Below are 57,671 nucleotides of genomic sequence, written 5' to 3' on the forward strand. Positions count from 1 at the left end.
TTGCCAACGCCAGATCACTGTATATAATCCCAGTCACTGTACAAAAAAACAGAGACAGCCATGCTCAAACTGACGCCGCGCCAAGCTGAAATTCTCGCCTTTATCAAACAATGCCTGGAAGACAATGGCTACCCGCCAACCCGTGCAGAAATCGCCTTGAAACTGGGTTTCAAATCACCCAACGCGGCCGAAGAGCACCTCAAGGCCCTGGCCCGCAAAGGGGCCATCGAAATGACCCCCGGGGCTTCGCGGGGCATCCGTATTCCCGGCTTCGAACCCAACGCCGAGGAAGAAGAAGGCCTGCCGGTGATTGGCCGGGTTGCTGCGGGGGCCCCCATCCTCGCTCAACAGCATGTTGAAGAGTCCTGCCGAATCAACCCGGAGTTCTTTCACCCCAGGGCGGATTACCTGCTGCGCGTTAGAGGCATGAGCATGAAGGACATCGGCATCTTCGATGGCGACCTGCTGGCCGTGCACACCACCCGCGAAGCCCGCAACGGTCAGGTGGTGGTGGCGCGTCTCGACGACGAAGTCACGGTCAAGCGCTTCAAACGTGAAGGCAACAAGGTCTGGCTGATGGCCGAGAACCCCGAATTCGCCCCGATCGAAGTGAACCTGGAAGAACAGGATCTGATTATTGAAGGCTTGAGCGTCGGCGTTATCCGCCGCTAGTGGAGGATCTATGCAGTTCCCACAATCCCTGGACCACACACAGCTGCCCCTGTTCGATGCGTTTCTGGCATCAACGGTGAACCCACTGCTTGCCGATGGCACCGAACTGCCCTGGCAGGATGAGACAGAGGCGTTCAGTGAACTGTCGCTGCGTGGTGCAGCCGGGCACTGCCTGAACCTTCTCGCGCCGATCTTGCGTGAGCTCAGCGAAAACCACGACGAACGCTGGCTGACCCTGATCGCCCCGCCCTCGAGCCTCACCCAAACCTGGCTGCGCGAGGCGGGCCTGAACCGCGAACGTATTCTGCTGCTCCACCCAAGTGGCAAACAAAGCGCGCTGGAACTGGCGCAACAGGCTCTGAAACTGGGCCGCAGCCACACCGTGGTCAGCTGGCTGCACCCGCTCGAACGCCAGGCGCGGCAACGGCTTGAGCAGGCCGCACGTCAGGGCAAGGCGCAAAGCCTGAATATCAGCCTGGGATGATTGACCAGAGATAAGGCACAGGGACTGTGCGTGTCAGCCAGCAGCAAGCGGATGCGGGAATTATCTAACGCGAACAGCGCGTGCTGGCTCGGAGCCCGGAAGAATTCTGCAATCAATGCAGAACCCGCGGCCCCTCTTCATGCTGAAAGTTGTTTTCCGCCAGACGGCCGGCCATCTGCACACCGACATTGAGCATGGCCTTGGCCACCTCGACATGCTGGCCTTGCAGGAACGCCTTGGCACCGTCGGAAAAATCCAGCACCACCAACGACTCTTCATCCTCTGCACGACGCAGGGCAATGCGTCCGTCGGGCAGCTCGACAATTTCCAGGAATGATGTAGGCATTGGCTTGGCTCTCCACGAAAGGCCGCTATTGTAACAGCCGACCCGGGCTCGCCCTAGTCCGCCGGTCCAATCAGCCGGTTACCACTCGCTCAGGGTATGCCGAAAGCGCTGCGCCAAAGCCTTCAGCTGCTGACGCCAGGCCTCGAGGGTTTCCCGTGCCAGAGGTGCCGCATCCTCATCCAGGCTGACCGCCGTGATCAGTGGGGTGGCGGGATCGACCTTGGCCTTCTTGCCGGCCTGCGGTGGCTGAAACAGCTCGGCATAGGCTTTGAGCAACTGCGCGACCCAGCTGTCCGCTGCCCGCGCCAGCTCGACCAGTTCGCCCAGCTCCTGACTCGGTGCCGCCTGCAACACCTCTTCGGTGAGAAAGCGCTCGGCTTGCGCTGCCGCGCTATCCGGCAAACGGTAATAGCCGGCGATCTCATGACACAGGCCTAGCAAGGCTCCATACAGATGAAACAGCGCAGCCTCGCGCTCAGCCTGAATCAGGGCCAAGGCATTGACACTCTGACCCAACTCGGCCTTGCGCCAGGATTCGAGCGCAAGGCCGGCGTAGAAGATTTTCTGATTGGTACGGGTATAGAGTTCATGGGCCATGGCGGCATCCTCCACAACGGATCGATTAAGCATACGCGCGCCCGCAGCTCACGGGCGCGCACTTAGTCAGATCAGCTCTTGTCTTCCACCTTCCACTTGCCGCCATCGTAGAAAGCACGCCAACCGGTGGGCTTGCCATCGACCTCGGTCTGCACGTACTGCTCCTTGGTCTTGCGGCTGTAGCGAATCACTGCGGCGCGGCCTTGCGGATCTTTCTTCGGCGCATCGCAGAGGAAGTGGTACTTGGGATCGATCTCATCCTTGTGCGGGATCAGCTCCTGCACCAGCGGCGCGCGGGTTTCGCGATTCTTCGGAAACTGACTGGCAGCCAGGAACAGCCCCGAAGCGCCGTCGCGCAAGATATAGGTGTCGTTGACCTTCTCGCACTTGAGCTCCGGCATCTTCACCGGATCCATTTTCGGCGGCGCGGCCTCACCGCTTTTCAGCAGCTTGCGGGTGTTCTTGCATTCGCTGTTGGTACAGCCGAAGAACTTGCCGAAACGCCCGGTCTTGAGCTGCATCTGACTACCGCACTTGTCGCACTCCAGGCTCGGCCCTTCGTAGCCCTTGATCCGGTACTGGCCCTGCTCCACCTCATAACCCGCGCAATCGGGGTTATTACCGCAGATATGCAACTTGCGGGTTTCATCCAGCAGGTAGGCGTCCATGGCGGTCGAACAGATCGGGCAGCGGTGCTTGCCGAGCAACACCAGAGATTCGGACTCGCCCTCGTCGTCCGCGGCAATTTCGTCGCCCGGGACCAGATTGACCGTGGCCTTGCAGCGTTCTTTAGGCGGCAGGGCATAACCGGAACAACCGAGGAAGACCCCGGTTGAGGCGGTACGGATGGTCATCGGCCGAGCGCAATCACGGCAAGGGATATCGGTCAGGGTTGGCAGGTTGGCACGCATGCCGCCCTCGCCCGCCGCGGCCACTTCGAGCTTCTTCTTGAAGTCGCCATAGAACTCGTCGAGCACATGCTTCCACTCGCGCTCGCCCTGGGCCACATCGTCCAGGTGCTCTTCCATGCCGGCGGTAAAGCCGTAGTCCATCAGGTTGGAGAAGCTCTCGGCCAGACGTTCGGTGACGATGTCGCCCATCTTCTCGGAGTAGAAACGGCGGTTGTGCAGCGCCACGTAACCGCGATCCTGGATGGTGCCGATAATCGCCGCATAGGTCGACGGGCGACCGATGCCACGCTTTTCCATCTCCTTGACCAGGCTGGCTTCCGAATAACGCGCCGGCGGCTTGGTGAAGTGCTGGCTCGGATCGAGCTTGATCAGCTCGAGCACTTCGCCCTGGTTCATTTCCGGCAACACATCGTCATCGCCCGGCTTGCTCAACTGCGGCAACGCCCGGGTGTAACCGTCGAACTTGAGGATGCGGCCCTTGGCGCGCAGTTCGAACTGCGCCGCTGTCACGGTAACCGTGGTCGACAGGTACTCGGCCGGCGGCATCTGGCAGGCCACGAACTGACGCCAGATCAGCTCGTACAGGCGCTCGGCGTCACGCTCCATGCCGGACAGCTGGGTCGGCTTGAGGTTGACGTCGGAAGGACGAATCGCTTCGTGCGCTTCCTGGGCCCCTTCCTTGCTGCTATAGGCAATAGGATTGGCCGGCAGGTACTTCTTGCCGAACTCGCCCTCGATAAAGTCACGCACCATGGTCACGGCATCGGCCGAGAGATTGGTCGAGTCGGTACGCATATAGGTGATGTAGCCGGCCTCATACAGACGCTGGGCCATCATCATGGTCTTCTTCACCCCGAAGCCCAGGCGATTACTGGCCGCCTGCTGCAGGGTGGAGGTGATAAAGGGTGCCGAAGGCTTGCTGCTGGTCGGTTTGTCTTCGCGCTTGCTGATGCTGTAACTGGAGGCTTTCAGCGTAGCCAGGGCCGCCATGGCCTGGGCCTCGTTCAGCGGTTTGAAGGCCGCACCGTTCTCGCGCGCCACTTCAAAGCGCACCGTGGCGTCCTTGGCAGTGCCCAGATCGGCATGCACTTCCCAGTACTCTTCCGGGACGAAGGCGCGAATTTCTTTCTCGCGCTCGACCACCAGCTTCACCGCCACCGACTGCACACGGCCGGCCGACAGGCCGCGGGCGATCTTGGCCCACAGCAGCGGCGAGACCATGTAACCCACTACACGATCGAGAAAACGCCGGGCCTGCTGGGCGTTGACCCGATTGATATCCAGCTCGCCGGGCTTGGAAAACGCTTCCTGGATCGCCTTCTTGGTAATTTCGTTGAACACCACGCGCTTGTAACGACTGTCGTCACCACCGATGGATTCGCGCAGGTGCCAGGCAATGGCTTCCCCCTCGCGGTCCAAGTCGGTTGCGAGATAGATGGTGTCGGCATCCTTGGCCAGGCGGCGCAACTCCTCGACCACCTTCTCCTTGCCCGGAAGGATCTCGTACTTGGCCTTCCAGCCGTGCTCGGGATCGACCCCCATACGGGCAAACAGTTGGCGTTTGGCCTTTTCCTTGGGTGACAGCGCCGGCACTTCGCCGGCAGCGGCCTTGCCGCGTTTGGCCGGTTCCTTGGCCGTGCTCGCCGAACCACTGGTAGGCAGGTCACGGATATGGCCGATGCTCGACTTCACCACGTACTCGTTGCCCAAGTACTTGTTGATGGTCTTGGCCTTGGCCGGGGATTCCACGATGACCAGCGATTTGCCCATGGATTGGAAAATTCCTGAAATTCGATAAATAAATGCGGGAGGCGTGTTGCTGCCTGCTAGCGCGGCACCGCTATATATAGTGGTGGTTAAGCCGAGGTCAAGGGCAGCAATGGCCCGATATCAGCTCAAGACTTGGTAAAAACGGCGTTTTCCGCCTGGATCAGAGCAAAACGCGGAACCTTCTCGCCGTCCACCTCGACACTTTCGCAGAACATCTCCAACGGTCGCACCCACAGGCCAAACTCGCCATACAGCGCCTGATAGACCACCATCGACTGCTCCGTTTCGGAATGTTTGGCTACGCCAAACACCCGGTATTCAGGGCCTTTGTAGTGGCGGTAGAGGCCAGACTGCAATTGCATGAGTGAATTCCTTGAAGATTTTCTGCTGATAAACAAAAACCGGGGCACCTGGCCCCGGTTTTTCCGTTTCTTACAGCCAGTAAAGCTTACAGGCGTTCGAAGACGGTGGTGATGCCTTGGCCGAGACCTACGCACATGGTCGACACACCGAAGGTGCCGCCATTCTGCTTCATCACGTTGAGCAGGGTACCGGAGATACGTGCACCGGAACAACCGAACGGGTGACCCAGGGCGATAGCGCCGCCATGCAGGTTGACCTTCTCTTCCATCTTGTCGAGCACTTTCAGGTCCTTCAGCACAGGCAGGGCCTGGGCAGCGAAGGCTTCGTTGAGTTCGAAGAAGTCGATGTCATTGATGCTCAGGCCGGCACGCTTGAGGGCTTTCTGGGTCGAGGGTACCGGACCGTAACCCATGATCGCCGGATCGACACCGGCCACCGCCATGGCGCGAATCACGGCCATTGGCTGAATGCCGAGGTCCTGGGCGCGCTGGGCGCTCATGACGATCATGCAGGAAGCGCCGTCGGTGATCTGCGAGGAAGTACCCGCCGTCACGGTGCCGCCTTTCGGGTTGAACGCAGGCTTCAGTGCAGCCAGGCTTGCCAGGGTAGTTTCCGGACGAATGGTTTCGTCGTAGTCAAATACCTTGAGGAAGCCGTTCTCGTCGTAGCCTTGCATCGGGATGATTTCATCCTTGAACTTGCCTTCGACGGTGGCCTTTTGCGCCAGACGGTGCGAACGCTCACCGAAGGCATCCTGCTGCTCACGGCTGATGCCATGCATCTTGCCAAGCATTTCAGCAGTCAGACCCATCATGCCCGAGGCCTTGGCCGCGTACAGCGACAGGTGCGGGTTTGGATCGACGCCGTGCATCATGCCAACGTGGCCCATGTGCTCCACACCGCCGATGACGAACACGTCACCGTTGCCGGTCTGGATCGCCTGCACAGCAGTGTGCAGAGCGCTCATGGACGAGCCGCATAGGCGGCTCACAGTCTGGCCAGCAGCTGTGTGCGGGATCTGGGTCATCAGCGACGCCATGCGCGCGATGTTCCAGCCCTGCTCCAGGGTCTGGTTGACGCAGCCCCAGATCACGTCTTCCACTTCGGCCGGATCGACCTTGGTGTTACGTGCCAGCACGCCGCTGATCAGGTTGGCCGACATGGTTTCGGCACGGGTGTTGCGATGCATGCCGCCCTTGGAACGACCCATCGGGGTACGACCGAAGTCGACGATGACTGCATCTCTAGGATTCAGGCTCATAAATTCACTCTCGCTCTAGTCGTTGCGCGATTAACCGAAAAACTTCTGGCCATTAGCGGCCATTTCGCGAAGCTTGGCAGTCGGGGTGTACAGCGCGCCCAGCTCGGCATATTTGTCGGCCAGGGCAACGAACTCAGCGACTCCGACGGTATCGATGTAACGCAGCGCACCACCGCGGAACGGCGGGAAGCCGATGCCGTAGATCAGGCCCATATCGGCCTCAGCAGCGGTGTCGACGATGCCGTCTTCCAGACAACGCACGGTTTCCATGCACAGAGGAATCATCATGAAGTTGATGATGTCTTCATCAGTCACTTCACGCTGCTCGGTGACGATGGACTTGAGCAACTCGTAAGCCTGCGGGTCGATGACCTTCTTCGGTTTGCCGCGCTTGTCCATTTCGTACGAGTAGAAGCCCTTGCCGTTCTTCTGACCCAGGCGATCGGCTTCATACATCACGTCAACCGCAGTACGGCCTTCAACCGCCATGCGATCCGGGAAGCCTTCAGCCATCACGTCACGGCCGTGGTGACCGGTGTCGATACCGACCACGTCGGACAGGTACGCCGGGCCCATCGGCCAGCCGAACTTCTCCATGACCTTGTCGATACGCACGAAGTCGACGCCGAATTCGAGCAGTTTGGAGAAACCGCCGAAGTACGGAAACAGCACACGGTTGACCAGGAAGCCCGGGCAGTCGTTGACCACGACCGGGGTCTTGCCCATCTTCTTGGCGTAGGCAACGGTGGTGGCCACGGCCACTTCGCTGGACTTCTCGCCACGAATCACTTCAACCAGCGGCATCATGTGCACCGGATTGAAGAAGTGCATGCCAACGAAGTTTTCCGGACGCTTGAGGGCCTTGGCCAGCAAGTTGATGGAAATGGTCGAGGTGTTGGACGCCAGGATAGCGTCTTCTTTAACCACGCCTTCCACTTCGGCCAGCACGATCTGCTTGACCTTGGGGTTCTCGACGACCGCTTCGACAACGATATCGACAGCACCGAAATCGCCATAGGACATGGTCGGACGAATGGCGGTGAGGGCCTCGGCCATCTTCGCCGGAGTCATACGACCCTTGGCAACGCGGCCGCCCAGCAATTTGGAAGCCTCGGCCAGGCCCATCTGGATACCCTCTTCACGGATATCCTTCATCAGGATCGGGGTGCCCTTGGAAGCGGACTGGTAGGCGATACCGCCGCCCATGATGCCGGCACCGAGTACGGCAGCCAGTTTCACGTCTTTGGCGATTTCGTCGTACTGCTTGGCTTTCTTCTTCAGGTCCTGATCATTCAGGAACAGGCCGATCAGGCTGGCAGCAACCGGCGTTTTAGCCAGCTTGACGAAGCCGGCAGCTTCCACTTCCAGCGCTTTGTCGCGACCGAAGTTGGCGGCTTTCTGAATGGTCTTGATGGCTTCAACCGGGGCCGGGTAGTTCGGGCCGGCTTGACCGGCGACGAAACCCTTGGCGGTTTCGAAGCACATCATCTGCTCGATGGCGTTGAGCTTGAGCTTGTCCAGCTTGGGCTGACGCTTGGCCTTGTAGTCCAGCTCGCCGGAGATGGCGCGCTTGACCAGGTCCAGTGCTGCGGCCTGGAGCTTGTCGGCGGCCACAACGGCATCCACAGCGCCCACTTTCAGAGCATCGGCAGCGCGGTTTTCTTTGCCGGCAGCGATCCACTCGACGGCGTTATCGGTACCGATAACCCGTGGCAGACGCACGGTGCCGCCGAAGCCCGGGTAGAGACCCAGTTTGACTTCCGGCAGACCGACCTTGGCGCTTTCGACCATGATGCGGTAATCCGCCGCCAGGCACATTTCAAAACCACCGCCCAGGGCGATGCCATTGATAGCGACTACGGTCGGAACATTGAGGTCTTCAAAATCATTGAAGATCTTGTTGGCTTCGAGGTTGCCAGCCACCAGCTCTGCGTCCGGCAACTTGAAGTTGTCGACGAACTCGGTGATGTCGGCACCGACGATAAATACGTCTTTGCCACTGGTGACAATCACGCCCTTGATCGAACCATCAGCCTTGATCGCATCAACGGATTGACGCAGTTCATTGAGGGTAAGACGGTTGAATTTGTTGACGGATTCACCCTTGAGGTCGAATTTCAATTCGACGATGCCACTCTCAAGAGCCTTAACCGTGATGGCTTTACCTTCGTAAATCATCAACTGATCTCCACGGTATGGAAGCTGAACAGTACACATCGGAGCCAACCAGCAAGCTACTCAACGGCTATAGCCGCCTCAGAGTAGCCCCAATCAGCCTGGCACACCCACCGACGCGATAATCGGGCTGTAAAGGCGGTGCCTTAGAAGACAAACGCTCAATTCATACGCCCGTTTGATTTGGGTGTGCACACCATCAAGGAAAAGCCCCAACTTGTCAATTAGCCTGTTAGGGCTTGCGCGCCGTACAAAAAATTACGTTTCGGCGCAGGTAACGGCTGCGCAAACTCTGCAGAGAACAGGCGATCATTGGCATCGATATCCGCTCATTCGGCGCAAGCATGGCATTGCTGCGACTTCCGCCGAATGCCTGGAAAAATCCCCGGCCTGCGGGTACAGTCGCCGCCATACAGCCGCTCCAGAGCGGCCGCAGCCACAACAATAACAATCAGCTAGCGCCCACCAACGCGGGCGCACGGAGTTCCCCCATGTCGAGCCGCCTGCTTGCCAGCGCCTTGAGCACCCTGCTCGCAATCACCCTGCCCCTGCTGAGCCTTGCAAGCCAAGCCGCAGAGCCGGCCAACCAGCTGCTCCAGCTGCATAAACTACGTCTGGCGGCGCAAAAAAGCCTGGGGGATTTTTATATGTTCAACGGCATGGAAGGCGATCAACGCTACGAGCGGATGATCAACGAGTCGCGGGCAGCGGTCAGCACCCATCTGAATGCGCTCACCGACATGCCGGGGGACGGCTCCAGGGCCCTGCGCGCCCAGCTCGAGCAGCAATGGCAAGGCTATCAGCTAGATCTGAACAACCTGACCGTCGCCCTCAAGACCAATGGCTTCACCGACCTGCAGCCGGTGGCCGACCTGGCGGACAGCAACAGCCAGCTTATGGCCCTGGGTCTTGAGCTGTACAACAAGCTGCAGCAGGAGAGCGCCTACGCAGTGAGCCCAATGACCCAGCGCAGCCGCGAGCAAAGCCTGCTGATGCAGGCCATCGCCGTCGATTACGCATCGCGCAGTGCCTCGGTGGGCGCAACCTTTATGGGGGGTGGCGAAAGCCGGCCGATCGAGGAGCTGGTTAATGAGTTCGCCAGCAAGCTCAGCGCACTGGAGAAAGAACCGAAGAACAGCGCACAACTTCGGCAATCCTGGGGCAACGTAGCGACCAAATGGCGCTATATTGAAAACTCGCTGATCAATTACAACGAAAACAGCGTGCCTTTCCTGGTCAACAAATACGCCGAAACCATTATTCAGGGCAGCGAAGAGATCGCCAGCCAGTACGCCGCCAGCCAGCTCTGAAGCACCACAGCCACAGCATTCGCTTTACCGGCCTGCCTGGCCGTCTCTCGCCCAGCGCTTGCGCTGGGCTTTCTTTTGGATGTGTTGCATAAGGGCAGGCCCGAACGCTGCCCTGCGAGGACAAGCTGTAGGTGCGCTGTGCGCACCGGGATTTGCAGCCTGCGTAGACACACAGCAATGCAGGTGACGAATTTCTGGCACACACGACCTGGGCGACCGCGAGCAAACCACGGCCTCTCGCCCGCCTTAACACGCAATGGCTACACCGCCTTGCTTATACTCAAGCCCTTAGCTGCAGAAAGTCGGCAATCCGCTGCAGCGCCTCTTCACCACCCCGCTCACCCCAGCAGAGCGCAACCATCTTCGTGCTCGCCTCGACCTTGAACACGTCCGCCGGCAATTCGAGCAACTGCGCCAACAGCGCGCCGTCCTCGCAAGGCTCACGCCATTTGTTCAACCACTGGCCAGGCTCGCCCTGCCAGTAACACCAGCTATCCTGCCGCCCACGCCGCGCACTGTGATACTGGGGGCACGGGCTCGGCGGCAACTGCGCCAGCCAATGGGGCCAGTCCTGCGGCATCAGCTGCATGGCCACACCCATGCGTCGCGCTTGCAATCGCACATCCATTTGCCCACGCTGGCGGCGTGACGGCAGCAGCGCTGCCAGCGGACTGAGGGCGATCGCCACCAGCACTAAAGGTATCCAAGGACTCATATACTTATCTCGCAGGCAAAAGCCTGTCATCAGCGCTCAGGACAGCCATACTTGAGCTATTCAACCGTCCTTTATTAAGGAGTCACCCATGCCCTACCAGCATATTCTGGTTGCCGTCGACCTCACCGAAGAATGCGACCCGGTCATGCACCGTGCCCAGAAGCTGGCAGCTGCCAGTGGTTCCCGCCTGTCCGTGGTGCATATAGTCGAACCCATGGCCATGGCCTTCGGCGGCGACGTACCGATGGATCTGTCGATGCTCCAGCAGCAGCAATTCGACCAGGCCCGCGAACGCCTGGACAGCTTTGCCGGCAAATATCCGACAGTGACCGCCGACCACCGACATCTCGCCTATGGCCAGCCGCGCCAGGAAATCCACCGCCTGGCCGAGGAGCAAGGCTGCGACCTGATCATTGTCGGCAGCCATGGTCGTCACGGCCTGGCCCTGTTACTCGGCTCCACCGCCAACGACGTACTCCACGGTGCCCCTTGCGATGTCCTCGCCGTGCGCCTGAAAAAGGCCGAATAACGCCGTTTCCGGCACCATTCGACGCACATCAATCAGGCGTTTCGCCCGAACTCATGACCAACGGGCGAATCTTCTGCAACTGGGTTTCCAGCGAGTAGCTCATGCTCGACGACATCGAGAAGAAGGTCAGGAAGGCCTTGAGGTTGGAGTCGCCCTCGCAGGTGTCGTGAATCCGCTGCCAGAAGGCCTGATTGACCAGCTGCAACTGCTGGAACATGCGCACCAACCCCTTCAGCTCCCAGTCGGCATGCCGGCCTTCACGAAAATTGAAATATTGCCGGCTCAGGTACAGCGACACGGTGCGCAGGGTGAACTCCTGATTGCTGGCAAAAGGCAGATGATTCTGCGCCATGGGCCGTAGCTTGCCCAGTATCGGGCAGGCGCTGGTGGCCATGATCACCCCAAGCAGCGAACGCAGGGCCTCTTCCAGGCTCACCAGCTTGGTGTACTCGCGCTCCGGCGTACGCACCCAGACCGCGGCTTTCTTGAACGCCGGCAAGCCCTGAAAGTCCTCAATCACCCGGTGCAGATCGACCGCTGCCGGGCAATGGCTGAAATTGTCCTTGCTCAGCGGGCAGTTACTGCACTGCTGATGCCCCAGACGGGCCCAGGCCGGCGCGGCCTGGACGGCCTCCACGGCATAGGCACGGTCCAGCTCGATGCGATAGCTGAACTGGTGATCGTCGTCGAGGGTAATGCGGTACTCGATGGCCATGGATGCTCCGCCAGACTTCTTGATGTTCTGTGTGAAGGTATGCGACAGGCTTACCGAGGCTTAGCCTTCCAGCTCGGCCCAGCGCTCGACCAACTGCTCCAGCTCGTGCTGCACAGCCTGCAAACGCGCCAGGGTCGCTGCGGTGTTCTCCGCAGGCTGCTGATAGAACTGCGGGTCGCCGATCTGCGCCTCGAGGCTGGCCACCTGTTGTTCCAGGCTATCGATCTGCCCCGGGATGGCCTCCAGCTCGCGCTGCAGCTTGTAGCTCAGTTTTTTCTTGCTGGCCGCTGCCGGCACGGCCACGGGCTCCGCAGCAACCGGGGCCTCGACCACCGCCGAGGCCAGCTCGGGCTTGCCGGCCTTGCTTTCGCCGACACCGAGCAGGCGCGGCGAACCGCCCTGGCGCAGCCAGTCCTGGTAGCCGCCAACATATTCGCGCACCCGGCCTTCGCCCTCGAAGACCAGGGTGCTGGTCACCACATTGTCGAGGAAGGCCCGGTCGTGACTGACCATCAGCACGGTGCCGGGGAAGGTCAGCAACACCTCTTCCAGAAGCTCCAGGGTTTCCACGTCCAGATCGTTGGTCGGTTCGTCCAGCACCAGCAGGTTGGCCGGTTTGCTGAACAGCTTGGCCAGCAGCAGGCGCGCGCGCTCGCCGCCGGACAAGGCCTTGACTGGGGTCCGCGCGCGCTGCGGGCTGAACAGGAAATCGCCGAGATAACTCAATACGTGACGGTTCTGCCCGTCGATCTCGATAAAGTCGCGGCCTTCGGCGACGTTGTCGATCACGGTCTTTTCCAGATCGAGCTGGTGACGCAACTGATCGAAGTAAGCCACGTCGATGCGTGTGCCTTCCTTCACCGTGCCGCGGGTCGGCTGCAGGCCGCCGAGCATCAGTTTGAGCAGCGTGGTCTTGCCGGTACCGTTGGCCCCGAGCAGGCCGATGCGGTCGCCGCGTTGCAGCACCATGGAGAAGTCCTTGACCAGGAACGGGCCGTCGGCATGGGCAAAGCTGACATCCTCCAGCACCATCACCTGCTTGCCGGACTTGTCCGCGGTTTCCAGCTGGATATTGGCCTTGCCGGTGCGCTCGCGACGTTCGCTGCGCTCCACGCGCAGGGCCTTCAAGGCACGCACACGACCTTCGTTACGGGTGCGACGGGCCTTGATGCCCTGGCGAATCCATACCTCCTCCTGGGCGAGCTTCTTGTCGAACAGGGCGTTGGCGGTTTCCTCGGCGGCCAGGGTGGCCTCCTTGTGCACCAGGAAGCTGGCGTAATCACCGTTCCAGTCGATCAGGCCGCCGCGATCCAGCTCGAGAATGCGCGTGGCCAGGTTCTGCAGGAAGGAACGGTCGTGGGTGATAAACAGCACCGCCCCCTGGAAACCGCTCAGTGCCTCTTCCAGCCAGGCGATGGCACCGATATCCAGGTGGTTGGTCGGCTCGTCGAGCAGCAGCAGATCCGGCTCGCAGACCAGCGCCTGGGCCAGCAGCACACGGCGCCGCCAGCCGCCGGACAGTTCGGCCAGGGTCTTGTCGGCAGGCAGCTGCAGGCGACTCAGGGTGCTGTCGACCAGTTGCTGCAAGCGCCAGCCATCACGGGCCTCAAGGTCCTGCTGAACATGCATCAGCTTGTCCAGATCGGCCTCAGTGACACAGTGCTGCGCCAAGTGGTGGTATTGCGCGAGTAGCTCGCCGACGCCGTCCAGACCCTGGGCGACCACATCGAACACGGTCCGCTCGTCGGCCAGGGGCAATTCCTGGGGCAACTCGCCGATCTTCAGCCCCGGGGCGCGCCAGACCGAGCCTTCATCGGGCTTCTGATCGCCCTTGACCAGCTTCATCATGCTCGACTTGCCGGTACCGTTGCGGCCGATGATGCACACCCGCTCACCGCGGGCAATTTGCCACGAAACCTTGTCCAGCAGCGGCATAGCGCCGTAGGCCAGGGAAACATCGGTGAATTTGAGCAGGGTCATGGTGTGCCTCAACAAGTACGACAGGTGGCAACGACTGACAGCGCAAAGGCCCGGTATAGACGCGCCGAAACACGTCTGACCCGGTTCGCTGGTCCGTCTCACCAGAAAAATCATTTGCCGCCGTCCACTGGACGCCAACAAAAACAGGGCGCGCATTCTAACCGAGAAGCGCTCCGGCATCGCGGGCAATTTTTAGTCGCAGGACAAACGCCTTCCGGCCTTCACCCCTCCCCGGCAAAGGACTAAGCTAGCGTAATCAAGCGTCTCTAGCCTGGAAGTGTCATGCGCGGTTCTCTGCTCAATCTGTTGTCCTGCCTCCTGATATCCACCCTCAGCGCCTCTGCGGTGCATGCAGCCACGCTCGCCCAGCAACGCCAGTATTACGATCAGGCCAAGGCCGCCCTGGCCAAAGGCGACAAGGGGCCTTACCAGCGCCATGCCAGCGCCCTGCGCGACTACCCGCTGGAACCTTACCTGGCCTATGACGAGCTGACCGCGCGTCTGAAATCGGCGAGCAACGACGAAATTGAGAAGTTTCTCGCCGAGCACGGCGACCTGCCGCAGATCGGCTGGATGAAACTGCGCTGGTTGCGCTGGCTGGCCGAACGCGGCGAGTGGCAAACCTTCGCCAATCACTATGATCCGGCGCTGAACTTCACCGAACTGGACTGCCTCTATGGCCAGTACCAACTGAGCCATGGCATGCGCGCCGAGGGCCTGGCCACCGCGGAGAAGCTCTGGCTGGTGGGCAAATCCCAGCCCAATGCCTGCGACCCGCTGTTCGAGCGCTGGGCCGCCGAGGGCCAGCTCAGCGAACAGAAGCGCTGGCAGCGCGCCAAGCTGGCGGCCGAGGCGCGCAACTACGGCCTGGTCACCCATCTGATCAAAGGCATGCCGACCCTGGGCAGCCAGGGCAAGACACTGCTGGAGGTGGCGCAGAAGCCCGAACTGCTCAAGCAGACCGCGCGCTTCAGCCAAACCAACGCGACCATGGCCGATGTGGTCGGCCTGGGCCTGCGCCGCCTGGCCCGCCAAGACCCCGAAACCGCCCTGCGCCTGCTCGATAGCTATGCCGCACGGATGAAGTTCTCCAGCGAAGAGCAGGTGGCCATCGCCCGCGAAATCGGCCTGACCCTGGCCAAGCGTTTCGATCCGCGCGCCCTGCAGGTCATGGCCAAGTACGATCCCGAGCTGCGCGACAACACCGTCAGCGAATGGCGCGCCCGCCTGCTGCTGCGCCTGGGGCGCTGGAATGAAGCCAACCTGCTGACCCGCCAGATGCCCGCCGAACTCGGCAACACCAACCGCTGGCGTTACTGGCAGGCGCGCAGCCTGCAGCTGGCGCAACCCAACAGCCAGGAACCCAAGGCGCTGTACCAGGCCCTGGCCAAGGAGCGCGACTTCTATGGCTTTATGGCCGCCGACCAGGTTCAGGCCCCCTACCAGCTGAACAACAAACCGCTGGCCCTGAACCCGAAAACCGTGCAGAAAGTACGCAATTCGGCGGCCATTCGCCGCGCTCTGGAGTTCCACGCCCGCGGCCAGATCGCCGATGGCCGCCGCGAGTGGTACAGCGTCAGCCGTCTGTTCAGCCGCGACGAGATGGTCGCCCAGGCCCGCCTGGCCTATGACATGGGTTGGTACTTCCCGGCCATCCGCACCATCAGCCAGGCGCAGTACTGGGACGACCTGGACGTACGCTTCCCCATGCCCCACCGCGAGCAGCTGGTGCGCGAAGCGAAGAACCGCGATATCCACTCCAGCTGGGTATTCGCCATCACCCGCCAGGAAAGCGCCTTTATGGCCGATGCCAAGTCCCACGCCGGGGCCATGGGCCTGATGCAGCTGATGCCCGCCACCGCCAAGGAAACCGCCAGGCGCTTCGGCATCCCGCTGTCCTCGCCGCAGCTGGCCTACCGCCCGGAAATCAATATCCAGCTGGGCGCGGCCTACCTGAGCCAGATCTATGGCCAGTTCAATGGCAACCGGGTACTCGCCTCCGCCGCCTATAACGCCGGCCCAGGCCGTGTGCGCCAGTGGTTGCGCGGTGCGGATCACCTGTCCTACGACGTGTGGATCGAGAACATCCCGTTCGATGAAACCCGCCAGTATGTGCAGAACGTACTGTCCTACTCGGTGATCTACGGCGAGAAGCTCAACGCGCCGCAACCCCTGGTGGCCTGGCACGAGCGTTACTTCGACCAGTAACGGCTAAACCCGCACGCTCAACAGCCTCTGTTGAGCGTGCATGGCCTCCTCTACTCCAGCACCTGCACCGGCATATCCAGCGCCAGCTGTCCTTCGCCGCAGGCGATCAGGTTCTGCCCGAAATACACCTCGCCCTCGCGCTGGCGATAGGTCTTCAAGGTGCTCAGCGGTTCACGATCGGCGCTGCGTTCGCCGGTCTGCGGGTCCAGTGTGGTCATGATGCAGCGCGAGCAGCCCTTGACCACCCGGAACTCCAACGCGCCGATGCGAATCCGCTTCCAGCTGTCCTCGGCATAGGGCTCACTGCCCGCCACCACCAGGTTCGGCCGGAAGCGCAGCATCTCCAGCGGCCGCCCGACCCGGGCCGACAGGTCGTCCAGCGACGCCTGGCCGATCAGCAGCAGGGGAAAACCATCGGCAAAGGCCACCTTGTCGCCCACTTCGGCATAGGCGGTATCGACCTGCCGCGCATAGGCGGCCGGCACCTGCACCAGGCGACAGGCGCGGCCGAGCAACTGGCTCAGCCACAGCGCCGCGGCCTCGCCGGCATCGGGCACCTGCAGGCTGTCGCGCCAGATGGTGACTGCGCGCAGTTCGGCCCGCCGCCCCGGCAGCGCAACCCTCAGCTCGGACATGCCGGGAGCCCTGAGCAGCAGTTGTTCGGCCCCCTGCCAACGCGCCTGCAACTGGCTCATCTGCGGCAACAGGCGCTGGGTCAGAAAGCGTCCAGTCCCGGCATCGACTACCATCCAGCGACGGTCACCCGCGACGCCCAGGGCATCCAGCCCAGATTCCCCGAGGGATTCGCCTGCAGCAGACTTCAATGGATATCGGTACAACCCGGAGAGATACATGAACCCGCGCTCCTTCTGGCAAAACGCCCTTATACGAGTAACCCGCCGCGCCCACAAGTCAACCTTGGTGTTACCCCTGACATGGCTGCTGGCCGCCTGCAGTGGCAGCCCGGCAGAGAACCTGGGCATCCATGACGGTCGCCTGACCCCCTGCCCGGACTCGCCCAACTGCGTCAACAGCCAGGCCAGCGATCCCAGGCACGCGATACAACCGCTACCGCTCAAGGGGTCGGCGCAAGCCACCCAGGCGCTGCTCAAGCAAGTGCTCGCCAGCGAACCGCGAACGCGCCTGGTGGAGGAAAGCCCGGGATACCTGCGCGCGGAATTCAGCAGCAGGCTGATGCGCTTTGTCGACGATGTGGAATTTATGATCGGCGAGGCCGCCGTCGATGTACGCTCGGCGTCACGCCTGGGTTACGCGGATTTCGATGTCAACCGCGAGCGTATCGAGCGACTGCGCCAGCGCCTGAACGAGTAGCACGCCTGGCTTATTCCTGCGGGTGCAAGAGCGCCAAACGCTCGTGCACCACATCCACCAGCTTGTCCGGCTGGAACTTGGAGAGGAAGTTGTCGCAGCCGACCTTCTTCACCATGGCCTCGTTGAAGCTGCCGGACAGCGAGGTGTGCAGCACCACATAAAGATCCTTGAGACGCGGATCATTACGAATTTCAGTGGTCAGGCGATAGCCGTCCATCTCCGGCATCTCCGCATCGGTGATCACCATCAGCAGCTTTTCATGCACATCGACCCCGGCGTCGGCCCAGCTCTTCAGCAGGTTCAGGGCACGCAGGCCATCGCTCGCGGCATGGCAGCGGACATCCAGTTGCGCCATGGTGCCCTTGAGCTGACTCATGGCCACACTGGAGTCGTCAACCAGCAGCACCTCACGGCCGCGGGCAAACTCCAGCAGCGGATCGGCGAGTTTTTCCGGGGACACCTTGGTGCTCATCGGGGTGATTTCCGCCAGCACCTTTTCCACGTCGATCACTTCGACGATCTGCTCTTCGACCTTGGTGATCGCCGTCAGGTAATGCTGACGCCCGGCACCACCGGGCGGTGGCAGGATGGACTCCCAGTTGAGGTTGAGAATGCGCTCGACCCCGCCGACCAGAAACGCCTGCACCGACCGGTTGTACTCGGTGACGATGATGGTGCTGCGCTCATCCGGGACGATGGGGCGCATGCCGATGGCCTGGGACAGATCGATCACCGGCAGGGTCTGCCCGCGCAGGTTGACCACCCCGCAGACAAACCGATGACGCTGCGGCATCAGGGTCAGTTTGGGCATCTGCAGGACTTCCTGCACCTTGAATACGTTGATCGCGAACAACTGCCGACCAGCCAGGCGGAACATCAGAATTTCCAGGCGATTCTCACCCACCAACTGGGTGCGTTGATTCACTGAGTCGAGAATCCCGGCCATCATGTACTCCTGTTCACGTATCGGTTTAGCCTAGCTGAAGTAGCCATAGCCTGATATATCGGCCAGTTGCCGCGCATCTGAAAGCAGATAGCGCTGCGCCATCATGCGGCAAGCACACCGCCGAGACCAGCCACACGGCAGCAACCGTCCTGCTTACGCCAGCAGCAGCGGCGAGTTGTCAGGCAAATGCACGCGCAAGGCTGCCGGCAAGGCGGCAAAGCGCAATTTTTTGCTCCCCAGCGGCTCGCCGTCCAGGTTCAGGTCCAGACCTTGCGGTGCCTCGACCTCCAGCCAGGGCAGCCGTGCACTCAGGGCCACGCTCTGCAAGCCATTGATGCCGCCAGATAACAGCGTACCCAGAGTGCCGACCACATCGGCCGCCGCCGGCACAATGCAGACGTCCAGTAGGCCATCGTTGACCCGGGCCTGTGGGCACAGCACATGCCCGCCACCGGCCTGGCGACCATTGCCAATGCCGAGGGCAAGAAACTCGCCTTCCCACTGGAAACCCGGCCCGCTAAAGCGGCCAAACGACGACTGCACCTCGGCAAAACGGCTCAGACCGGTCAACAAGTAAGCCGCCCCGCCGAGCACACGCTTGAGCTCTTCCGAGGTGTTGGCGGTGACGTTGGAGCCAAAGCCGCCGGTGGCCATATTGAGAAACACCCGACCGCCAACCTCGCCCAGATCAATCGCTTGCCCAGGCGTGTCCAGCAAGGCCAGAGCCGCCTGGGGTTCAAGCGGCACACCCGCGGCATGGGCAAAATCGTTGGCCGTGCCCAACGGCAACAGCGCCAGACTGGCCTTGCTTTTTGCCTGCGCCATGGCTTCGGCCACATCGCGCAGAGTGCCATCGCCACCGCCGGCGATCAGCGTCGGGTAGCTGGCCCGTAGAGCTTCATTGACCAGGCGCTGGGCATCGCCCGCCTCCCAGGTAACCCGCACGTCCAGTTGCCAGCCCTCTTCACGACGCGCCAGCACGGCAGCCCGCACCTCGGCATTGAGGGCTTGCTTGCCGTGCAGAATCAGCAGCGCTTTACGCTCTTGCATTCCCCGCATCCTTTCCGCCCCAGATAAAGGCTCATCGACATGACTTGAGACCACGCTTTCCAGCAAACGACACACACAAACATCAAGATATTAGATAATTACTTCCAATAATTACGTATTTTTAATCATATTGATTTATTGGATCATCTGTTCATCGCCAACCAACACCGCCGCTGAAAGCCAGTGTTGATCAATGAGGATATGCACATGATCGAAGTACGCCCATTCGCCGAGCTCGGCGGTGCCCATCATGGCTGGCTGAATGCCCGTCATCACTTCTCCTTTGCCGAATACTATGACCCGGCGCGCATGAGCTGGGGGCCGCTGCGGGTCTGGAACGATGATGAAATCGCCCCGCACACGGGCTTTCCGACCCACCCGCACCGCGACATGGAAATCATCACCTATGTACGCCAAGGGGCCATCACCCACAAGGACAACCTGGGTAACCAGGGTCGTACCGAGGCCGGTGATGTGCAGGTCATGAGTGCCGGCACCGGGATTGCCCACAGCGAATACAACCTGGAAGACAGCACCACCAAGATCTTCCAGATCTGGATTCAGCCCAACCAGTCGGGCCTACCGCCATCCTGGGGGGCCAAACCGTTTCCCAAAGGTGAGCGCGCCGGCACCTTTATCACCCTGGCCAGCGGCTTTGCCGAAGACCAGGACGCCCTGCCGATCCGCAGCAACGCGCGGATGGCCGCCGCCACCCTGCAAGCAGGGCAGAGCGCCGAGTATCCGATTGGCGCGGCGCGCCGGGCTTATCTAGTCGCCGCCAGCGGCAGCATCGAGGTCAACGGCGTCAGCGCCCAGGCCCGTGACGGCGTGGCCGTCAGCGAGGTCGAGGTGATCCGCGTTACGGCTATCGACGACAGTGAAATCATCCTGGTGGATGTGGCCTGACCATCCAGTGATGGCTTGGCCCGTAGGATGGGTCGGGCCGCGCAGGTTAGCCGAAGGCGTAACCCATCGATATGCCGATGGGTATCGCTATGCTCAACCCATCCTACAAACCAAGCAGCCTTTCAAGCCGGGTAGCCGGTGATCTTGCGGATGGTTTGATACAGCGGCTTAAGCTGCTTGTACATACGTTGATAAACCTGGGTATACAGCTGCTGATAGGTGCGCTGCGCCTCGGGATTGGGCTCGAACACCCGGCCGACTCGGGTCATCGCGGCAATCGCCGTGGGGTAGTCCGGGTGCAGGCCCAGCCCTACCGCGCAGTTGATCGCCGCGCCCAGGCCGCTGGTTTCATAGAGGTGCGGGCGCTCGGCAGGCAGGCCGAAGATATCGGCGGTCAGTTGCATCGCCGCATCGCTCTGCGAGCCGCCACCGGATACCCGCAGACGGGTGATGCGCGTGCCCGAACGCTTTTCGATCTTCTCCTTGCCCTGACGCAGGGCATAGGCCAGCCCTTCCAGAATCGCGCGGTAGATGTGCGCACGGGTGTGCACATCGCCAAAGCCGATGATCGAGCCCTTGGCCTCCAGCCCCGGTTCACGAATTCCCGGCGACCAGTAGGGCTGCAGCATCAGGCCCATGGAGCCGGCCGGCACGCTGTTGACCAGCTCATCGAACAGCGCCTCGGGCTCGACGCCCAGCTCCTTAGCCCGCTGCATCTCGCGCAGGCCGAACTCCTGCTTGAACCAGCTGACCATCCAGAAGCCGCGGTAAATCATCACCTCGGTATTGAAGTGATCGGGAATCGCCGAGGGGTACGGTGGAATCAGCGGAATAGTTTCCAGATATCGGCTGCGGGTGGTGTTGATGGTCGCCGTGGTGCCGTAGGACAGACAGGCCGTGCTCGCCTCGACGCCACCCGCCCCCAGCACCTCACAGGCCTTGTCGGCACCGGCGGCAATCAGCGCCAGGCCTTCGGGAATCCCGGTATGGCGGCTGGCCGCCGGCGTGATATGGCCCAATAGCTCGCCCGGTTTGCACAACTCCGGCAACTGTTCGCGGCGCACCGGCATGGCCTGCCATTTCCAGTCGCTGGCCTTGGCCCACTGCAGGCGTTTGTAGTCGAACGGCAGGTAGGCCACGCAACTGGTCAGGGAATCGACAAACTGGCCGCACAGGCGATGAGTAAGAAAGCCCGAGAGCAGCAGCACCTTGTGGGTATTGGCCCAGATTTCCGGCTGGTTCTGCGCGATCCAGTTGACCTCAGCCTGGGCGCGAAAATGATCCACTGTGGTCTGCAAGCCTGCCAGCTTGAATAACCAGCCCCAGGGCCCGCTGATCCGACCCTCTACCTTGGCCTGGCGCTGATCGAGCCAGAGCATGGCCGGACGCAGCGGCTGACCCTGCGAATCGACATTAATCAGGGTGCCGCGCTGGGTGGTCAGCGACACGCCGCGGATTTTGCTGCGGTCGATATCCACCTGCTGCCACAGCTGCGCACAGGCCTGGCCCAAGCTGGCCCAGTAATACTCGGGGTCCTGTTCGGCCCAGCCAGGCTGCTTGGAATAATAAGCCTCAAGCTCCACCTTGCCCTTGGCGAGCAGGTTGCCCTGAAGATCGAACAGCAGTGCCCGGATACTCTGGGTGCCGTTATCGATGGCCAGCAGGTAGCTTTTCTCGCTCAAGACGCAATCCTTAGAGCTGTGCAAACTCTGTAGGGTGCGCCGTGCGCACCGCCTTTGTCCTGGTGCGCGCGGCGCACCCTAGTGTCCTGGCAGGCTGTAGCAACGCTGCCACAACGCCAAGTAATGCTCTTCTTCCTGCTGCCAGCGCGCGTTACCCCAACCCAGGCGGGCCTGGCACAGCACGCGGATACGCGGCAGCTCAGCAGCCGCACCGCGGGCTAGCAAAAGGCCAAGGCGGGTACGGCGCAGTAGCAGATCGTCCAGGTGCAGCACCAGCTCCTGCTCGGCGGCCCAGGCCAGCTCGGCCCACAGCGTGTCCGTGCCGGCCACCTGCTCGACACCCAGCTCATCGACCAGCGCCAGCAGCTGCGGCAGCGCCCGACCATAACGGCCGATCAGGCGCTTCTGCTGAGCCGGACTAAGCGTAGGCATTGGCGGGCTAATGACCGCAGCAAAAGTCGCCGCGCCATGATCATCCACGGTACGCCCGAGCATGGTTGCGCAAACCCGCAGCACCTCCAGCGCCAGCAGGCGGAAGGTGGTCAGCTTGCCGCCGGCCAAAGTCACGCATCCGGGCTCGACCCATAGCGCATGCTCGCGTTTTTCATCCGAGGGCTTGCGCCCTTCACTGCCGTCGCTGACCACCGGACGCACCCCTGCCCAGGTCGACAACACATCCGCAGATTTAATCTCGGCAGCGGGAAACTGCTGGGCGCAGGCCGCCAACAGATACTCCACTTCTTCCGGGCTGATTCGCGCTTCCTCAGCCAGCGGTGCCGGGTGATCCAGATCGGTGGTGCCGATCACCGTCGCGCCTTCCCAGGGGAAGACAAACACCGGCCGCTTGTCTGCTGCGTGCATAAAGCTGAAGGCATGGGCCACCGGCAGACGCCAGGCCGGCAGCAGCAGGTGGCTGCCACGCAGCGGGCGGATATGTTCCAACCCGGTCTTGCGCCGCAGCTGATCGGCCCAGGCTCCGGTGGCCTGGGCCACGGCGCGGGTCTTGAAGCCGTAGCGCAGGCCGCTTTCGCTGTCCTCGGCAAGCAGGCCGGTGACCCGCCCGTCCTCGCGCAGCAGTTCGATCACGCGCATGCCATTGAGCGCCTCAGCGCCCTCGGCGCGGGCCTCGCCCAGCACCCGCTGCACCAGCCTCGCGTCGTCGGTCACCGCATCGAAAAACCGCGTACCGCCCTGCAGACCATCTTCCTTCAGGCCCGGAGCTAGATAGCGCAGTTGCTGCAAGGGGTAGTACAGGTGGTTGCGCTTGCCGGCCAGGGCGTCATACAGGGACAGCAGGCCGCCGAATACCTTGGGGCCGGGAAAGCTACCCTGGTAATGCGCCATAAGAAAACTCAAGGGGTCGACCAGCCCCGGCGCTTCCTGTAGCAGACGCTGGCGCTCGCGCACCGAATCGCGGGTCAGCATCAGCTGGCCCTTGGCGATATAACGCAGGCCGCCATGGACCATCTTCGAGGAACGGCTGGAGGTGCCCCAGGCGAAATCGCGCTGTTCCAGCAGCAGGCACTTCCAACCGCGCCGCGCCGCCTCGCGCAGAATCCCGGCACCGCTGATACCGCCCCCCACGACGATCAGATCCCAGTCGCCGGCGGCCAGTTCGGGCAGTGCCTGCTCACGCCAGGCGGCGTTCCAGTTGCTCATCATCAATCCTGCAGCAGCACGCCGGGAGCCAGACGCCGCTCGGGGTCGAAATGCCCGGCCAATGCCTTGAGCGTGGCCATACCCAGTTTGCCCTTCTCCACCGGCAGGTAAGGCGCGTGATCGCGGCCGACGCCATGCTGATGGCTGATGGTGCCGCGATTGCCTGCGATGGTCTGGCTGGCGGCGTGCTTGAGCTTCTGCCAGCGCGCCATGGCCTCGGCGTAGTTGCTACCTGGGCGGAATACGTAGGTGGTGTAGATGCTCGAGCCTTGGTTGTAGACGTGGGACAGGTGGGTAAACACATGCACCTGCTCGCCCTCCTCGCTCAGACCGTGACGCAGGCTGGACTCGACCTTGTTCAGCAGGTTGTCGACATTGCTCCAGTCGGTGGCGGTTTCCAGGGTGTCCACCGCATAACCGGCGGCCCACAGGCCATGACGCAGATAGGGGAAACGGAAGCGGTTCTCCGCCCACTTCTTGCCCAGCAAAGTGCCGGTAAACACGCCGTCAAAGCTCTTCAGCAGCTTCTTCGCCTGTTTCAAGGACGCGGCGTTCTGCGTACAGCTGCCGGTCACGCCAAAGGTCAGCATGCACTTGCCCTCGCGCGCACCGCGCAGGGCCAGGTATTTCTCCAGCCAGGCGATCTGCTGCGGATGGCCGGCCAGGGCCAGCTGGGTCTTGGTTTCGATGGCGTTGGACAGGCGCAGCATCGACAGCGGCACCCGCGCCTGGGCCAGGCTGCGAATGGCATTCAACGCCTGCTGCCAGTTGGGCAGGAACACCGCGTAGAAATTTTCCTGTTCAGCCAGGCGCGTGATACGCACCTTGACCTCGGAAATAATGCCGAAGCGCCCTTCCGATCCCATCAGGATTTCGCGCAGATCCGGACCGGCAGCGGAAGCCGGAAAGGTCGGAATTTCCAGAGTGCCGGCGAAGGTCTCGACCTTGCCGCCGGCGAACAGCTGCTCGATACGCCCGTAGCGCAGCGACTGCTGGCCGCTGGAACGGCTGGCGACCCAACCACCGAGGGTCGACAGCTCCCAGGACTGCGGGAAATGGCCGAGGGTATAGCCCTGAGCACGCAACTGGCTTTCCACCTGTGGGCCGGTGGCACCGGGGCCGAAGGTGGCGATCAGGCTGTCGTGGTCGATCTCGATCAGCTTGCCCATGTGCTCGAGCGACAGGGTCAGCACCGGCTTGCTGCCGGCCTGCGGGTTGATATGCCCGGCCACCGAGGTGCCGCCGCCGTAGGGAATTACGATCAGATCCTGCTGGCTGGCCCAGGCCAGCAACTCGCGGATCTGCGCGGCGCTTTCCGGGTAAGCCACGCCATCGGGGAATACGCCAAAGTCGCCGGAGCGCATCGCCAGCCAGTCCGGCAGGCTCTGGCCACGGGCGTGACGCACGCGGTCTTCGGCATTCAGGCAGATCAGCGGATGGGCCTGCAGGCGCGAGACCGGCACCCGGGCCAGCACCTGTTCCAGGCGGGCATCGGCAAGCAGCTGGCCAGGGCCGACCAGTTCGGCCAGAAAAGCCTCGCCATGGGCCGGCAGTTCCACCACTGTTGCTTCATCACCCCAGCCGTTCCAACGTCGCATCTGTGTCTCCCGGATATTTCAGTCACCTGCAATGGCTGCCTATACTAGCTGGCCGCTTCAGGGCGTCACTGTCGTATCGAGCCAGGCGCTGTCGCCAATCAAGACATTCAGAATATGCACTCAGAATAAGAACAGGCCCATGGAAAACCTCGGCTACACCTCTGTCCCCGCCCTGCTCAAATACCTGCGCCATGCCGAACAGCTGGGTCTGGATATCGACCAGGCCTTGACGGCCGCGGGCCTCAAGGCCGAGGACCTGGCCGACAATGGCAAGCGCATCCCCAGCGAAACCCATGAGCGCCTGCTCGCGCACCTGCTGCGCGCCTCCAACGACCCGCTGTTCGGCCTGCATTGCGCACGCTTCGTGCAGCCGGGCTCCTGGAGCGTGCTGGGCTATATCACCATGAACTGCGCGACCCTCGGCGAGGCCATGAGCCGCATCGTGCCCTATGAAAAACTGGTGGGCGACATGGGCGTCAGCCGGGTCGAGGCCGGCGCAGGCCACGTCAAGATGATCTGGACCTGCCGCCACCAGGTCGAACCGATCCGCCGCCATCTGGTGGAAAACGTGCTGGCCTCCTGGCTGCTGTATGCGCGCTGGATCGCCGACATGGACCGCTCGCCCGAGGAAGTCTGGTTCGAGCATACCCTGCCTGAGGGGGTGGATATTGGCGAGTACCAGGCCATCTTCGGCTGCCCGATTCGCTTCGAGAAAAGCTGCAATGCGCTGATCGTGCCGCTGGAATACCTCGGCGTGCCGCTGCGCCAGGCCGACGCCAACCTGCTGCGCACCCTGGAAGAACATGCCCTGACCCTGATGGCCGGGCTGGACGACAATGGGCCGCTGCCGCAACGGGTGAAAAACGCCCTGCGCCTGCTGCTCAAGGATGGCTTGCCACGCAAGGAACGGGTGGCGGAGAAATTCAATATGACGGTGCGCACCCTGCAGCGTCATCTGCAGTTGGCCGGTACCAGTTACCAGCAGATACTCGATGAACTGCGCCAGGAACTGGCCGAGCATTACCTGCTGCGCAGCGACCTGGCGATTCAGGATATCGCCAGCTACCTGGGCTTTACCGAGTCGCGCTCGTTCCACCGCAGCTTCAAGAGCTGGACCGGGCAGACTCCGGGCGAATTCCGCGAAAGCAAGCGCAATTCGTAGGATGGGTGGGGCCGCCTAGGTTAGCCGCACAGCGGCGTAACCCATCAATGGCCAGATGGCTTATCCGAGAATTTCACTTAGCGGGATAAACCTCAGGTAGTCGCCTTCGACCAGGGTCGTATCTTCCAGCACCTCGGCAAACCCCTCGGCCCAGGCCGCACTGCGCAGCACCCCGGAACTCTGATTCGGATAAGGCACCACCCGGCCATTTTCCAGACGCGCGCGCAGGTATTCGCGGCGCTTACCCGGCTTGCTCCAGACAAACCCGGCCGGCATCGGAAAGCCCAGCGGTTCGACCCGCTGCACGCCCAGGCGACGCAGCAGATAAGGCCGCGCGAGCAAGCCGAAGGTCACCAGGGTCGAGGCCGGATTACCCGGCAGACCGATCACCGGCACGCCGCGAAACTGCCCGCAGGTCAGCGGCTTGCCCGGCTTGATCGCCAGCTTCCACAGCGCCAGCTCACCCTCTTCACGCAGGGCCATGCCGAGAAAATCCGCCTCGCCCACCGACACACCGCCGGTGGAGAGAATCAGGTCGACGTCGCTCAACGCGCCCAGCGCAGCGCGGGTCAGTTCCAGGTCATCGAGCAGAATGCCTCCGTCCACCACCTCGCAGCCCAGGCGCTCTAGCCAGGCGATCAGCAGACACCGGTTGCTGTTGTAGATCTGCCCGGGGCCCAGAGGCTGGCCCGGTTCCACCAGCTCATCGCCGGTGGACAGTACCGCCACCCGCGGTCGCCGGCGCACGGTCAATTCGGCGCAGCCAAGCGACGCCGCCAGGCCCAGTTCGACCGGCCCCAAACGGCTGCCCGCCGGCAATACACTATCGCCGATACGGGTTTCCTGACCCTGGGCGCGCACGTTCTGCCCCAGCTTCAGCGGCTCGCTAAAGGCGACGCGGCCATCCTCGCCAAGCACGGCGTTTTCCTGCATTTCCACCGTGTCGGCACCGGCTGGCAGCGGCGCGCCGGTGAAGATTCGCGCACAGGTGCCGGGCTGCAAAGGCGCAGGCGCGCTGCCGGCCTGAATGCGCTGGCTGACGACCAGCGGCTCGCCGTTCCAGTCACCCAGACGCAGGGCGTAGCCGTCCATGGCGCTATTGGCCCAGGGCGGCAGATCCAGCGTGGCGATCAGCGGCGCGGCCAATACCCGGCCAGCGGCATCGCTCAGCTTGACCCGCTCGGTTTCGACAATGGCGCTGGCCTCGGCCTGGGCCAGCAAACGCGCCAGCGCCGCCTCCACGGGCATCAGCCCGGGTCGGTCACAGCCGCTCATCCGCGGCTCTCGCAGGCGGCCACCTGCTTCAGGTGCGGAACGAAATTGCAGGGGCGGTGACGGTTGTCCAGCTGCTCGCCGAGGATGCCGTCCCAGGCGGTGCGGCAGGCATTGGTCGAGCCCGGCAGGCAGCACACCAGGGTGCCGTTGGCCAGGCCGGCCAGGGCGCGGGACTGGACGGTGGAAGTGCCAATATCGGCCACGGAAATCTGCCGGAACAGCTCGCCAAAACCATCGACCTGCTTGTCCAGCAGGCAGGCCACCGCTTCCGGTGTACTGTCGCGGCCGGTGAAACCGGTGCCGCCGGTGATCAGCACCACCTGCACCTGATCCTCGGCAATCCAGGTCGCCACCTGGGCGCGGATCTTGTACAGATCATCCTTGAGCAATACCCGTGCGGCGAGCTGGTGACCGGCGGCCTGCAGGCGGTCGACAAACAGCTGACCGGAGGTGTCGGTGTCCAGGCTGCGGGTATCGCTGACGGTCAAAACCGCGATATTCAAGGGCACGAAATGTGCCTCGGCCTTGTGGTTCATGGCAGGCTTCCAGTTATGGGCGATAATGCCCGCCGTTATATCACAGGCCCATCCCCGGAGGCTCCGCCATGCCCGCTCCCGTTACCCTGCCCCGCTGTTCTGTTTTGCTCCTCGCGGGCGGCCGCGGGCAACGCATGGGCGGTGCCGACAAGGGCCTGCTCGACTGGCAGGGCCGCCCGCTGATTGCCTGGCTGCACGAACTGGTGCGCCCCCTGACCGATGACCTGATCATCTCCTGCAACCGCAATGCCGAGTGCTATGCGCCCTACGCCGACCGCCTGATCGAAGATGACGACAATGACTTCCAAGGCCCCCTGGCGGGTATCCGCGCCGGCCTCAAGGTCGCCCGTCACCCCTGGCTGCTGGTACTGCCCTGCGACGCCCCCAGGCTCGACCGGGAACTGCTGCTGGCCTTACTCGGCCAAGCGGGCGAGCAGCCGGTAGTGGTACGCCAGGGGGGCTATCTGGAGCCGTTGTTCAGCCTGCTTCCCAGCGCACTCCTCCCCGCCCTGGAGCAGGCCTGGCAGGCCGGCGAGCGCAGCCCGCAGCGCTGGTTGCGCAGCCTCGCCATAGCGCCGGTCGATTGCCCGGCAGACGACCCGCGCCTGGCCAATCTGAACACGCCTGAACTGCTTGAATCCGCGCGCCGCAGTTGATGGATACGCCCCGCTAGGGAACTTGGTCGGCCAGGTCTCGTCTCAACGAGTGTGCAAAGCCCTATTTACCAAGGAGATTCACATGACACTGCGCACTGTTCCGGCACTAATGCTCGCCCTCGGCCTGGTCACTCTGGCGGGTTGCGCATCGCCTTCGGTGATCACCCTGAATGACGGCCGCGAAATCCAGACAATCGATGCCCCCGACTACGATTCCACTTCAGGCTTCTACGAGTTCGAACAGCTCGACGGCAAACGCGCCAAGGTCAACAAGGACCAGGTTCGTACAGTCAAGGAACTGTAATCAGCCTCGGCATTCAGGCGTGCCTATGCCCTTACGGCGTGCCGCCTGAGAGTAGCCGAGCCCTCGGCCGATCAAAAAAACGGCCCTAACCCCTTGTGCTGTAAAACTTTTTGAGTACAATCTCAAAATATTCGGAGTGTAGCGCAGCTTGGTAGCGCGTCTCGTTCGGGACGAGAAGGTCGCAGGTTCGAATCCTGTCTCTCCGACCAGATCCCAGTCCTTTCCAGCGTGCGAAACGCGGTCAGGACATACAAAAAAGCCCGCAGATTGCGGGCTTTTTTGTGGCCGCCGGTAAACTAGTTCAAGCTGGAAAACGCACGCACCAGGGCTTTGCTCAGATCGACGGTGGAGAACTTGGTCAGCACATCGTTGGCCCCCACTGCCCGGGCTTTTTCGGTGTTCATGGTGCTATCCAGCGAGGTGTGCAGCAGCACATAGGTCTGACCGATATCCGCCTGCTTGCGCAGCGTGCGCACCAGATCGTAGCCATCCATCTCCGGCATCTCGATATCCGAAACCAGCACCTCGATCGGTCGCCCCGCCTCGTGTTCGGCCAGCAGCACCTGCAGTGCACTGGCGGCGCTTCTGACCATCTGGCAGTCCAGCTCCAGCTTGCGCAGGGTGATCATGCTTTGCTGCAGGGCCACATGGGAGTCGTCCACGACCAGTACCCGACGCCCCCTGAGCAGGCTGCGCTCGGCCTCCGACAGCAGTTGCTCATCGAGCTCCTCGACAACCGCCGGGGCCAGTTCGTGCAACACCTTCTCGATATCGAGAATCTGCACGATCTTGCCGTCGATCTGGGTCACCCCGGTGATAAACGCCTTGCCCCCGGAACCGGCGGGCGGCGGGCGCACGTCGCGGGTCGAGCACTGGACGATACGCTCGACACTCTGCACATGCAGGCCCTGACGCGAGCGACTGAGCTCGGTGACGATCAGGCAGCCGTCACGGCTGTCGCTAACACCCTGCTCGCCAATTGCCCGGGCCAGGTCGATCACGGTCAAGGCCGAGCCGCGCAAGGTCGCCACCCCACGCACATGGGGATGGCGGCTGGGGAGTTTGGTCAAGCTCGGGCAGGGAATGATCTCCTGAACCTTGAGCAGGTTGATTCCCAACAAGCGCCCGCTGTGCAGCCGAAACAGCAGCAACGACAAGGCATCCCCCAGCACCATGCTCATGCTTCTTTATCCTTTGACTATGGGTTATCCAGCGGTTTGGAACAGGCAGGCTCAGCGCAAAAAATCCACGATCTGTTCGGCTTCGAATGGCCAGCTCAACTCGGCACCGGTGTCGCTGCGGCGCAGCACCGGTATACGCAACGCATAGTCTTCGACCCAGCCTGGGCGCTCGACGATATCGACCACCTCGACCAGCAAACCGTGCTCGACGAACGGCATCAGTAACGCCTCCGCCACCTCGCACAGGTGGCAGCCAAGGGTACCGAACAATTGACATTCCGGAAGCATCTGCAGGCCTCAATCATTCACAGAGGCTTCAGTCTAGCACTGCCCGCACAACCATCGGCTCGATCCTTAGTCGCAGCCAAGGCCGGCCAAAGGATCTGCTCAGCGCAGATAAACGGAGCCGCAGATGGGCACGCCCGGGACAGGCTTCATCGTCTGCCCCCGGTCGCAGCCCCGCCATCAGACCTCGGCGCTTTTCCCCGCAGCGGGTTTGGGCACATCAAGCAGGGGCTGCAGGCCTTCGAGCAGACGACTGTTAAGGCGCTCGGCTTTTTCCAGACGCTTGCCATCGAAACGCTCATCCAGGGCAAAACCGCCCTTGAGCAGGTCGAGCAGACTGCCTTTGCCTTCCTCGCTTACCTGGTTGGCGCTGCGCAGCGCCTCCAACAGGCTCTGGGCATAGTCGAGCAGGCTGGCATTGACCGCGCTGGCGGCCTGCCCACCCTGTTCGGCCACAGCGCTGTAGGCATCGGTGGCCTGGCGGATGCTGGTCTGGGTCAGGCGCAGGGACATGGAGGCCAGCTGCTCGCCATCCAGATCCAGCGCCATGGCGCGATCGAAGGCCCCCGACAGATCGCCGGCATAGAACTTGTTGGACAATTCCTGCACCTGGCCGAAGAGCTTCTCCAGGGCCGCACGTTCCTGCTCGTCGAGTTCACCTTCGACGCTGACCTGCCAGGCCCCGATCTGCAGGCTCCCCGACTGGCTGCTGGCGACCGCGGCACTGCTGCTGCCATTGCTCGCGGCGGCAATGCTGCTCTGCGACCAGCTGGCCGAGGCCTGGGCGATGGAAATACGCAAACGGTCGCCATCGCGGGTCGTGACCGACAGCTCGAAGGTTTGCGCCTGGGCGGCAAAGCGCTCGCTGTAGGCCGCCACTGCCGTGGTGCCGCCCTCCGCCAGGGGCTGCGGATTGAAGCGCTTATCCAGGTTGGCAAAGCCGTCCTGGATACGCTGATAGGTGTCGTCGATATCGCTCGCCACCTTGCCCTGCAGCACGCCCAGGCCATCGAGGATCTGCCGCGCTTCGGCAAAGCCTTTTTCCACGCCGCCACGCGCCTGTTCGAGAAGCTTTTGCAGCTTGCCGGTATCGGCACCGGCGGCTTGTTCGCTGTGCAGGCGCTGCTCGATAAAGCCCAGTATGCGCCCGGCGACTTTTTCCGGGCTGTAGTCCTCGGCCTTGATCCCCATGCCACCCGGCGGCAAGCCCAGACGTTCGGCCAGGCGGTTGGCCAGCACGGCATTGGCATCGGCGACGGTGCGTACGACCGGCTGCGTGCTGTTGGACGATGGGCGTGAGGCAGAGGATGACGGCGAGGCCAGGGGGTTCATGGCAAATTACCTAAGCGGAGTATCTGAGTGGTTGACGGCTGCACTAAGTGAAACTTTAGTTCCGGCGCAAAGTGCCCGATCAACGGTACCTGGCGTACAGGCCATGCACGGCGACTGAGCGGTCACTTTCAGCGCGCAGCACACGCGGCGGGCCGACCAAAGTCTAAGGGTCAAGCAACCTTGCCCGTGTTCTATTGCGTTTCGCTGTAATAGATCGGTCACAAGCCGACCCGCACACATGAGGAGCTAACAATAATGAGTCAATCTCCCCTCGCCCGCGCCGTGGCACTCGCCGCACTGGGCACCTGCATGACCCTGCCATCGCTGGCTCAGGCAGAATTCATCAAGGACAGCAAAGCCAGCCTGGAACTGCGTAACTTCTATATGAACCGCGACTTGCGCAGCACCACATCGGCGCAGCAGTCCAAGCGCGAAGAATGGGCCCAGGGCTTTCTCTTCAAGGCCGAGTCGGGCTTTACCGAAGGCACCGTGGGCTTCGGCCTGGATGCCTACGCCGGGCTGGGTCTGAAACTCGACTCCTCCGACGAGCGCGCCGGTACCAACCTGCTGCCGAACGGATTTGGCAATGAAGGCCCGGACGAGTATTCCGAAGCCACCGCGGCGGCCAAGGTGCGCCTGTCCAAGACCGTCGGCAAGATCGGCGGCCTGATGCCCAAGACGCCCATCGTCTCTTCCGGCGACTCGCGCCTGCTGCCACAGGTGTTCACCGGCGCGATGCTCACCTCCCAGGAGATTGACGGCCTGACCCTCAATGGCGGCCAGTTGCGCGAGGTGAACTTCCGCAATTCCACTGACAGCCAGGACATCACCGCCAGCAACGTCGGCGGCGCGAGCGATCGTTACAACTTCGCCGGTGGCGACTACAAGTTCAATTCGGGTAACACCACGGTCGGCCTGTGGTACGGCGAGCTGGAGGATATCTACGACCAGAAGCTGTACAACCTGATCCACGTACAACCCATAGGCGACTGGAAGCTGGGGGCCAACCTGGCCTACTTCGACTCTCAGGACAACGGCCGCAGTCTCGGTGGAGACCTGGACAACGACCTGACCTCGGTCAACGTCTGGGCCGGCACCGGTGCTCATACCTTCCGCCTGGGCTACCAGAAGGTTGGCGGCGACAACGCCTTCCCCTTCCTGAGCGAAACCGACCCCTATATCGTCAACTACATCCAGATCCTCGACTTCACCCGCAAGGACGAGAAATCCTGGCAGGCGCGCTACGACGTCAACTTCGCCACCTATGGTGTACCCGGCCTGAATGCCTTCGTACGCTATGTGACCGGCGACGGCTTCGATGGCGTCGGCGGCAGCGATGGCAAGGAATGGGAACGCGACCTGGACATCAGCTACACCATCCAGGAAGGCACCTTCAAGAACCTGGCCTTACGCTGGCGTAACGCGATGGTGCGCTCCAATGCCAGCATCGGCGACCTCGACGAGAACCGCCTGATCGTCAGCTACACCCTGCCGCTGCTCTAACTGTCGGCAACGGCTGCAGCCGTAACAAAAAGGCCCGGACAGTGTCCGGGCCTTTTGCATTACTGCGCGCCGATCAGTCCTGGCTGAGCGAACCGATCTTATGCACCGACAGGTCGGCACCGTAGTATTCCTCCTCCTGAGTCAAGCGAATACCGATCGACAGCTTCAGCACGCCATACACCAGGAAACCGCCCAGCAGCGCCACCACCACCCCCAGCGCGGTGCCGATAAACTGGCTGGCCAGGCTGACGCCACCCAGGCCGCCGAGCGCCTGCTGACCGAAGATGCCGCAGGCGATGCCGCCCCACACGCCACACAGGCCATGCAGCGGCCAGACGCCGAGCACGTCATCGATCTTCCATTTGACCTGGGTCGCGGTAAACGCCCAGACGAACAGCGCGCCGGCAATCGCGCCGGTCACCAGCGCACCGACCGGATGCATCAGATCGGAACCGGCGCACACCGCCACCAGACCGGCCAGCGGGCCGTTGTGCAGAAAGCCCGGGTCATTGCGCCCGACCAGCAAGGCCGCCACCGTGCCGCCGACCATCGCCATCAGGGTATTGACCGCCACCAGGCCGCTGACGCTGCCCAGGGTCTGCGCGCTCATCACGTTGAAGCCGAACCAGCCGATGATCAGAATCCACGAACCCAGGGCCAGAAACGGAATATTCGACGGCGCAAACGCCACCAGACGGCCATCGCGATAGCGCCCATCGCGGCGACCGAGCAGGATCACCGCGCCGAAGGCCAGCCAACCGCCCACCGCATGCACCACCACCGAGCCGGCAAAGTCATGGAAGGCCGCGCCGTATTGCGCCTCGAGCCAGGCCTGTACGCCATAGTTGCCGTTCCAGATCATGCCCTCGAAGAACGGATAGACGAAGGCGACAATCAGCACCGTGGCGCACAGTTGCGGGCCGAACTTGGCGCGTTCGGCAATGCCGCCGGAGATGATCGCCGGAATCGCCGCCGCGAAGGTCAGCAGGAAGAAGAACTTCACCAGACCGTAGCCATGGCCCTCGGTCAGCACGCTGGCCGGTTCGAGGAAGGTCACCCCATAGGCGATCCAGTAGCCGACAAAGAAGTAGGCCAGGGCCGAGACGGCAAAGTCGGAGATGATCTTCGACAAGGCGTTGACCTGATTCTTCTGCCGTACCGTCCCCACTTCGAGGAAGGCGAAGCCGGCGTGCATGGCCAGTACCATCACGGCACCGAGCAGGATAAACAGGGTATTGGAGCCGTGAATCAGGGTTTCCACAGCACTGTTGATGTTTTCCATCGGCAAAGAAAACTCCGTCGCGGGAAAAAGCACCAAATAGGATCACTCCCAGCCGAAAACGCACCAGATAGCAGCACAAGCCGCATACCGAGTCAGCCTTCAGCCTCGGGCAAGGCACCAAAATAGCACTCTGCCAATTCCGCTACTGGGCACTAAATCCATAATTATTAATGAGTTATTGATGCACCACGGCGTCCAGGCCAAGCCTCGCAAAGCCCCACAAAGGCGCACAAAAGCGAGTAAGCGCACCAGCGCAATGCAAGCGCTATACCAGTCAGTCCCGCCCGGCCTCGGCCCGTGCGCTCAATCTAAGCGGGAACCCTGGCCCCACAAACGACTCGAAGCTCCTACACTGTCAATTCAAAGGAAAGGAGAGACCTCATGGCCCGTAAAACCCCTGCATCCAGCCAGGACCAGTTACTGGAAGAGTTTCAGGCCCTGGTTCGTGACACCGAACAACTGCTGCAGCATTCGGCCAGCCTGGCCGGCGAACAGGCGGAAGAACTGCGCGAGCAGATCCGCGGCAGCCTCGACCGCGCGCGTACCACCCTGCACAATGCCGAAGGTGCCCTGCTCGAACGCGGCAAGGCGGCCGTGCAGGTCACCGAAGGCTATGTCCAGACGCACCCCTGGCAGACCCTCGGGGTTGCCGCCGCCATAGGCCTGCTACTGGGCATGCTGATTTCACGGCGCTGATCGAGAATACCTATGCAAGCAACACCCTCGTCCCCGAGCCGCGGTGCCGCACCGCGGCGCTTTGCCGGTGCCCTGCTGGGCCTACTGCAGGGCCATGTGGCCCTGTTTGGTGAAGAACTCAAAGAGCAACAGAGCCATACCCTGAGCCTGCTGGTGCTGGTCAGCCTGAGTCTGGCCTTCGCCTTTCTGTTGCTGCTGGGGCTATCGACTGCACTGCTGATCGTCTTCTGGGAAACTCATCGGCTGACGGTGATTGCGCTGCTCTGCAGCTTCTACGCCCTGGGGCTGCTGGCATGCCTGCTCGGCCTGCTGTTGCGCCTGCGTAACGCCCCCGCCCCTTTCGCCGCCAGCCTGGAAGAACTGGCCCGTGACCGCGAGCAACTGCTGCCATGAGCCTACCCGAGCTGCCCACCAAAGCCTCACGACGCGATTTGCGCAAAGCCATGCTGCGCATGCGCCTGGAAATGCACCGCCAGGAACTGCGCCATGAAACCCTGGTGATGCTGCAACCGCTGCGCCAGGCGCAGTACTTCGGCCAGCACTGGCGCGAAGAGCTGGGCAAGAGCAATGCACCACTCTGGGTCGCAGGCGCTGCCTTGTTCCTCGCCACCCTCGGCGTACGCCGCGGCCATTGGCGACGCTGGCTGCGCATCGCCCTGGTCGCCTTTCCCCTGCTCAGGCGTCACCCGCCCCGACAGCCGAACCCGGCCACGGGCACAGAGGACGCCACCTAAGCCCCCGTCGCGCGCGCCTTGCGCCGAGGACACAAGCGAGCTGCGCCGCCCGGGCCGGCCATAGACCGCGGACGCGGCACGCACGGTACCCGTGCCAGCAGCCTGGCAGCGATATTGCTAAGGTAATGCCGCGGCCACCTATCGGGGCCTGCGCTGCCTTAAGGATGTGCTTGGTGTTCGACGGTCAACCAGTCGCTGTCTTCCAACCCTTTATCGACACCGCCACCGGCCGCATCGCCGGGGTCGAGGCGCTGGCGCGTCTGCGCAGCGAAGACGGCCGGCTGCACTCCGCCGGCCCCTTGTTCGGCGACCCGAAAACCCCGCCGGCCGCCTTGCGCCGCCTGGACCGCGCCGTGCGCGCGCAGGCTCTGGAGCGCTTTCACCAGGCACCGGGCGACTGGTTTCTCAGCCTGAACATTTCCCCTCGCTGGATCAGCCGGCTGCGGCCCGGGCAGCCCTTGCCCAGCCTCAAGCAACTGCAGCGCAGCGGCATAGATCCGGCGCGCATCGTCTTTGAGATCACCGAACTGGGCGGGGCCACTCTGCGTCTGCCACGGGTGGTCGAGCGTTACCGCGAAGCCGGCGCACGCATCGCCATCGACGACTTCGGCGCGGGTTACTCGCAGCTCGACCGGGTGCTGGCCCTGCAGCCGGACATCCTCAAGCTGGACATGCGCCTGTTCCAGCAGGCCGCCCGCGGCGGCCCGAGCAGTGAAGTGGTCAAGGCCCTGGCGCAGATGGCGGAAAAGACCGGCTGCTGGATCATCGCCGAGGGGGTGGAGACCGAAGCCGAGCTGGACTTCGCCCTGGAATGCGGCGCGCGCTATGTACAGGGCTACCTGTTCGCCAAACCCGAAGAGGTTTTCTTCGGCAGCAATGCCTTCGTCAAACGCTTCGCCCAGTTGCGCGACCACTACGTGCAACAGAAGCTCGCCGAGCGCGCCCGCCTGATGACCTTGCGCCAGCAGCTCGGCGAGCTGATGAACAGCTTCAGGCAGTGGGTGGAAAGCGGCTCGCCGGCCCACCTGCTGCCGCTGCCCAGGGCCTATCCCTGGCTGCTGCGCATCTACCAGTGCGACCGCCACGGCACCCAGCTCACCGCCAACCTGGAGTGGCGCAACAGTGCCTGGCACAGCGACGCACGCTATGTCGGGCATAACTGGTCGTGGCGGCCCTACTTCTATCAGCTGCTCGCCGAAGGCTGGGACGAACGCCGGCTGATTCTCTCCAGCACCTACCGCGACGCCACAACCAACCAGTACTGCCTGACCGCCGGACAATTTATCGAAAACGGCAAACGCCTGCTGCTGATGGACATCGACGCCGCAGGCTTCTAGCAGGCCGCTCCCGCCACGCAGAAACCGCCTGCCAATTCGACGAGCCACTTGCAGCCGCCCCGCCGAACCCCGAAGCTAGGAGCCTGTCGGGCCTAACACTGTCCTACTGCGGAAAAGCCGGTTATGGCCATTTTTTCCGCTCTTTCTCGTTAAATAGCTCGCTATTCGCCTCGAAAGAGCAACAAAACTGACTCAAACCGGACTTTCCCTCGCTACGGACGGTCAAGCCCGACAGGCTCCTAGGGCCCTGACGTTTCCCTTGGCGGCTTAATAACGCCCCGACAAGCCACCTGATGGCGAGGACATGCTTTGGATTGGCAAACCCTGCTCAACCGCGAACGCCTTGGCAAGCCGACACACAGCGCCGATGAACTGGGTCGCACGCCCTTTCACAAAGACCACGACCGGATCATCTTCTCCGGGGCCTTTCGCCGCCTGGGACGCAAGACCCAGGTGCACCCGGTGTCGAGCAACGACCATATCCACACGCGCCTGACCCACTCGCTGGAAGTCAGCTGCGTCGGCCGTTCCCTGGGCATGCGCGTCGGCGAGATGATCCGCGACGCCCTGCCCACCTGGTGCGCACCGAGCGACCTGGGCATGGTCGTGCAGTCCGCCTGCCTGGCCCACGATATCGGCAACCCGCCCTTCGGCCATTCCGGCGAAGACGCCATTCGCCACTGGTTCCAGCAGGCCGCCGGGCGCGGCTGGCTGGACGCCATGAGCGAGGCCGAACGCGGCGACTTTCTCAGTTTCGAGGGCAACGCTCAGGGCTTTCGCGTGCTCACCCAGCTCGAATACCACCAGTTCGACGGCGGTACCCGGCTGACCTACGCGACCCTCGGCACCTACCTGAAATACCCCTGGACCGCGCGCCACGCCGAAGCCCTGGGCTACAAGAAGCACAAGTTCGGCTGCTACCAGAGCGAGCTGCCGCTGCTCGAACAGATCGCCGGCAAGCTCGGCCTGCCGCAGCTGGAAGAACAGCGCTGGGCGCGTCACCCGCTGGTCTACCTGATGGAGGCGGCGGACGATATCTGCTATGGCCTGATCGACCTGGAAGACGGCCTGGAAATGGAGCTGCTCGACTACCGCGAAGTCGAAGCGCTGCTGCTCGACTTGGTGGGCGACGACCTGCCGGAAACCTACCGCCAGCTCGGCCCCGACGACTCCAGGCGGCGCAAGCTGGCGATCCTGCGCGGCAAGGCCATCGAACACCTGACCAATGCCGCCGCCCATGCCTTCGTCGAGCAGCAGGACGCCTTGCTCGCCGGTACCTTGCAGGGCGACCTGGTCGAGCATATGCACGGCACCGCCAAGCGCTGCGTGCAGAGCGCCAAGGACATGGCGCGACAGAAGATTTTCCAGGACAAGCGCAAGACCCTGCACGAGATCGGGGCCTACACCACCCTGGAAATCCTCCTCAACGCCTTTTGCGGCGCGGCACTGGAGCAGCACGGCGGACGCACGCCTTCGTTCAAGAACCGGCGCATTCTCGACCTGCTCGGCAACAACGCACCCGATCCAAACTGGCCGCTGTACCGCTCGTTCCTGCGCATGATCGACTTTATCGCCGGCATGACCGACAGCTACGCTACTGAAATGGCCCGGGAGATGACGGGCCGCTCGAGCCCGGTATAAGCGATGAAGCGTCTGTTCAAACAAGTCTTTAGCTGGCACGCCGGGCCACCCGCCTGGGGCCCGGCCATGGTCGCCGGTTTCGGTTGCGCCCTGCCCCTGCTGCTCGGCTTGTTCAGCGCCCACCCGGGCTTTCTCTGGGCCTCGGCGGGGGCGTTTCAGGCCGCCCAGGCCAACCCGCTGCACCGCCTGGGCATGCTGCGCATGTTGATGCTCTGCGGCCTGGGGGCCTGCAGCGCCGGCCTGGGCTTCTGGGCGGCCGGCCATCCCTATGCCAGCTTCCTGATCTTCGCCGCCTTCGGTTTCCTCCTGGCCTGGCTGCAGCGCTTCGGCAGCGAATCCGGAAAACTGGGCATCGGCCTGGCGATCTGCCTGTGCCTGGGTCAGGGCCAGCAGGGCCTGGGCAACCTCAACAACCCTTATGCCATCGCCATGCTGTTTATCCTCGGCGGGCTCTGGGTGATGCTCCTGGCCTTCGGCTTGCGCGGCATGCACGGCCTGCGCATGTGGCCCTATATGCCGCGCTTTATCAGCATCTTCAAGGTGCTCAAGCGCCACGCCAAGCGCCTGCCGCAGCAGCAATGGCGGCTGCATGCCCTGGGCTGCACCCTGGCCTTCGCCCTGGCGGGGCTGATCGTCAACCTGGCGGGGCTGGAGCGCGGCTACTGGTTGACCCTGACCGTGGTCACCACCCTGCAGCTGGATTTCCAGGGCAGCCTGGTGCGCGCCCTGCAATCAATCCTGGCCAGCGTGGCGGCGGCCGGCTTGCTGATCCTGCTCGGCCATAACGTGCAGGACCCGGCGCTGATGGTGGCCATCCTGCTGCCCTTGATCGCCCTCAGCCGCGGACTGCAGGCCAACAACTACGGGCTGTTCGTGCTGCAGACCACGGTGTGCTTCGTACTGCTGGCGGAAAGCCTGGCGCAGGACTGGGACCTGGCCGAAGTACGCCTGCTCAATGCGCTGTTCGGGGTGGTGCTGGCCCTGTTTATCGCCCTGCTGGTTCACGGCCTGCGCCAGTTGCTGAACAACCGCGCCCAACGGATGCCGGCCAATCCACCACAGCCCTGAGCCTGAGCGGTCGGGCACAGGCGAGCGCCTGAAGACAGCCCCGGCAACGGGGCCCGGGTTGCCACCCACGGGGAGCGCTTAGAACCGCTGGCAATAAAAACTTTATCTTCTTCGGGACTTTCCGCCGGCAAGCTGTCGCACCTTCACTATGCTTTGCTGCTAACAGAGCGCAAAACCACAGGAGTGAGGCGAATGCCCGATCAAGTCCGCATACGCGAGCGACGCGCACCGCTGCATATCCATATCAGTGCACTGTTCACCTTTCTGCTCCTGCTGACCGGCATCATCCTCGGCGTTTTCAATTACCAGCAAACCACCCAGATCATCTTCACCAGCAGCAACAGCCTGTTCCAGCGTATCGAGCAGGAGGTGCAACAGGACCTGCTGCACACCTATCAACCCATCCGCCATCTGCTCAGCCTGCTGGCGCTGCATGAAGCCACCCAGGCCACCGACCTGGAGGGCCGCCTGGAATTACTCAAGCCACTGGTACAGGCCCTGCGCGACAACCCGAAACTGGCATCGCTCTACCTCGGCTACGCGGATGGCGATTTCTTTATGGTCCGCCCACTGCGTAGCGACATGCTCAAGGAGCGCTTCGACGCCCCGGACCAGGCCGCCTACCAGGTCTGGTCGATCGAACGCAGTGCCACCGGCACCGAGGCCAATTACCTGTTCTTCGATGGCTCGCTGAACCCCATCAGCCGTCGCCAGCGCCTCACGGAAAGCTATGACCCGCGCAAACGCGACTGGTACAACCAGGCCCGCGCCGGTGGCGGCCAGATCACCACCGCCCCCTATGTGTTCTTCTCCACCGCCGAGGTCGGCACCACGCTGGCCCGGCGCGCCGGTCTGACCACGGTGCTGGGGGCCGACCTGACCCTGGCCGACCTGTCCGATACCCTGGCCAAGCACCGGGTCACGCCTTCGACCGAGGTGATCCTGTTCGACCCCCAGGGCCATGCCGTGGCCTACCCGGACCGAGCACGCCTGGTGAGAGATGACGGCGCGCCCAAGCTGACCCTGGCCCGCGACCTCAGCCCGACCTTTGCCGCCCTGCTCGCCAACGGCATCGAGCAGCGGCAACAGGAGACCCTGGAGTTGCACCAGCGGCGCTGGGTAGTCTCCAGCCGCCATATGCAGGAAGGCGGGCCACAGGGCCTGCACCTGGCCCTGCTGGTTCCGGAAGATGAACTACTGGCCGACGCCTACCGCATCCGCTGGCAAGGGGCGCTGGTCACCCTGACCACCCTGCTGCTCTGCCTGCCCCTGGGCTGGCTCAGCTCGAGGATTATCGTCAAGCCGCTGCGCTCCCTGGTGATGGAAGCCGAGGCGATTCGTCGCTTCGATTTCAGCTACCCGGCCAGCGGTCGCTCGCCGGTCTTGGAGGTCGACCAACTGGCGGTTTCCATGACGCGGATGAAAGAGACGATTGCCAGCTTCCTGGAAATCACCGCCAGCCTTTCCGCCGAAACCCGCTTCGATGCGCTGCTGCAACGGGTGCTGGAGGAAACCGTGGCGATCAGCGCCGCCCATGGCGGGCTGATTTACCTGAGCGATAGCGAGAGCGGTCGCCTGGAACCCCACGGCCTGTTTATCAACGGTCAGCAGCACAGCCTGAGCAAGCACGGCTTGAGCCAGTACGACCTGGCCGCCAACCAGATACCGGACTGGTTGCGCCAGCCGGCCAGTGGCGGCAGCAGCACGGCCATCACCATAGGCTTCGACCAGGCCGGCGACTTCCAGAGCCTGCTGCAGACCCTCGACAGTCCCAGGGTGCACCTGGTCGCCACCGGTCTGCACAACCGCCAGGGCGATACCCTCGGGGTACTGGTGCTGCTGCGTCGCGACCGCGGCAAGGCGTCCGACGAGGCCATGCTGAGCCCCGAACGCATCGCCTTCGTCGAAGCGGTGTCCGGCGTCGCCGCCCTCTGTATCGACAGCCAGCGCCTGCTGGAGCGCCAGCGGCAACTGCTCGACGCCTTTATCCAGTTGATCGCCGGGGCCATTGACGCCAAGAGCCCCTATACCGGCGGCCACTGCCAGCGCGTACCCGAGATCACCCTGATGCTCGCCCGCGCCGCCGCCGCCAGCGACGAGCCGGCCTTTCACGACTACCGGCCGAATGACGAGGAATGGGAAACCCTGCATATCGCTGCCTGGCTGCACGACTGCGGCAAGGTCACCACCCCCGAGTACGTGGTGGACAAGGCGACCAAGCTGGAAACCCTGTACGACCGCATCCACGAGGTGCGCATGCGCTTCGAGGTGCTCAAGCGCGATGCCTGGATCGACTACTGGCAAGGCCGTGCGCAAGGCGGCGAAGCCGAGCCGCTGGCGCGCCTGCGCGATGAACTGCTGGCGGCGCTGGATGACGAGTTCGCCTTTGTCGCGCGCAGCAATATCGGCGGTGAAGCCATGGCCGAGGCCGACCTGCAGCGCCTGCGCGAAATCGGCGCGCGCACCTGGCTACGCACCCTGGACGATCGCCTCGGCGTGTCCTGGGAGGAAGGCCAGCGCCAGGAACGCAGCCCGGCCGTGGTGCTGCCGGTCGAGGAGCGGCTGCTGGCCGACAAGCCCGAGCACCTGATCGAGCGCCCTGCCAGCGAACTGATCCCGGCCGATAACCCGCTGGGCTTCAAGCTGGACGTACCGCTGCACAAGTTCAACCGTGGCGAGCTCTACAACCTGAGCGTCACCCGCGGCACCTTGACCGGCGAGGAGCGCTACATCATCAACCACCATATCGTGCAGACCATCCTGATGCTCAATCGTCTGCCCTTCCCGCCCCACTTGCGCAATGTCGCCGAGATCGCCGGCGGCCATCACGAGAAAATGGACGGCAGCGGCTACCCGAAACGCCTGAAACGCGAGGACATGAGCCTGCCGGCACGGATGATGGCGATAGCCGATATTTTCGAAGCGCTGACGGCGGTGGATCGCCCCTACAAGAAAGGCAAACTGCTGTCCGAGGCGCTGAATATCATGGCCGGCATGTGCCGGGGTGCGCATATCGATACGCAGTTGTTCGGCCTGTTCGTGCGCCAGAAGATCTACCTGGCCTATGCCGAGCGCTTTCTCGGCCGCGAGCAAATCGACGAGGTGGACGAGGCCGCCGTACTGGCCAAGGCCGGGCTGTCGGGGCCGGCGTAGGTACGCGGCGGCGGCGCGACCGGTAGGGTGCGCCGCGCGCACCAAGAACTTGCTGAGGCTGAAATGCTCCCCTCTCCCTAACCCTCTCCCCGAAGGGGCGAGGGGACTAATCGGCGTAAGCCGGACAATCGCTCAACAGTTAACGGGCACATAGCCCCCAAAAAAAAAACGGGGCCGGGCATGCTTGACGCACACCCGGCCCCGTTTATCGCCAGCCTGGCAATTCAGCCGACAAGGCCAAACCCAGGCTGGAGGATCAGGCCTGCTTGATCGGGCTGTCCGGGTACCACACATCCATCAACGGGCTGGCGGTGAAATCCACCAGCTCGGCGCGGCCTTTCAGCCAGGCTTCAACCTGGGCACGCTGCTCTTCGTTGACCGAGCCACGCTTGGCCAGGCACACCAAACCGTAGTCGTCGCCGCCCACATAGCCCAGGCCATTGGCGGTCATGGCGTCACGCAGGAACTGCTCGAGGAAGGCATCGATGACGTCCTCGGCCAGGTCGTCCTTGAAGTTCAGGTTCAGCTCAAAACCCAGCTCCTGGAATTCATCCACGCAGAGTTTTTTGCGCAAACGGCGGGAACGGTTAGTAGCCATGGAACAATCCTCAAAAGTGATAACGCCGCGCACTCTAGCAGTTTCGCCACCCGAACGCCCGCTCCGCAGCCAGGCGGACGACCAAACGGGCGGGCACCGGCTGTGCGCCCGTAGTGGCAAAGGTCGGCCCAGCGCCCCGGGGCCAAGAAAAACCCGCGCACCGAGCCCTGCCGACCAGGCAAGCCGCGCAGGCTTGGGGCATAATTGCCAACTTCATCCCAAATCGCGATGGGACCGTTAGCCATGTTTCGCGTCACCCCTATCCCTCAGCTGGAGGGTACCTGCCCATGATCAATACCCTGCGTCGCCTGGCTCTCGGCAGCCTGCTCGCCTCCCTGGCCCTGCCCCTGCACGCCGCCGGCCTGCCGAGCAAGGTCGAGCAATCGCTGAAAGCCAACAAGATCAGCAGCCAATCCCTGTCGCTGGTGACAGTGCCACTCAATGGCCCCGGCAGCAGCACCTTTTTCAACGCCGACATTTCCGTCAACCCGGCCTCCACCATGAAACTGGTGACCACCTATGCGGCGCTCGAACTGCTCGGTCCGACCCACCAGTGGAAAACCGAATTCTTCACCGACGGCCAACTGCAGAATGGCGTGCTCAACGGCAATCTGTACCTCAAGGGCGGCGGCGACCCCAAGCTGAATATGGAAAAGCTCTGGCTGTTGCTGCGCGACCTGCGCGCCAATGGCGTGCAACGGGTGAGCGGTGACCTGGTGCTCGACCGCAGTCACTTCGTGCAGCCGCAGCTGCCCAGCTTCAACGATGACGGCGGCGACGCCAACAAGCCCTTTCTGGTGGCCCCGGACTCGCTGCTGGTCAACCTCAAGGCCCTGCGTTTTATCGCCCGCACCGAGGGCGGCAAGGTGCATATTGTCGCCGAGCCGCCGATTGCCGGTATCCGCATCGACAACCGGGTCAAGGCCCTGCCCGCGGCCAAATGCCCGGGCTGGCCGGATGTGCGTTACAACCCGGTGACCGAGTTCGACGGCACCAACGTGATTGTCAGCGGCCAACTGGCCGAAGGCTGCAGCTCGCAGACCTACCTGGCGCTGCTCGATCACCCCAGCTATGCCGCCGGGGCCATTCGCGCCATCTGGCAGGAACTGGGCGGCAGCATCCAGGGTAAGGACCGCCTGGCCAATGTGCCGAGCAACGCACGCCTGCTGGCCCGGGCCTACTCCCCGGACCTGGTGGAGATCATTCGCGACATCAACAAGTACAGTAACAACACCATGGCCCGGCAGCTGTTCCTCAGCCTGGGGGCACAGTTCCGCGACCCTGCCGACCAGGACGACGGCAAGGCGGCGCAACGGGTGATTCGCGGCTGGCTGGCGCGCAAGGGCATTACCGCCCCGCACCTGGTGATGGAAAACGGCTCCGGCCTGTCCCGCGCCGAGCGTGTCAGCGCCCGGGAAATGGCCAAACTGCTGCAGGCCGCCTGGCAAAGCCCCTACGCCGCCGAGTTTATGAGCTCGCTGCCGCTGGTGGCCATGGACGGCACCATGCGCCGCCGCCTGCACAAGACCCCGCTGGTGGGTCAGGCGCGGATCAAGACCGGGACCCTGAACAACGTGCGCGCCATCGCCGGCTACAGCCGCGACAGCAATGGCAACAGCTGGGCCGTGGTGGCCATCCTCAACGATCCCCGTCCCTGGGGCGCATCGTCGATTCTCGATCAGGTGCTGATCGACCTGTATCGCCAGCCCAAGGTCAGCGCCCAGCGCTGAAAAGCGTTGCAGGCACACCGCGAGCTGCCGCTGCTTGGGTAGGAGCCAGCTTGCTGGCGATCCGGGATAGGTTCAGATCAAAAGCATCGCCTGTAGAAGCGGGCCGTGCCCGCGAAATCCCTCGCGGGCATGGCCCGCTCCTACAAGGCACCTACAAGCCGATAGACGCGAATGCCTCCAGGTCGTAGGGGGGGGGTTAGGCGCGTGCTGCCGATAGCAATGCTCCAGCAAGATTCGTTGCGCCGTAACCCACCACCGGCGCAACACGGGAGATCGCTTGGTGGGTTACGCGGCGCACCACGATCGCGGTGCCTGACCGATCAGCGCTTGGCACCGCTAACCCACCCTACGCTGCTCCGACATTTCATGGCTGGCGCGACACTACTCCAGCTCCTCGCACAACTGCGCCGCGCGCAATAGCGCGGCGGTCAGGCTGTGTCGTTCCCAATCGGTCAGGGCGGCAAAGCGCTGGCGAAATTCCGGCGGCAACAGGCTGGGAGCCTGCTGCACCAGTTCGCGCCCGGCAGCGCTGAGCAGCAGCCATTGCCGGCGGCGGTCCTGATCGTCGCGCTGGCGCTGCAGCAGGCCGCGCTCCTCCAGACGGTCGAGCATGCCCGACAGGGTCGCCGCAGTCAGGCTGACCCGGCCGCTGAGGTCACTGGCGGTCAAGCGTCTCTCGCCGGCCAGCACCTGCAGGATCATCAACTGCATGGGCGTCAGCCCGCCAAAGCGGCTCAGCCGCTTGGCATGCACCTCCCCCGCCTGCTGCAGCCGCCGCAGGGCCTGGAACAGCGGCAGTTCGAAGGCCACGACAGATGACAAATCTATTTCAGTAGAAACTATTTTATCGGTCATAACTGCCTTTTTATCCGACATTAAACTTTGACATGAAAGCATTTATTTGTTTTGGTGTAAAAGGTTCGGCGAGCAGTTCGCAGGCAGCCAGCTGCCCCGTCGAGCCCTCCCCAACGGCAATACCGGTAAGGAACTATGTGCGGAATAGCTGGAGAACTACGTTTTGATCAACGACCGGCCGACCTGGCTGCGGTCGAGCGCATCACCCATCACCTGGCCCCTCGCGGCCCCGACGCCCACGGCTTCCACAGCCAGGGCCCCATCGCCCTCGGCCATCGCCGGCTGAAGATCATGGACCTGGCCGAAGCCTCGGGCCAGCCGATGATCGACAGCGACCTGGGCCTGTCGATGGTATTCAACGGTGCCATCTACAACTACCCGGAACTGCGCCACGAACTGCAGGACCTGGGCTACCGCTTTTTCTCCGACGGCGACACCGAGGTGCTGCTCAAGGGCTATCACGCCTGGGGCACGGCGCTGCTGCCCAAGCTCAACGGCATGTTCGCCTTCGCCGTGTGGGAACGCGACAGCCAACAGCTGTTTATCGCCCGCGACCGCCTCGGGGTCAAACCCCTGTACCTGTCGCGCACCGGCCAGCGCCTGCGCTTCGCGTCCAGCCTGCCGGCCCTGCTGGCCGGCGGCGATATCGGCAAGACCCTGGACCCCATCGCGCTCAACCACTACCTGAACTTCCACGCCGTGGTCCCGGCCCCGCGCACCATCCTCGCCGGCGTGGAGAAACTGCCGCCGGCCAGCTGGATGCGTGTCGACGCCCAGGGTAACTGCGAGCAGCAGACCTGGTGGAACCTGACCTTCGGCCCGCGCCCCGATGAAAGCGGCTACGGCCTGGAAGAATGGCGCGACCAGGTGCTGGACGGCATGCGCCAGGCCGTATCGATCCGCCAGCGCGCCGCAGTGGATGTAGGCGTGCTGCTCTCCGGCGGGGTCGACTCGAGCATGCTGGTGGGCCTGCTGCGCGAGGCTGGGGTGGAAAACCTCTCGACCTTCTCCATCGGCTTCGAGGATGCCGGCGGCGAGCGCGGCGACGAATTCCAGTACTCCGACCTGATCGCCGAACGCTTCGCCACCCGCCACCACCAGCTGCGCATCGGCGAACACGAGATTCTCGAGCAGTTGCCGGCGGCCTTTCGCGCCATGAGCGAGCCGATGGTCAGCCACGACTGCATCGCCTTCTACCTGCTCTCCCGGGAAGTGGCCAAGCACTGCAAGGTGGTGCAGAGCGGCCAGGGGGCCGACGAACTGTTCGCCGGCTACCACTGGTACCCGCTGGTGGATGGCGCGGAGGATGCCTTCGCCGCCTACCGCAGCGCCTTCTTCGACCGCGAGCACGAGGAATACGCCGCCTGCGTGCAGCCCCGCTGGCTGACCAACGATGCAGCCGGCGAGTTCGTTCGCCAGCACTTCGCCCAGCCCGGGGCGAGCGCCGCGGTGGACAAGGCCCTGCGCCTGGACAGCACGGTGATGCTGGTCGACGACCCGGTCAAACGGGTCGACAATATGACCATGGCCTGGGGTCTGGAGGCGCGCACGCCGTTCCTCGACTACCGTTTGGCAGAACTTTCGGCGCGGATTCCGGGCCGTTTCAAACTGCCCGATGGCGGCAAGCATGTGCTCAAGGAAGCGGCGCGCCAGGTGATTCCCAGCGCGGTGATCGATCGGCCCAAGGGCTACTTCCCGGTGCCGGGCCTCAAGCACCTGGAAGGTGCGACCCTGGGCTGGGTACGCGAGCTGCTGCTCGACCCGAGCCAGGATCGCGGCCTGTTCAACCCGGCCATGCTCGATCGCCTGCTGACCGATCCCCATGGCCAACTGACTCCGCTGCGCGGCTCCAAGCTGTGGCAGATGGCGGCGCTCAACCTCTGGTTGAACGAACAGGGGCTGTAGTTCCGCAGGGTGGAAAACCGCGCAGCGTTTTCCACCGCCAAGGTACACCTGCGGGAGCGGCCTTGGCCGCGCAGCGAAAGGCTCGCGTCCAAGACCGCTCCCAGCCAGCCACCCACGACCCGGCCCAGAGACCGGGCGTAGCGATAGAGGACGAGGGACATTCCCATGCGCGCCACTGCCTACAACCAGCGCCTTGTGCGCGGCCAGACACCTTCCTACGAACGCCTACAGGCACGTCTGGCCGAGGACCACAGCGCCCCGCCCAGTCAGCCCAAGGCCGTGCACTGCGGCTGGGGCCGCCTGCTGATCGGCCACACCTACCCGGATGCCATCGAACTGGCCCAGGCCCTGCTCGACGAACGGCCCGGCGAGCGCGACATCGCCCTGTATGTCGCCGCGCCGCAGCAGGTGCTGGCCCAGGCACCGCAGCAACTCTTTCTCGACCCCTCCGATACCCTGCGCCTGTGGTTCAGCGACTACCGCCCGGCGCGCCGTGGCTTTCGCGGCTACCGTATCCGCCGGGCGCAGAACGAGACGGACTGGCAGGCCATCAACTGCCTGTACCGGATGCGCGGCATGCTGCCGATCGACCCGGACAAGCTCACCCCCTACCCCCAGGGCGGCCCCACCTACTGGCTGGCCGAGGACGAAGACAGCGGCGCAGTAATCGGCAGCGTCATGGGCCTCAACCACCACAAGGCCTACAACGACCCGGAAAACGGCAGCAGCCTCTGGTGCCTGGCCGTCGACCCGCGCTGCGCCCGGCCCGGGGTCGGCGAAGTGCTGGTGCGCCACCTGGTCGAACACTCCATGAGCCGCGGCCTGAGCTACCTCGACCTGTCGGTGCTGCATGACAACGGCCAGGCCAAGCAGCTCTACGCCAAGCTGGGCTTTCGCGAACTGCAGACCTTCAGCATCAAGCGCAAGAACGGCATCAACCAGACCCTGTTCATCGGCCCCGGCCCCCATGCCGAGATGAACCCCTATGCGCGGATCATCGTCGATGAGGCGTTGCGCCGCGGCATCGAGGTGCAGGTCGACGATGCCGAAGCCGGCCTGTTCACCCTGAGCCATGGCGGCCGACGAATTCGCTGCCGCGAGTCGCTGAGCGACCTGACCAGCGCGGTGAGCATGACCCTGTGCCAGGACAAGCGCCTGACCCACCGCGCCCTGGCCCGCGCCGGCCTGAGCCTGCCGGCGCAGCGCCTGGCCGGCAGCGCCGAGGAGAATGCCGCCTTCCTCGCCGAACACGGCAGCCTGGTGGTCAAGCCGGTGGACGGCGAACAGGGCCAGGGGGTGGCGGTGGACCTGCGCACGCCCCTGGACGTGCAGGACGCCATCGAGCGCGCCCGCACCTTCGACAGCCGGGTACTGCTGGAAAGCTTTCACGAAGGCTGCGACCTGCGCATCCTGGTGATCGGCTTCGCGGTGGTGGCCGCGGCCATCCGCCGGCCGGCGCAAGTGGTGGGCGACGGCCGGCACAGCATCGGCGACCTGATCGACGCCCAGAGCCGCCGACGCCAGGCCGCCACCGGCGGCGAAAGCCGCATTCCCAAGGACGCCGAAACCCTGCGCACCCTGCATGCCGCCGGCGTCGACTACGCCAGCATCCTGCCCGCCGGACAGCGCCTGGCCGTGCGCAAGACCGCCAACCTGCACACCGGCGGCAGCCTGGAAGATGTCACCGACATTCTCCATCCGACGCTGGCCGATGCCGCGGTCAAGGCCGCCCGCGCCCTGGATATCCCCGTGGTCGGCCTCGACCTGCTGGTACCGGCAGCCGATCGGCCCGAATACGTGTTTATCGAAGCCAACGAACGCGCCGGCCTGGCCAACCATCAGCCGCAACCCACCGCCGAGCGCTTTATCGACCTGCTGTTTCCCCTTAGCCAGGTGGATTGAACCATCATCACCGCCGCGATACGCGGCGCAACCCGGGTCGCTACCCGCCCGGGTCGCTACCCGCCCGGGTTGCGCCAAGGCTGATCAGGGCCAGCACTGTGTAGGGTGGATCGGGGCGCGTAGCTGACGCCTTCTCGTCCAGCATGGCGATTTGGTGGATGGATAAAGCGTCATCCCCCCCTACGAGATCGCAGGCCGCCCAGACAATTTTCGCCAGGAGACCTTGTATGCAGAAACTCCCCGAACCCGACCTCGAGTACCTGCAGCGGGTGCTGCTGGAGATGCTCGCCATCCCCAGCCCCACCGGCTTCACCGACACCATCGTGCGCTATGTCGCCGAGCGCCTGGAGGAGATCGGCATCCCCTTCGAGATGACCCGCCGCGGCACCATTCGCGGCACCCTCAAGGGCAAGCAGAACAGCCCGGACCGCGCGGTGTCGGCGCACCTGGACACCATCGGTGCCATCGTCCGCACCCTGCAGGACAACGGCCGCCTGGGCCTGGCCCCGGTCGGCCATTGGTCGAGCCGCTTCGCCGAAGGCAGCCGGGTCAGCGTGTTCACCGACCACGGGGTGATTCGCGGCAGCGTATTGCCGCTGATGGCCTCGGGGCATGCCTTCAATACCGAGGTGGATAACCTGCCAATCAGCTGGGACCACGTCGAACTGCGCCTGGACGCCTACAGCACCACCCGCGCCGACTGCGAATCCTTAGGCATCTCGGTGGGCGACTTCGTGGCCTTCGACCCGTTGCCGGAGTTCACCGAAAGCGGCCATATCAGCGCCCGCCACCTCGACGACAAGGCCGGTGTCGCCGCCCTGCTCGCCGCGCTCAAGGCCATCCAGGAGAGCGGCCTGGAGCCGGCCATCGACTGCCACCCGCTGTTCACCATCACCGAGGAAGTCGGCTCCGGAGCCGCTGCCGCCCTGCCCTGGGACGTCAGCGAGTTCGTCGGCATCGATATCGCCCCGGTCGCCCCGGGCCAGCAATCCAGCGAACACACGGTCAGCGTGGCGATGCAGGACTCCGGCGGGCCCTACGACTATCACCTGTCGCGTCAACTGCTGCGCCTGGCCGGCGAACATGACATCCCGGTGCGCCGCGACCTGTTCCGCTACTACCACAGCGATGCGCAATCGGCCGTCACCGCCGGCCATGATATCCGCACCGCCCTGCTGGCCTTCGGTTGCGACGCCACCCATGGCTACGAACGCACCCATATCGACAGCCTCAAGGCCCTCAGCAGCCTGCTCGCCGCCTACCTGCTCAGCCCGCCGGTATTCGCCAGCGACGCCCAACCGGCCCAGGGTTCCCTGGAACGTTTCAGCCACCAACTGGAGCACGACGCACAGATGGAGAGCGACACCCGCGTACCCACCGTGGATAGCCTGCTCGGCCACCGCGATCAGGACGCTTGAAGGGCAGCGCGCATCCGGGCAAAGTGGCTGCACCAGGAGCCTGTCGAATTCGACACCGTCCTACTGCGAAAAAGCCTGATCCGGTGATTTTTCACGCTCTTTTTCGTTGAACTGGGCGACCATTCGCCGCAAAAGAGTGTAAAACCCGCCTCAAGCCGGACGTTTCCTCGCGAAGGACGGTCGTAGTCCGCCAGGCCCCTGGAATTGGCTGAGCACGGCCCCCAATAAGAACCAAGAGGTTTGCGGATGCCTCATATCTGGCTTGCGCTGCTGTTGCTCTGGTTATGCGGCCCCGCCTGGGCACTGCAACCTGCGCTGCTCGACAGCGACGACCTGCGCCTCTCCCTGGGGCCGGCCATGGGTTACCTGGAAGATCCCGAGGGTAGCCTGACCCTGGAACAGGTCGGCCAGCTGGACGATCGGCGTTTTACGCCGGTCGCGGGGGAGCACGCCAACCTCGGCAAGAACGACTCGATCTGGTGGTTCAAGGTGCAGCTGGATAACCGCCTGGCAAACGACCTGAGCGGTTACCTGGAAGTCAATTACCCGCTGCTCGACCATCTGCAGCTCTACCTGGCTGGCCCCGACGGCAACTGGCAGACGCAGGAGAGCGGCGACCACTACGCCTTCTCCCAGCGCCCGGTGCAGGTGCGTAACTTCTGGTTTCCGGTCGAGCTGGCACCCGGCAGCAGCACCCTGTTGATCCGCGTGGAAACCACCAGCACGGTCTTCGTGCCGCTGTTCTTCAGCACCTACCACGCCAGCGCCGCCGCCCAGGAAAATCTGATGGGCATCAACGGGGCCTTCTACGGCGTGCTGTTCGCCATGTTCTGCTACAACCTGTTCCTGTTTCTCTCGCTGCGCGAGGCGGCCTACTTCTGGTACCTGGTGTACAGCTTCAATATCGGCCTGTTCGCCGCCAGCTTCGACGGCATGCTGTTCAAGCTGCTGCCCGAGCATATCGGCCTGCAGTCGGTGAGCATCTATATCCTGATGTACATTCACTGCCTCACCGCCACCCAGTTCAGCCGCCACTTCCTGCACACCCAGCAGTATTTTCCGCGCCTGGATCTGGGCCTGCGCCTGTTTATGCTGCTGGTCGGCGGTTGCCTGGTGTCGGTACCACTGATCGGTCTGCAGGCCTGGAACATCCTCGCCAGCCTCACCGTCCTGGCGGTGTCCCTGGTGCTGCTGCTCAGCGGGGCCTACGTCTGGCGCAAGGGCCTGCGCTATGGTTCCTACTACATCCTCGCCTGGGGCATTCTGCTGGCCTCCTTTATCGTCGCCACGTCCGGTTCCCTGGGCCTCGAACTGCTCGGCCTGTATGGCGATGCGGTGGTCAAGGTCGGCGTGACCATCGAGCTGATCACCCTGTCGATCGGCCTGGCCGACCGCATCAATATGCTCAAGGAAGAAGGCTTCCAGTCGCGCCGCGCCGCCGAACAGGCGGAGATCGAGAACCTGGCCAAGAGCCGCTTCCTGGCCAAGATGAGCCACGAGATCCGCACCCCGCTCAACGGCGTGCTGGGCATGCTGCAACTGCTCAAGGAAACCCCGCTGGATCGCAGCCAGCGCTTCTATGTCGACACCATATCCAGCTCGGGAAGCTCACTGATGGCCGTGATCAACGATATCCTCGACTACGCCCGCATCGAATCCGGCAAGCTCAGCCTGGAGCATATCGACTTCGATCTGGAAGAACTGATTTCAGACACCCTCAGCCTGTTCACCGGGCAGGCCCTGGACAAGCGCCTGCGCCTCTATATCAGCCTGGAGGCGGGGGTACCGCGGCGCATCCAGGGCGACCCGACCCGGCTCAAGCAGGTGCTGATGAACCTGCTGAGCAATGCCCTGAAATTCACCGCCGAGGGCCATGTATCGCTCAACGTCTCGTGGCGCAGCGATTCCCAGGGCAACCCCCACCTGATCTTCGCCATCAGCGACAGCGGTATCGGCATCAGCGATCAGGCCCTGACCCAGCTGTTCGAGTCCTTCGCCCAGGGCGACTCCAGCACCACCCGACGCTACGGCGGCAGCGGCCTGGGCCTGGCCATCAGCAAGGAACTGGTGGAAATGATGGGCGGCCGCATCGAGGTACAGAGCACCCCGGGCCAGGGCACCCGCTTCGCCTTCGACATCCCCCAGGCCAACGAGGAACAGGCTGTCGACCCGCTCTGCGAGCTGCTCAAGGGGCGTACCGCCCTGCTCACCTCCCTCGACGGCCTGGGCCTGGACGCCCTCAGCCGCCTGCTCGGGCGCTGGGGCATGCGCACCGAACGCTGTCAGAACCCGGAAAGCCTGCACGGCTACCTGGAGGATTTCGCCGCACCGCCGTTGCTGGTGCTGATGGCCCCCTGGCCCGGCAGCCCCCAGCACTGGCTGGACGCCCTGCGCCCCCTGCTGCACCCCGGCCAGCGCATCCTGCTGCTCAGCTCCCCCGAGCAGTGCCAGCAGCAGCCCGGCAGTGCCGGCCTGCGCCTGCTCAGCCTGGCTCAGCCCCTGGCCGTCACGGCGCTGCGCGGGGCCCTGCAGGAACTCTATGAAGAGCAGCGCAGCCCGGAGATCCGCCCCCTGCCGCAGGCACGCCACGACAGCGGCGGCGCGCCCTGCATCCTGGTCGCCGAAGACAACCCGGTTAACCAGCTGGTGGTCCAGGGCTTTCTTAAAAAGCGCGGCTATAACGTGCGCCTGGTCACCAACGGCCTGGCCGCGGTCAATGAATACCAACGTGACCCGAACGCCACGCAGCTGATCCTGATGGACTGCGAGATGCCGGAAATGGACGGTTTCGAAGCCACCCGACAGATCCGCCGCATCGAGCGTCAGCATAATCTGCCCGCGGTGCCCATCGTCGCGCTGACCGCGCATATCCTCGACGAACACCGCCAGCACGGCAGCGACGCCGGCATGAACGACTTCCTCGGCAAGCCGCTGGACAGCGCCCGCCTCTACAGCACCCTGGAGCGCTTTCTCCAGCAACCCTCGGCGGACACGGCGCTGTAGCGGCAAGCCCGACAGAGCTTTGGCCATATCCCACTAGGCTGTCGCGTTCAGCTATCGGCACCTGAGAGGTCGCCGGACCGTAGGGTGCGCCGTGCGCACCAGGAATCCGTAGCCCGCACTGGTGCGCACGGCGGCACCCTACCCATGACCGGGCCTGTAGACAGACCCTAGCCACGCCTAACCGGTGTATACGCTGAACCGCCTCCAGCCGGCTAACCATGGCCAGACGGGCCGGCGCGCGTTAGCATCGCCGCTGCGTTCTGGAGAACTGACCGTGCTGATCCCTTTTCACCTGCTCGAAGCCGATACCCTGACCCGCCTGATCGAGGACTTCGTCACCCGCGACGGCACCGACAACGGCGATGAAACCCCGCTGCACACCCGCATCGAACGCGTGCGCCATGCCCTGGGCAAAGGCCAGGCGGTGATCGTCTTCGATCCGGACAGCCAGCAATGCCAGCTGGCACTCAGGCGCGATGTACCCAAAGAATGGCTGGAGGAGCTCGCCGAATAGCGGCGCTTATTCGGGGCCACTGCTGGCAATGGCTCCTCGGCTGGGGCAAGGAAAATTCGTAGGGTGGGTTAGCCGCCTGCCGCCATTGCCAAGCATCACGCCATTCGGGACGCGGCGTAACCCACCATCGGCGCAACGCACACCATGGTCTGGTGGGTTACGCGTCGCACCACTGTCATGTAGGGATTCTCGGTCGGTGTTGCGCGCTGCTAACCCGCCCTACAAAAGCTGCGTGCAAGACGGAACCTCTACTACGCCCCACGCAGACCGCCTTCGCGCTCCCAGGCGCAGCGCACGCGCAACTCACCCTCGTCGGGGCTGTGAAAACCGTTGTCCGACTCCCAGCGAAAGGTGTGGGTACCGTTCAACTCGGTTTCCAGGTGCACCACCGCACTGGCCCAGTACAGGCGCTTGAGCAAGGCCTCGAACTGCTTGATCCACAGGCTCCACTCGTACTCAACGGTGCGGTAGCTGGCCCCGAAGTGGATCACCTGAGTCTGGTACAGGGCATCCCCCGGCTGCTGACAGCAGGCGAACATTTCCCGGCCGAGAAAGCTCCAGGCATCGCCAGCCGGCAACTGGTCGAGCACCTGCTGGTTGATCTCGCGGCGCAGGCGGCTCTCCGCTGGACTGTCCGACGGCCAGTCACGGATGCAGCCATAAACGATGGACTCGGACTCCACATCGCCACTCCAAAAAAACCAGGCTGCCTTCTATCACAGCCCCACTGAGCAAGGAAGGAACTGCCGCTAAATAAGCGAAATAGCCGGCTGCAGCACGCCCCCAGTCAAGCCGGTGCGCACGGCGCACCCTAGGGGAGCGCTGGCCGCACACCTCATGTAGGGTGCGCCGCGCGCACCGGGGCAGCCCCGATCCACCGACATGGTGCGCCCCTCAACGCGAAGCGCGCGTAGGCCGTTCGCGGCCCATGATCCAGGCCAGCAGGCTCATCACTACCGCCAGGCTGGTCAGCACCATAAAGGGCAGCTGGTAGTTGCCGGCCAGATCCCGGGCCAACCCCGTCAGCACCGGCGTCAGGCAGGCTAGGCTGTAGCCGACGAACAGCATCATGGCGGTCCAGCGGCTGACCGCCAAGGGCGAGCCGGCTTCATACAGCGGCAACACCAGGGACAGGGCGAAGGAGCCGCCCAGGCCCAGGCCGATAGTGACCGCCCACAGCTCCGGCAGGAAGGTCGGCGCGAAGGTGATCATCCCCAGGCTCAGGGAGGACAGCAGCCCGCAGCCCAGGAGCAGCAGATAGCGATTGTCGAAACGCTGAGCCAACCACGGCATCAGAAAGGAACCGGGCAAGCCCATCAGCATCGACAGACTGAACAGGCTGTTGCTGTGCATCAGGCTCAGCCCGGCCTCGTGATAGCGCGCCACCGCCCAGGTCGCCAGGGCGTAGAACAACCCGGCCTGCAAGGCAAAAAAACCACTGATCAGCCAGGCCCTGGGCTGTCGCCACGGCAGACCGGCATTGCCCTCCGCGGCATCCGCCGCCTCGATCCGGTTCGGCAGGCACAGCCACAGCAGCAGGCCCAGCAAGGCCGGTACGGCCCAGACCGCCAGGCCACGGGCCCAGTCATCCCCCAGCAGCTGGGTAGCCGGCGCAGTCAACACCGCGCCCCCTGCCCCGCCAACGGCCATGCTCAGGGAATACCAGCCCACCACACTGCCCATGCTGGCCATAAAATAGCGCTTGATAAAGCCCGACAGCAGTGGCCCGGCCACCGCAATGGCCGCCCCCAGCAGCACCGCGCTCCCGATCAGGATCAGGCTGTTATGCCCCGCCAGGCGCAGCAGCAACGCCAGCGCGATTACCCCCATGCACAGGGCCAGGGTGCGCTCCAGGCCGATGCGCAACGCCAGGCGCGGGGCCAGCGGGGCCAGCAGCCCCATGCACAGGACGGGCAGCGCCGTGGTCAGGCTGATCAGGCTGCGGCTCAAGGCCAGCTCTGCGGCGATACGCTCGATCAGCGGAGCCAGGGAGGTGATGCCGGGGCGCAGATTGATCGCCGCCAGAATCAGGGCCAGCAACAGCATGGCCCGCGGGAAAGGTTTCACAGAAGATCCATCGGTTTCGCGGCCAGGCCGACATGACGGCAAACCCTAACGCCCGGACCTGCGGCAGGCAAGCCCGGGGCGCAATAAAGCTGACCGATAAATCAACTAACCGTCACGACTCAGCCCTGCTTGGGTTTTACCGCGCGCATCTTGTCGGCCATGGCGGTCATTTCGTTGTACAGCAGCTGCGGGTTCTTCTGCTTCAGCGCCCAGGCCATGCGGCCCTGCTCATGGGGCAGAATCATAAACTCGCCCTTGGCGATTTCCTGGTAGATGTAATCGGCAATATCGCTGGCACTGATCGGCGAGCTCTCGAGCAGCTTGC

Annotated in this window: 49 protein-coding genes, 1 tRNA gene and 1 pseudogene (1 of these 51 cut by a window edge); 25 read left to right on the top strand and 26 right to left on the bottom strand. The window is 63.5% G+C overall.

Annotation, left to right across the window (positions count from 1 at the left end):
* The first annotated feature begins 60 nt into the window (after positions 1-60).
* On the top strand, positions 61-672 hold the full coding sequence (gene lexA / locus AACY13_RS12380; RefSeq protein ID WP_339461887.1) for a transcriptional repressor LexA: 612 nt from the start codon (positions 61-63) through the stop codon (positions 670-672).
* 10 nt (positions 673-682) lie between these two features.
* On the top strand, positions 683-1,156 hold the full coding sequence (gene sulA, locus AACY13_RS12385) for an SOS-induced cell division inhibitor SulA (protein ID WP_339461888.1): 474 nt from the start codon (positions 683-685) through the stop codon (positions 1,154-1,156).
* A gap of 112 nt (positions 1,157-1,268) precedes the next feature.
* On the opposite strand, the gene AACY13_RS12390 is transcribed toward sulA, so the two are convergent.
* The 6 genes from AACY13_RS12390 to fadB form a co-directional block, all read right to left on the bottom strand.
* The gene (locus AACY13_RS12390) at positions 1,269-1,502 is read right to left on the bottom strand and encodes a hypothetical protein (protein ID WP_339461889.1); all 234 of its coding nucleotides are present in this window, start codon (positions 1,500-1,502) and stop codon (positions 1,269-1,271) included.
* A 78-nt stretch (positions 1,503-1,580) separates the two neighbouring features.
* Positions 1,581-2,099 (bottom strand): DUF6586 family protein, encoded by a 519-nt coding sequence (locus tag AACY13_RS12395; RefSeq protein ID WP_339461890.1) that lies wholly within the window; start codon positions 2,097-2,099, stop codon positions 1,581-1,583.
* Positions 2,100-2,170: 71 nt separating this feature from the next.
* Positions 2,171-4,780: a type I DNA topoisomerase gene (gene topA / locus AACY13_RS12400; RefSeq protein WP_339461891.1), complete on the bottom strand. Its 2,610-nt coding sequence runs from the start codon at positions 4,778-4,780 to the stop codon at positions 2,171-2,173.
* A gap of 125 nt (positions 4,781-4,905) precedes the next feature.
* Entirely contained in the window at positions 4,906-5,142 is a 237-nt protein-coding gene (locus AACY13_RS12405; RefSeq protein ID WP_339461892.1) for a DUF1653 domain-containing protein, read from the bottom strand.
* An 86-nt stretch (positions 5,143-5,228) separates the two neighbouring features.
* Positions 5,229-6,404, bottom strand: a complete 1,176-nt coding sequence (gene fadA / locus AACY13_RS12410) for an acetyl-CoA C-acyltransferase FadA (RefSeq protein WP_339461893.1) — start codon at positions 6,402-6,404, stop codon at positions 5,229-5,231.
* Between the two features lie 30 nt (positions 6,405-6,434).
* On the bottom strand, positions 6,435-8,582 hold the full coding sequence (gene fadB, locus AACY13_RS12415) for a fatty acid oxidation complex subunit alpha FadB (RefSeq protein WP_339461894.1): 2,148 nt from the start codon (positions 8,580-8,582) through the stop codon (positions 6,435-6,437).
* A gap of 488 nt (positions 8,583-9,070) precedes the next feature.
* Here fadB and AACY13_RS12420 point away from each other — a divergent pair, with 488 nt between their 5' ends.
* Entirely contained in the window at positions 9,071-9,889 is an 819-nt protein-coding gene (locus tag AACY13_RS12420) for a hypothetical protein (protein ID WP_339461895.1), read from the top strand.
* A 280-nt stretch (positions 9,890-10,169) separates the two neighbouring features.
* Here AACY13_RS12420 and AACY13_RS12425 read toward each other — a convergent pair whose 3' ends face one another.
* A complete protein-coding gene (locus AACY13_RS12425) occupies positions 10,170-10,604 on the bottom strand; it encodes a hypothetical protein (protein WP_339461896.1) in 435 nt (144 codons plus the stop codon).
* Between the two features lie 88 nt (positions 10,605-10,692).
* On the opposite strand from AACY13_RS12425, the gene AACY13_RS12430 reads away from it, so the two are divergent.
* Complete coding sequence (locus AACY13_RS12430; RefSeq protein WP_339461897.1) at positions 10,693-11,133, top strand: universal stress protein; 441 nt, start codon at positions 10,693-10,695, stop codon at positions 11,131-11,133.
* A gap of 28 nt (positions 11,134-11,161) precedes the next feature.
* On the opposite strand, the gene AACY13_RS12435 is transcribed toward AACY13_RS12430, so the two are convergent.
* The gene (locus tag AACY13_RS12435; protein ID WP_339461898.1) at positions 11,162-11,848 is read right to left on the bottom strand and encodes a DUF6901 family protein; all 687 of its coding nucleotides are present in this window, start codon (positions 11,846-11,848) and stop codon (positions 11,162-11,164) included.
* Between the two features lie 60 nt (positions 11,849-11,908).
* Positions 11,909-13,828: an ATP-binding cassette domain-containing protein gene (locus AACY13_RS12440; RefSeq protein WP_339461899.1), complete on the bottom strand. Its 1,920-nt coding sequence runs from the start codon at positions 13,826-13,828 to the stop codon at positions 11,909-11,911.
* A gap of 282 nt (positions 13,829-14,110) precedes the next feature.
* Here AACY13_RS12440 and AACY13_RS12445 point away from each other — a divergent pair, with 282 nt between their 5' ends.
* Positions 14,111-16,036 (top strand): transglycosylase SLT domain-containing protein, encoded by a 1,926-nt coding sequence (locus AACY13_RS12445; RefSeq protein ID WP_339461900.1) that lies wholly within the window; start codon positions 14,111-14,113, stop codon positions 16,034-16,036.
* Positions 16,037-16,086: 50 nt separating this feature from the next.
* Here AACY13_RS12445 and AACY13_RS12450 read toward each other — a convergent pair whose 3' ends face one another.
* The gene (locus AACY13_RS12450) at positions 16,087-16,890 is read right to left on the bottom strand and encodes an MOSC domain-containing protein (protein ID WP_339461901.1); all 804 of its coding nucleotides are present in this window, start codon (positions 16,888-16,890) and stop codon (positions 16,087-16,089) included.
* A 67-nt stretch (positions 16,891-16,957) separates the two neighbouring features.
* On the opposite strand from AACY13_RS12450, the gene AACY13_RS12455 reads away from it, so the two are divergent.
* Positions 16,958-17,368 (top strand): DUF1499 domain-containing protein, encoded by a 411-nt coding sequence (locus AACY13_RS12455; RefSeq protein WP_339461902.1) that lies wholly within the window; start codon positions 16,958-16,960, stop codon positions 17,366-17,368.
* A 10-nt stretch (positions 17,369-17,378) separates the two neighbouring features.
* On the opposite strand, the gene AACY13_RS12460 is transcribed toward AACY13_RS12455, so the two are convergent.
* A complete protein-coding gene (locus tag AACY13_RS12460; RefSeq protein ID WP_339461903.1) occupies positions 17,379-18,314 on the bottom strand; it encodes a chemotaxis protein CheV in 936 nt (311 codons plus the stop codon).
* A gap of 153 nt (positions 18,315-18,467) precedes the next feature.
* Positions 18,468-19,364, bottom strand: a complete 897-nt coding sequence (gene yegS, locus AACY13_RS12465) for a lipid kinase YegS (RefSeq protein ID WP_339461904.1) — start codon at positions 19,362-19,364, stop codon at positions 18,468-18,470.
* Positions 19,365-19,571: 207 nt separating this feature from the next.
* Between yegS and AACY13_RS12470 the strand changes: the two genes are divergently transcribed.
* A complete protein-coding gene (locus tag AACY13_RS12470) occupies positions 19,572-20,270 on the top strand; it encodes a pirin family protein (protein ID WP_339461905.1) in 699 nt (232 codons plus the stop codon).
* Positions 20,271-20,392: 122 nt separating this feature from the next.
* Here AACY13_RS12470 and AACY13_RS12475 read toward each other — a convergent pair whose 3' ends face one another.
* The 3 genes from AACY13_RS12475 to AACY13_RS12485 form a co-directional block, all read right to left on the bottom strand.
* On the bottom strand, positions 20,393-21,952 hold the full coding sequence (locus AACY13_RS12475) for an FGGY-family carbohydrate kinase (RefSeq protein ID WP_339461906.1): 1,560 nt from the start codon (positions 21,950-21,952) through the stop codon (positions 20,393-20,395).
* 78 nt (positions 21,953-22,030) lie between these two features.
* Positions 22,031-23,611 (bottom strand): glycerol-3-phosphate dehydrogenase/oxidase, encoded by a 1,581-nt coding sequence (locus tag AACY13_RS12480; protein WP_339461907.1) that lies wholly within the window; start codon positions 23,609-23,611, stop codon positions 22,031-22,033.
* Positions 23,612-23,613: 2 nt separating this feature from the next.
* Positions 23,614-25,209, bottom strand: coding sequence for an FAD-binding oxidoreductase (locus AACY13_RS12485; protein WP_339461908.1), 1,596 nt, complete (start codon positions 25,207-25,209; stop codon positions 23,614-23,616).
* 139 nt (positions 25,210-25,348) lie between these two features.
* On the opposite strand from AACY13_RS12485, the gene gliR reads away from it, so the two are divergent.
* Positions 25,349-26,371 (top strand): AraC family transcriptional regulator GliR, encoded by a 1,023-nt coding sequence (gene gliR, locus AACY13_RS12490; protein ID WP_339461909.1) that lies wholly within the window; start codon positions 25,349-25,351, stop codon positions 26,369-26,371.
* 60 nt (positions 26,372-26,431) lie between these two features.
* Here gliR and AACY13_RS12495 read toward each other — a convergent pair whose 3' ends face one another.
* Both AACY13_RS12495 and moaB read right to left on the bottom strand, forming a co-directional pair.
* Positions 26,432-27,646: a molybdopterin molybdotransferase MoeA gene (locus AACY13_RS12495; RefSeq protein ID WP_339461910.1), complete on the bottom strand. Its 1,215-nt coding sequence runs from the start codon at positions 27,644-27,646 to the stop codon at positions 26,432-26,434.
* On the bottom strand, positions 27,643-28,182 hold the full coding sequence (moaB, locus tag AACY13_RS12500) for a molybdenum cofactor biosynthesis protein B (RefSeq protein ID WP_339461911.1): 540 nt from the start codon (positions 28,180-28,182) through the stop codon (positions 27,643-27,645). Before moaB ends, AACY13_RS12495 begins: the two co-directional genes overlap by 4 nt.
* Before the next feature lie 68 nt (positions 28,183-28,250).
* On the opposite strand from moaB, the gene mobA reads away from it, so the two are divergent.
* From mobA to AACY13_RS12515, 3 genes are all read left to right on the top strand, one after another.
* Positions 28,251-28,838, top strand: a complete 588-nt coding sequence (gene mobA, locus AACY13_RS12505) for a molybdenum cofactor guanylyltransferase MobA (RefSeq protein WP_339461912.1) — start codon at positions 28,251-28,253, stop codon at positions 28,836-28,838.
* Positions 28,839-28,920: 82 nt separating this feature from the next.
* Complete coding sequence (locus tag AACY13_RS12510; RefSeq protein ID WP_339461913.1) at positions 28,921-29,142, top strand: YgdI/YgdR family lipoprotein; 222 nt, start codon at positions 28,921-28,923, stop codon at positions 29,140-29,142.
* A gap of 132 nt (positions 29,143-29,274) precedes the next feature.
* Positions 29,275-29,351 (top strand) — tRNA-Pro (locus tag AACY13_RS12515).
* Positions 29,352-29,438: 87 nt separating this feature from the next.
* Here the strand turns inward: AACY13_RS12515 and AACY13_RS12520 are convergent.
* From AACY13_RS12520 to AACY13_RS12530, 3 genes are all read right to left on the bottom strand, one after another.
* On the bottom strand, positions 29,439-30,323 hold the full coding sequence (locus tag AACY13_RS12520; protein ID WP_339461914.1) for a chemotaxis protein CheV: 885 nt from the start codon (positions 30,321-30,323) through the stop codon (positions 29,439-29,441).
* Between the two features lie 51 nt (positions 30,324-30,374).
* Positions 30,375-30,611: a glutaredoxin family protein gene (locus AACY13_RS12525; protein WP_339461915.1), complete on the bottom strand. Its 237-nt coding sequence runs from the start codon at positions 30,609-30,611 to the stop codon at positions 30,375-30,377.
* Positions 30,612-30,788: 177 nt separating this feature from the next.
* A complete protein-coding gene (locus AACY13_RS12530) occupies positions 30,789-31,940 on the bottom strand; it encodes a DUF5610 domain-containing protein (protein ID WP_339461916.1) in 1,152 nt (383 codons plus the stop codon).
* Positions 31,941-32,195: 255 nt separating this feature from the next.
* Between AACY13_RS12530 and AACY13_RS12535 the strand changes: the two genes are divergently transcribed.
* On the top strand, positions 32,196-33,443 hold the full coding sequence (locus AACY13_RS12535) for an OprD family porin (protein ID WP_339461917.1): 1,248 nt from the start codon (positions 32,196-32,198) through the stop codon (positions 33,441-33,443).
* Positions 33,444-33,516: 73 nt separating this feature from the next.
* On the opposite strand, the gene AACY13_RS12540 is transcribed toward AACY13_RS12535, so the two are convergent.
* Positions 33,517-34,725, bottom strand: coding sequence for an ammonium transporter (locus tag AACY13_RS12540; RefSeq protein ID WP_339461918.1), 1,209 nt, complete (start codon positions 34,723-34,725; stop codon positions 33,517-33,519).
* 381 nt (positions 34,726-35,106) lie between these two features.
* Here AACY13_RS12540 and AACY13_RS12545 point away from each other — a divergent pair, with 381 nt between their 5' ends.
* From AACY13_RS12545 to AACY13_RS12575, 7 genes are all read left to right on the top strand, one after another.
* Positions 35,107-35,421, top strand: coding sequence for a DUF883 family protein (locus AACY13_RS12545; protein WP_339461919.1), 315 nt, complete (start codon positions 35,107-35,109; stop codon positions 35,419-35,421).
* Between the two features lie 12 nt (positions 35,422-35,433).
* Entirely contained in the window at positions 35,434-35,814 is a 381-nt protein-coding gene (locus AACY13_RS12550) for a phage holin family protein (protein ID WP_339461920.1), read from the top strand.
* Positions 35,811-36,155 (top strand): hypothetical protein, encoded by a 345-nt coding sequence (locus tag AACY13_RS12555; RefSeq protein ID WP_339461921.1) that lies wholly within the window; start codon positions 35,811-35,813, stop codon positions 36,153-36,155. The genes AACY13_RS12550 and AACY13_RS12555 overlap by 4 nt, the downstream gene beginning before the upstream one ends.
* A gap of 173 nt (positions 36,156-36,328) precedes the next feature.
* Positions 36,329-37,492 carry an EAL domain-containing protein gene (locus AACY13_RS12560; RefSeq protein ID WP_339461922.1) on the top strand — a complete coding sequence of 388 codons (1,164 nt, stop codon included), beginning with the start codon at positions 36,329-36,331 and terminating at the stop codon, positions 37,490-37,492.
* A 309-nt stretch (positions 37,493-37,801) separates the two neighbouring features.
* Entirely contained in the window at positions 37,802-39,133 is a 1,332-nt protein-coding gene (locus AACY13_RS12565; RefSeq protein ID WP_339461923.1) for a deoxyguanosinetriphosphate triphosphohydrolase, read from the top strand.
* Positions 39,134-39,136: 3 nt separating this feature from the next.
* Complete coding sequence (locus AACY13_RS12570) at positions 39,137-40,201, top strand: FUSC family protein (RefSeq protein ID WP_339461924.1); 1,065 nt, start codon at positions 39,137-39,139, stop codon at positions 40,199-40,201.
* Positions 40,202-40,393: 192 nt separating this feature from the next.
* Positions 40,394-43,354 carry an HD domain-containing phosphohydrolase gene (locus AACY13_RS12575; RefSeq protein ID WP_339461925.1) on the top strand — a complete coding sequence of 987 codons (2,961 nt, stop codon included), beginning with the start codon at positions 40,394-40,396 and terminating at the stop codon, positions 43,352-43,354.
* A 256-nt stretch (positions 43,355-43,610) separates the two neighbouring features.
* On the opposite strand, the gene AACY13_RS12580 is transcribed toward AACY13_RS12575, so the two are convergent.
* Positions 43,611-43,952, bottom strand: a complete 342-nt coding sequence (locus tag AACY13_RS12580) for a YggL family protein (RefSeq protein ID WP_339461926.1) — start codon at positions 43,950-43,952, stop codon at positions 43,611-43,613.
* A 287-nt stretch (positions 43,953-44,239) separates the two neighbouring features.
* On the opposite strand from AACY13_RS12580, the gene dacB reads away from it, so the two are divergent.
* The gene (dacB, locus tag AACY13_RS12585) at positions 44,240-45,682 is read left to right on the top strand and encodes a D-alanyl-D-alanine carboxypeptidase/D-alanyl-D-alanine endopeptidase (protein ID WP_339461927.1); all 1,443 of its coding nucleotides are present in this window, start codon (positions 44,240-44,242) and stop codon (positions 45,680-45,682) included.
* 381 nt (positions 45,683-46,063) lie between these two features.
* Here dacB and AACY13_RS12590 read toward each other — a convergent pair whose 3' ends face one another.
* Positions 46,064-46,537, bottom strand: coding sequence for a MarR family winged helix-turn-helix transcriptional regulator (locus tag AACY13_RS12590; RefSeq protein WP_339461928.1), 474 nt, complete (start codon positions 46,535-46,537; stop codon positions 46,064-46,066).
* Positions 46,538-46,672: 135 nt separating this feature from the next.
* On the opposite strand from AACY13_RS12590, the gene AACY13_RS12595 reads away from it, so the two are divergent.
* From AACY13_RS12595 to AACY13_RS12615, 5 genes and pseudogenes are all read left to right on the top strand, one after another.
* Positions 46,673-48,442, top strand: coding sequence for an N-acetylglutaminylglutamine amidotransferase (locus AACY13_RS12595; protein ID WP_339461929.1), 1,770 nt, complete (start codon positions 46,673-46,675; stop codon positions 48,440-48,442).
* Between the two features lie 143 nt (positions 48,443-48,585).
* Positions 48,586-50,344, top strand: a pseudogene (ngg, locus tag AACY13_RS12600) (N-acetylglutaminylglutamine synthetase).
* 227 nt (positions 50,345-50,571) lie between these two features.
* Positions 50,572-51,762 (top strand): osmoprotectant NAGGN system M42 family peptidase, encoded by a 1,191-nt coding sequence (locus AACY13_RS12605; RefSeq protein ID WP_339461930.1) that lies wholly within the window; start codon positions 50,572-50,574, stop codon positions 51,760-51,762.
* A 246-nt stretch (positions 51,763-52,008) separates the two neighbouring features.
* Positions 52,009-54,765, top strand: coding sequence for a 7TM diverse intracellular signaling domain-containing protein (locus tag AACY13_RS12610; RefSeq protein WP_339461931.1), 2,757 nt, complete (start codon positions 52,009-52,011; stop codon positions 54,763-54,765).
* 274 nt (positions 54,766-55,039) lie between these two features.
* Positions 55,040-55,279 carry a YheU family protein gene (locus AACY13_RS12615; protein ID WP_339461932.1) on the top strand — a complete coding sequence of 80 codons (240 nt, stop codon included), beginning with the start codon at positions 55,040-55,042 and terminating at the stop codon, positions 55,277-55,279.
* 251 nt (positions 55,280-55,530) lie between these two features.
* Here the strand turns inward: AACY13_RS12615 and AACY13_RS12620 are convergent, their stop codons facing one another.
* The 3 genes from AACY13_RS12620 to AACY13_RS12630 all read right to left on the bottom strand — a co-directional run.
* Positions 55,531-55,962: a hypothetical protein gene (locus tag AACY13_RS12620; RefSeq protein WP_339461933.1), complete on the bottom strand. Its 432-nt coding sequence runs from the start codon at positions 55,960-55,962 to the stop codon at positions 55,531-55,533.
* 211 nt (positions 55,963-56,173) lie between these two features.
* Positions 56,174-57,346 carry an MFS transporter gene (locus AACY13_RS12625; protein WP_339461934.1) on the bottom strand — a complete coding sequence of 391 codons (1,173 nt, stop codon included), beginning with the start codon at positions 57,344-57,346 and terminating at the stop codon, positions 56,174-56,176.
* Between the two features lie 119 nt (positions 57,347-57,465).
* Positions 57,466-57,671: the 3' end of an SDR family oxidoreductase gene (locus AACY13_RS12630; protein WP_339461935.1), read on the bottom strand. The gene runs 607 nt beyond the window's last position; only the last 206 of its 813 coding nucleotides appear in the window; its start codon lies off the right edge, out of view; the stop codon is at positions 57,466-57,468.

Source organism: Pseudomonas sp. EA_105y_Pfl2_R69 (assembly GCF_963970915.1).
Lineage (GTDB): Bacteria > Pseudomonadota > Gammaproteobacteria > Pseudomonadales > Pseudomonadaceae > Aquipseudomonas.

What these genes read in the sequence shown, in the direction of transcription:
- AACY13_RS12440 (WP_339461899.1), bottom strand. Translation starts at nt 13,828, where the DNA reads ATGACCCTGCTCAAATTCACCGATGTTTCCCTGGCCTACGGCGCTATG.
- AACY13_RS12430 (WP_339461897.1), top strand. Translation starts at nt 10,693, where the DNA reads ATGCCCTACCAGCATATTCTGGTTGCCGTCGACCTCACCGAAGAATGC.
- AACY13_RS12495 (WP_339461910.1), bottom strand. Translation starts at nt 27,646, where the DNA reads ATGAGCGGCTGTGACCGACCCGGGCTGATGCCCGTGGAGGCGGCGCTG.
- moaB (WP_339461911.1), bottom strand. Translation starts at nt 28,182, where the DNA reads ATGAACCACAAGGCCGAGGCACATTTCGTGCCCTTGAATATCGCGGTT.
- AACY13_RS12470 (WP_339461905.1), top strand. Translation starts at nt 19,572, where the DNA reads ATGATCGAAGTACGCCCATTCGCCGAGCTCGGCGGTGCCCATCATGGC.
- AACY13_RS12530 (WP_339461916.1), bottom strand. Translation starts at nt 31,940, where the DNA reads ATGAACCCCCTGGCCTCGCCGTCATCCTCTGCCTCACGCCCATCGTCC.
- sulA (WP_339461888.1), top strand. Translation starts at nt 683, where the DNA reads ATGCAGTTCCCACAATCCCTGGACCACACACAGCTGCCCCTGTTCGAT.
- lexA (WP_339461887.1), top strand. Translation starts at nt 61, where the DNA reads ATGCTCAAACTGACGCCGCGCCAAGCTGAAATTCTCGCCTTTATCAAA.
- AACY13_RS12550 (WP_339461920.1), top strand. Translation starts at nt 35,434, where the DNA reads ATGCAAGCAACACCCTCGTCCCCGAGCCGCGGTGCCGCACCGCGGCGC.
- mobA (WP_339461912.1), top strand. Translation starts at nt 28,251, where the DNA reads ATGCCCGCTCCCGTTACCCTGCCCCGCTGTTCTGTTTTGCTCCTCGCG.
- AACY13_RS12595 (WP_339461929.1), top strand. Translation starts at nt 46,673, where the DNA reads ATGTGCGGAATAGCTGGAGAACTACGTTTTGATCAACGACCGGCCGAC.
- AACY13_RS12575 (WP_339461925.1), top strand. Translation starts at nt 40,394, where the DNA reads ATGCCCGATCAAGTCCGCATACGCGAGCGACGCGCACCGCTGCATATC.
- AACY13_RS12395 (WP_339461890.1), bottom strand. Translation starts at nt 2,099, where the DNA reads ATGGCCCATGAACTCTATACCCGTACCAATCAGAAAATCTTCTACGCC.
- AACY13_RS12460 (WP_339461903.1), bottom strand. Translation starts at nt 18,314, where the DNA reads ATGGCCGGGATTCTCGACTCAGTGAATCAACGCACCCAGTTGGTGGGT.
- AACY13_RS12540 (WP_339461918.1), bottom strand. Translation starts at nt 34,725, where the DNA reads ATGGAAAACATCAACAGTGCTGTGGAAACCCTGATTCACGGCTCCAAT.
- AACY13_RS12510 (WP_339461913.1), top strand. Translation starts at nt 28,921, where the DNA reads ATGACACTGCGCACTGTTCCGGCACTAATGCTCGCCCTCGGCCTGGTC.
- AACY13_RS12420 (WP_339461895.1), top strand. Translation starts at nt 9,071, where the DNA reads ATGTCGAGCCGCCTGCTTGCCAGCGCCTTGAGCACCCTGCTCGCAATC.
- AACY13_RS12435 (WP_339461898.1), bottom strand. Translation starts at nt 11,848, where the DNA reads ATGGCCATCGAGTACCGCATTACCCTCGACGACGATCACCAGTTCAGC.
- AACY13_RS12485 (WP_339461908.1), bottom strand. Translation starts at nt 25,209, where the DNA reads ATGCGACGTTGGAACGGCTGGGGTGATGAAGCAACAGTGGTGGAACTG.
- AACY13_RS12605 (WP_339461930.1), top strand. Translation starts at nt 50,572, where the DNA reads ATGCAGAAACTCCCCGAACCCGACCTCGAGTACCTGCAGCGGGTGCTG.
- AACY13_RS12405 (WP_339461892.1), bottom strand. Translation starts at nt 5,142, where the DNA reads ATGCAATTGCAGTCTGGCCTCTACCGCCACTACAAAGGCCCTGAATAC.
- topA (WP_339461891.1), bottom strand. Translation starts at nt 4,780, where the DNA reads ATGGGCAAATCGCTGGTCATCGTGGAATCCCCGGCCAAGGCCAAGACC.
- AACY13_RS12545 (WP_339461919.1), top strand. Translation starts at nt 35,107, where the DNA reads ATGGCCCGTAAAACCCCTGCATCCAGCCAGGACCAGTTACTGGAAGAG.
- AACY13_RS12520 (WP_339461914.1), bottom strand. Translation starts at nt 30,323, where the DNA reads ATGAGCATGGTGCTGGGGGATGCCTTGTCGTTGCTGCTGTTTCGGCTG.
- fadA (WP_339461893.1), bottom strand. Translation starts at nt 6,404, where the DNA reads ATGAGCCTGAATCCTAGAGATGCAGTCATCGTCGACTTCGGTCGTACC.
- AACY13_RS12590 (WP_339461928.1), bottom strand. Translation starts at nt 46,537, where the DNA reads ATGACCGATAAAATAGTTTCTACTGAAATAGATTTGTCATCTGTCGTG.
- AACY13_RS12445 (WP_339461900.1), top strand. Translation starts at nt 14,111, where the DNA reads ATGCGCGGTTCTCTGCTCAATCTGTTGTCCTGCCTCCTGATATCCACC.
- AACY13_RS12480 (WP_339461907.1), bottom strand. Translation starts at nt 23,611, where the DNA reads ATGAGCAACTGGAACGCCGCCTGGCGTGAGCAGGCACTGCCCGAACTG.
- AACY13_RS12555 (WP_339461921.1), top strand. Translation starts at nt 35,811, where the DNA reads ATGAGCCTACCCGAGCTGCCCACCAAAGCCTCACGACGCGATTTGCGC.
- AACY13_RS12425 (WP_339461896.1), bottom strand. Translation starts at nt 10,604, where the DNA reads ATGAGTCCTTGGATACCTTTAGTGCTGGTGGCGATCGCCCTCAGTCCG.
- AACY13_RS12580 (WP_339461926.1), bottom strand. Translation starts at nt 43,952, where the DNA reads ATGGCTACTAACCGTTCCCGCCGTTTGCGCAAAAAACTCTGCGTGGAT.
- dacB (WP_339461927.1), top strand. Translation starts at nt 44,240, where the DNA reads ATGATCAATACCCTGCGTCGCCTGGCTCTCGGCAGCCTGCTCGCCTCC.
- AACY13_RS12570 (WP_339461924.1), top strand. Translation starts at nt 39,137, where the DNA reads ATGAAGCGTCTGTTCAAACAAGTCTTTAGCTGGCACGCCGGGCCACCC.
- AACY13_RS12610 (WP_339461931.1), top strand. Translation starts at nt 52,009, where the DNA reads ATGCCTCATATCTGGCTTGCGCTGCTGTTGCTCTGGTTATGCGGCCCC.
- fadB (WP_339461894.1), bottom strand. Translation starts at nt 8,582, where the DNA reads ATGATTTACGAAGGTAAAGCCATCACGGTTAAGGCTCTTGAGAGTGGC.
- AACY13_RS12450 (WP_339461901.1), bottom strand. Translation starts at nt 16,890, where the DNA reads ATGTATCTCTCCGGGTTGTACCGATATCCATTGAAGTCTGCTGCAGGC.
- AACY13_RS12535 (WP_339461917.1), top strand. Translation starts at nt 32,196, where the DNA reads ATGAGTCAATCTCCCCTCGCCCGCGCCGTGGCACTCGCCGCACTGGGC.
- gliR (WP_339461909.1), top strand. Translation starts at nt 25,349, where the DNA reads ATGGAAAACCTCGGCTACACCTCTGTCCCCGCCCTGCTCAAATACCTG.
- AACY13_RS12390 (WP_339461889.1), bottom strand. Translation starts at nt 1,502, where the DNA reads ATGCCTACATCATTCCTGGAAATTGTCGAGCTGCCCGACGGACGCATT.
- yegS (WP_339461904.1), bottom strand. Translation starts at nt 19,364, where the DNA reads ATGCAAGAGCGTAAAGCGCTGCTGATTCTGCACGGCAAGCAAGCCCTC.
- AACY13_RS12525 (WP_339461915.1), bottom strand. Translation starts at nt 30,611, where the DNA reads ATGCTTCCGGAATGTCAATTGTTCGGTACCCTTGGCTGCCACCTGTGC.